This is a genomic window from Mesorhizobium sp. B2-4-17 (assembly GCF_006441275.1).
GTDB lineage: Bacteria > Pseudomonadota > Alphaproteobacteria > Rhizobiales > Rhizobiaceae > Mesorhizobium.
The window spans coordinates 114,123-165,309 of sequence record NZ_VFUX01000007.1; the positions used below are offsets into that span (position 1 = coordinate 114,123).

Annotated in this window: 49 protein-coding genes and 1 pseudogene (1 of these 50 running past the window's edge); 28 read left to right on the forward strand and 22 right to left on the reverse strand. The window is 64.3% G+C overall.

Going from position 1 to position 51,187, the window contains the following annotated elements; all coding sequences use genetic code 11:
• A protein-coding gene (gene cysK / locus FJ548_RS07840) for a cysteine synthase A (protein ID WP_140610615.1) crosses the window boundary here: on the forward strand, positions 1-923 show its 3' portion. 58 nt of this gene lie to the left of the window's left edge; only the last 923 of its 981 coding nucleotides appear in the window; its start codon lies off the left edge, out of view; its stop codon occupies positions 921-923.
• 337 nt (positions 924-1,260) lie between these two features.
• Complete coding sequence (locus FJ548_RS07850) at positions 1,261-1,887, forward strand: glutathione S-transferase family protein (protein ID WP_140691861.1); 627 nt, start codon at positions 1,261-1,263, stop codon at positions 1,885-1,887.
• A 33-nt stretch (positions 1,888-1,920) separates the two neighbouring features.
• Here the strand turns inward: FJ548_RS07850 and FJ548_RS07855 are convergent, their stop codons facing one another.
• Together FJ548_RS07855 and FJ548_RS07860 are read right to left on the reverse strand one after the other, a co-directional pair.
• Positions 1,921-3,168 carry an RNA polymerase sigma factor gene (locus tag FJ548_RS07855; protein ID WP_140777570.1) on the reverse strand — a complete coding sequence of 416 codons (1,248 nt, stop codon included), beginning with the start codon at positions 3,166-3,168 and terminating at the stop codon, positions 1,921-1,923.
• Positions 3,169-3,175: 7 nt separating this feature from the next.
• Entirely contained in the window at positions 3,176-3,544 is a 369-nt protein-coding gene (locus FJ548_RS07860) for a YciI family protein (RefSeq protein WP_140777607.1), read from the reverse strand.
• Between the two features lie 236 nt (positions 3,545-3,780).
• Here FJ548_RS07860 and FJ548_RS07865 point away from each other — a divergent pair, with 236 nt between their 5' ends.
• The 3 genes from FJ548_RS07865 to FJ548_RS07875 are packed head-to-tail and all read left to right on the forward strand — an operon-like array spanning position 3,781 to position 7,295.
• Positions 3,781-4,737: a TAXI family TRAP transporter solute-binding subunit gene (locus tag FJ548_RS07865; RefSeq protein ID WP_246678584.1), complete on the forward strand. Its 957-nt coding sequence runs from the start codon at positions 3,781-3,783 to the stop codon at positions 4,735-4,737.
• 60 nt (positions 4,738-4,797) lie between these two features.
• The gene (locus FJ548_RS07870; RefSeq protein ID WP_140777572.1) at positions 4,798-6,915 is read left to right on the forward strand and encodes a TRAP transporter permease; all 2,118 of its coding nucleotides are present in this window, start codon (positions 4,798-4,800) and stop codon (positions 6,913-6,915) included.
• The gene (locus FJ548_RS07875; RefSeq protein ID WP_140777573.1) at positions 6,912-7,295 is read left to right on the forward strand and encodes a DUF1850 domain-containing protein; all 384 of its coding nucleotides are present in this window, start codon (positions 6,912-6,914) and stop codon (positions 7,293-7,295) included. The genes FJ548_RS07870 and FJ548_RS07875 overlap by 4 nt, the downstream gene beginning before the upstream one ends.
• A 340-nt stretch (positions 7,296-7,635) precedes the next feature.
• On the opposite strand, the gene FJ548_RS07880 is transcribed toward FJ548_RS07875, so the two are convergent.
• The gene (locus FJ548_RS07880; protein WP_013892047.1) at positions 7,636-7,776 is read right to left on the reverse strand and encodes a hypothetical protein; all 141 of its coding nucleotides are present in this window, start codon (positions 7,774-7,776) and stop codon (positions 7,636-7,638) included.
• A 392-nt stretch (positions 7,777-8,168) separates the two neighbouring features.
• Here FJ548_RS07880 and FJ548_RS07885 point away from each other — a divergent pair, with 392 nt between their 5' ends.
• The 3 genes from FJ548_RS07885 (at position 8,169) to ligD (ending at position 12,205) form a co-directional block, all read left to right on the forward strand.
• Positions 8,169-8,675, forward strand: a complete 507-nt coding sequence (locus FJ548_RS07885; RefSeq protein ID WP_140610608.1) for a ferritin-like domain-containing protein — start codon at positions 8,169-8,171, stop codon at positions 8,673-8,675.
• A 125-nt stretch (positions 8,676-8,800) separates the two neighbouring features.
• Entirely contained in the window at positions 8,801-9,679 is an 879-nt protein-coding gene (locus FJ548_RS07890; RefSeq protein ID WP_140777574.1) for a Ku protein, read from the forward strand.
• A 12-nt stretch (positions 9,680-9,691) separates the two neighbouring features.
• A complete protein-coding gene (gene ligD, locus FJ548_RS07895; protein WP_140777575.1) occupies positions 9,692-12,205 on the forward strand; it encodes a DNA ligase D in 2,514 nt (837 codons plus the stop codon).
• A gap of 252 nt (positions 12,206-12,457) precedes the next feature.
• Here ligD and FJ548_RS07900 read toward each other — a convergent pair whose 3' ends face one another.
• Positions 12,458-13,132 (reverse strand): winged helix-turn-helix domain-containing protein, encoded by a 675-nt coding sequence (locus tag FJ548_RS07900; RefSeq protein ID WP_140777576.1) that lies wholly within the window; start codon positions 13,130-13,132, stop codon positions 12,458-12,460.
• A gap of 162 nt (positions 13,133-13,294) precedes the next feature.
• Between FJ548_RS07900 and FJ548_RS07905 the strand changes: the two genes are divergently transcribed.
• Positions 13,295-13,627 carry an NIPSNAP family protein gene (locus FJ548_RS07905; RefSeq protein ID WP_140691844.1) on the forward strand — a complete coding sequence of 111 codons (333 nt, stop codon included), beginning with the start codon at positions 13,295-13,297 and terminating at the stop codon, positions 13,625-13,627.
• Complete coding sequence (locus FJ548_RS07910; RefSeq protein WP_140777577.1) at positions 13,624-13,968, forward strand: antibiotic biosynthesis monooxygenase; 345 nt, start codon at positions 13,624-13,626, stop codon at positions 13,966-13,968. Before FJ548_RS07905 ends, FJ548_RS07910 begins: the two co-directional genes overlap by 4 nt.
• Before the next feature lie 214 nt (positions 13,969-14,182).
• Here FJ548_RS07910 and mbfA read toward each other — a convergent pair whose 3' ends face one another.
• On the reverse strand, positions 14,183-15,166 hold the full coding sequence (gene mbfA / locus FJ548_RS07920) for an iron exporter MbfA (protein ID WP_140777578.1): 984 nt from the start codon (positions 15,164-15,166) through the stop codon (positions 14,183-14,185).
• A gap of 177 nt (positions 15,167-15,343) precedes the next feature.
• On the opposite strand from mbfA, the gene FJ548_RS07925 reads away from it, so the two are divergent.
• The 5 genes and pseudogenes from FJ548_RS07925 to FJ548_RS07945 form a co-directional block, all read left to right on the forward strand.
• On the forward strand, positions 15,344-15,667 hold the full coding sequence (locus FJ548_RS07925) for a hypothetical protein (RefSeq protein WP_140610601.1): 324 nt from the start codon (positions 15,344-15,346) through the stop codon (positions 15,665-15,667).
• 128 nt (positions 15,668-15,795) lie between these two features.
• The gene (locus FJ548_RS07930; RefSeq protein WP_140777579.1) at positions 15,796-16,779 is read left to right on the forward strand and encodes a threonine/serine dehydratase; all 984 of its coding nucleotides are present in this window, start codon (positions 15,796-15,798) and stop codon (positions 16,777-16,779) included.
• 151 nt (positions 16,780-16,930) lie between these two features.
• A complete protein-coding gene (locus FJ548_RS07935) occupies positions 16,931-17,848 on the forward strand; it encodes an NADP-dependent oxidoreductase (RefSeq protein WP_140777580.1) in 918 nt (305 codons plus the stop codon).
• A 424-nt stretch (positions 17,849-18,272) separates the two neighbouring features.
• A complete protein-coding gene (locus FJ548_RS07940) occupies positions 18,273-18,647 on the forward strand; it encodes a hypothetical protein (protein ID WP_246671526.1) in 375 nt (124 codons plus the stop codon).
• Positions 18,648-18,780: 133 nt separating this feature from the next.
• A pseudogene (locus FJ548_RS07945) lies at positions 18,781-18,966 on the forward strand (DOPA 4,5-dioxygenase family protein); the annotation flags it as partial.
• Positions 18,967-19,269: 303 nt separating this feature from the next.
• On the opposite strand, the gene FJ548_RS07950 reads toward FJ548_RS07945, so the two are convergent.
• The 4 genes from FJ548_RS07950 to FJ548_RS07965 are packed head-to-tail and all read right to left on the reverse strand — an operon-like array spanning position 19,270 to position 22,974.
• Positions 19,270-20,406 carry an ABC transporter permease gene (locus tag FJ548_RS07950; protein WP_140610598.1) on the reverse strand — a complete coding sequence of 379 codons (1,137 nt, stop codon included), beginning with the start codon at positions 20,404-20,406 and terminating at the stop codon, positions 19,270-19,272.
• On the reverse strand, positions 20,403-21,323 hold the full coding sequence (locus tag FJ548_RS07955) for an ABC transporter ATP-binding protein (protein ID WP_140777581.1): 921 nt from the start codon (positions 21,321-21,323) through the stop codon (positions 20,403-20,405). The genes FJ548_RS07950 and FJ548_RS07955 overlap by 4 nt, the downstream gene beginning before the upstream one ends.
• Entirely contained in the window at positions 21,320-22,273 is a 954-nt protein-coding gene (locus tag FJ548_RS07960) for an HlyD family efflux transporter periplasmic adaptor subunit (protein ID WP_140777582.1), read from the reverse strand. The genes FJ548_RS07955 and FJ548_RS07960 overlap by 4 nt, the downstream gene beginning before the upstream one ends.
• A complete protein-coding gene (locus FJ548_RS07965) occupies positions 22,270-22,974 on the reverse strand; it encodes a CerR family C-terminal domain-containing protein (RefSeq protein WP_140777583.1) in 705 nt (234 codons plus the stop codon). Before FJ548_RS07965 ends, FJ548_RS07960 begins: the two co-directional genes overlap by 4 nt.
• A gap of 89 nt (positions 22,975-23,063) precedes the next feature.
• Between FJ548_RS07965 and FJ548_RS07970 the strand changes: the two genes are divergently transcribed.
• The 3 genes from FJ548_RS07970 to FJ548_RS07980 are packed head-to-tail and all read left to right on the forward strand — an operon-like array spanning position 23,064 to position 25,139.
• Positions 23,064-23,537: a CYTH domain-containing protein gene (locus FJ548_RS07970; RefSeq protein WP_140610594.1), complete on the forward strand. Its 474-nt coding sequence runs from the start codon at positions 23,064-23,066 to the stop codon at positions 23,535-23,537.
• A complete protein-coding gene (locus tag FJ548_RS07975) occupies positions 23,534-24,478 on the forward strand; it encodes a CHAD domain-containing protein (protein ID WP_140610593.1) in 945 nt (314 codons plus the stop codon). Before FJ548_RS07970 ends, FJ548_RS07975 begins: the two co-directional genes overlap by 4 nt.
• Before the next feature lie 43 nt (positions 24,479-24,521).
• Entirely contained in the window at positions 24,522-25,139 is a 618-nt protein-coding gene (locus FJ548_RS07980) for a DNA-3-methyladenine glycosylase (RefSeq protein WP_181168736.1), read from the forward strand.
• Positions 25,140-25,184: 45 nt separating this feature from the next.
• Here FJ548_RS07980 and FJ548_RS07985 read toward each other — a convergent pair whose 3' ends face one another.
• The 4 genes from FJ548_RS07985 to FJ548_RS08000 all read right to left on the reverse strand — a co-directional run bounded on the left by FJ548_RS07985 (position 25,185) and on the right by FJ548_RS08000 (position 28,431).
• The gene (locus tag FJ548_RS07985) at positions 25,185-26,921 is read right to left on the reverse strand and encodes a SulP family inorganic anion transporter (protein WP_140777585.1); all 1,737 of its coding nucleotides are present in this window, start codon (positions 26,919-26,921) and stop codon (positions 25,185-25,187) included.
• 67 nt (positions 26,922-26,988) lie between these two features.
• On the reverse strand, positions 26,989-27,267 hold the full coding sequence (locus FJ548_RS07990; protein WP_140699183.1) for a helix-turn-helix transcriptional regulator: 279 nt from the start codon (positions 27,265-27,267) through the stop codon (positions 26,989-26,991).
• Between the two features lie 95 nt (positions 27,268-27,362).
• Complete coding sequence (locus FJ548_RS07995) at positions 27,363-28,064, reverse strand: phosphatase PAP2 family protein (protein ID WP_140610589.1); 702 nt, start codon at positions 28,062-28,064, stop codon at positions 27,363-27,365.
• A gap of 28 nt (positions 28,065-28,092) precedes the next feature.
• Positions 28,093-28,431 (reverse strand): hypothetical protein, encoded by a 339-nt coding sequence (locus FJ548_RS08000; protein WP_140699180.1) that lies wholly within the window; start codon positions 28,429-28,431, stop codon positions 28,093-28,095.
• A gap of 171 nt (positions 28,432-28,602) precedes the next feature.
• On the opposite strand from FJ548_RS08000, the gene FJ548_RS08005 reads away from it, so the two are divergent.
• Both FJ548_RS08005 and FJ548_RS08010 read left to right on the forward strand, forming a co-directional pair.
• Positions 28,603-29,994 carry a sensor histidine kinase gene (locus FJ548_RS08005; protein WP_140777586.1) on the forward strand — a complete coding sequence of 464 codons (1,392 nt, stop codon included), beginning with the start codon at positions 28,603-28,605 and terminating at the stop codon, positions 29,992-29,994.
• The gene (locus FJ548_RS08010; protein WP_140777587.1) at positions 29,991-30,653 is read left to right on the forward strand and encodes a response regulator transcription factor; all 663 of its coding nucleotides are present in this window, start codon (positions 29,991-29,993) and stop codon (positions 30,651-30,653) included. Before FJ548_RS08005 ends, FJ548_RS08010 begins: the two co-directional genes overlap by 4 nt.
• 106 nt (positions 30,654-30,759) lie before the next feature.
• Here the strand turns inward: FJ548_RS08010 and FJ548_RS08015 are convergent, their stop codons facing one another.
• The gene (locus tag FJ548_RS08015) at positions 30,760-31,287 is read right to left on the reverse strand and encodes a hypothetical protein (RefSeq protein WP_140777588.1); all 528 of its coding nucleotides are present in this window, start codon (positions 31,285-31,287) and stop codon (positions 30,760-30,762) included.
• 273 nt (positions 31,288-31,560) lie between these two features.
• Here FJ548_RS08015 and FJ548_RS08020 point away from each other — a divergent pair, with 273 nt between their 5' ends.
• Positions 31,561-33,564 carry a PhoX family phosphatase gene (locus tag FJ548_RS08020; RefSeq protein WP_140777589.1) on the forward strand — a complete coding sequence of 668 codons (2,004 nt, stop codon included), beginning with the start codon at positions 31,561-31,563 and terminating at the stop codon, positions 33,562-33,564.
• A gap of 291 nt (positions 33,565-33,855) precedes the next feature.
• On the opposite strand, the gene FJ548_RS08025 is transcribed toward FJ548_RS08020, so the two are convergent.
• Complete coding sequence (locus FJ548_RS08025; protein WP_140777590.1) at positions 33,856-35,043, reverse strand: NAD(P)/FAD-dependent oxidoreductase; 1,188 nt, start codon at positions 35,041-35,043, stop codon at positions 33,856-33,858.
• 403 nt (positions 35,044-35,446) lie between these two features.
• Between FJ548_RS08025 and FJ548_RS08030 the strand changes: the two genes are divergently transcribed.
• The gene (locus tag FJ548_RS08030; protein ID WP_140777591.1) at positions 35,447-36,484 is read left to right on the forward strand and encodes a phosphatidylglycerol lysyltransferase domain-containing protein; all 1,038 of its coding nucleotides are present in this window, start codon (positions 35,447-35,449) and stop codon (positions 36,482-36,484) included.
• A gap of 32 nt (positions 36,485-36,516) precedes the next feature.
• Here FJ548_RS08030 and FJ548_RS08035 read toward each other — a convergent pair whose 3' ends face one another.
• Positions 36,517-37,296, reverse strand: a complete 780-nt coding sequence (locus FJ548_RS08035) for an ABC transporter permease (protein ID WP_140610647.1) — start codon at positions 37,294-37,296, stop codon at positions 36,517-36,519.
• A gap of 14 nt (positions 37,297-37,310) precedes the next feature.
• Complete coding sequence (locus FJ548_RS08040) at positions 37,311-38,237, reverse strand: ABC transporter ATP-binding protein (protein WP_140777592.1); 927 nt, start codon at positions 38,235-38,237, stop codon at positions 37,311-37,313.
• Positions 38,238-38,476: 239 nt separating this feature from the next.
• Between FJ548_RS08040 and FJ548_RS08045 the strand changes: the two genes are divergently transcribed.
• The gene (locus tag FJ548_RS08045; protein WP_140777593.1) at positions 38,477-39,838 is read left to right on the forward strand and encodes a cytochrome ubiquinol oxidase subunit I; all 1,362 of its coding nucleotides are present in this window, start codon (positions 38,477-38,479) and stop codon (positions 39,836-39,838) included.
• A gap of 283 nt (positions 39,839-40,121) precedes the next feature.
• Complete coding sequence (locus FJ548_RS08055; RefSeq protein WP_140777594.1) at positions 40,122-41,126, forward strand: cytochrome d ubiquinol oxidase subunit II; 1,005 nt, start codon at positions 40,122-40,124, stop codon at positions 41,124-41,126.
• 171 nt (positions 41,127-41,297) lie between these two features.
• On the opposite strand, the gene msrA is transcribed toward FJ548_RS08055, so the two are convergent.
• The 4 genes from msrA to FJ548_RS08075 form a co-directional block, all read right to left on the reverse strand.
• Positions 41,298-42,023 carry a peptide-methionine (S)-S-oxide reductase MsrA gene (gene msrA, locus FJ548_RS08060; RefSeq protein WP_140777595.1) on the reverse strand — a complete coding sequence of 242 codons (726 nt, stop codon included), beginning with the start codon at positions 42,021-42,023 and terminating at the stop codon, positions 41,298-41,300.
• A gap of 188 nt (positions 42,024-42,211) precedes the next feature.
• Positions 42,212-42,535 (reverse strand): hypothetical protein, encoded by a 324-nt coding sequence (locus FJ548_RS08065; protein ID WP_140777596.1) that lies wholly within the window; start codon positions 42,533-42,535, stop codon positions 42,212-42,214.
• 109 nt (positions 42,536-42,644) lie between these two features.
• Positions 42,645-43,343, reverse strand: coding sequence for a DUF1223 domain-containing protein (locus tag FJ548_RS08070; protein WP_140699151.1), 699 nt, complete (start codon positions 43,341-43,343; stop codon positions 42,645-42,647).
• A 331-nt stretch (positions 43,344-43,674) separates the two neighbouring features.
• Complete coding sequence (locus FJ548_RS08075; RefSeq protein ID WP_140777597.1) at positions 43,675-44,724, reverse strand: pilus assembly protein TadG-related protein; 1,050 nt, start codon at positions 44,722-44,724, stop codon at positions 43,675-43,677.
• Between the two features lie 208 nt (positions 44,725-44,932).
• On the opposite strand from FJ548_RS08075, the gene lepA reads away from it, so the two are divergent.
• The 4 genes from lepA to FJ548_RS29785 all read left to right on the forward strand — a co-directional run bounded on the left by lepA (position 44,933) and on the right by FJ548_RS29785 (position 48,503).
• Positions 44,933-46,738, forward strand: coding sequence for a translation elongation factor 4 (gene lepA / locus FJ548_RS08080; RefSeq protein ID WP_140777598.1), 1,806 nt, complete (start codon positions 44,933-44,935; stop codon positions 46,736-46,738).
• A gap of 240 nt (positions 46,739-46,978) precedes the next feature.
• Positions 46,979-47,158, forward strand: coding sequence for a hypothetical protein (locus FJ548_RS08085; protein ID WP_140777599.1), 180 nt, complete (start codon positions 46,979-46,981; stop codon positions 47,156-47,158).
• A 19-nt stretch (positions 47,159-47,177) separates the two neighbouring features.
• Entirely contained in the window at positions 47,178-47,837 is a 660-nt protein-coding gene (locus FJ548_RS08090; protein WP_210242650.1) for a Fic family protein, read from the forward strand.
• A 150-nt stretch (positions 47,838-47,987) separates the two neighbouring features.
• Positions 47,988-48,503, forward strand: a complete 516-nt coding sequence (locus FJ548_RS29785; RefSeq protein WP_181168737.1) for a hypothetical protein — start codon at positions 47,988-47,990, stop codon at positions 48,501-48,503.
• Between the two features lie 765 nt (positions 48,504-49,268).
• Here the strand turns inward: FJ548_RS29785 and FJ548_RS08115 are convergent.
• A complete protein-coding gene (locus FJ548_RS08115) occupies positions 49,269-50,909 on the reverse strand; it encodes an ABC transporter substrate-binding protein (protein WP_140777601.1) in 1,641 nt (546 codons plus the stop codon).
• Positions 50,910-51,187 lie beyond the last annotated feature (278 nt).

Genomic DNA, 51,187 nt, shown 5'->3' on the forward strand with positions numbered 1-51,187 from the left:
TCACCGACACGATCGGCGACACGCCCCTGGTACGGCTCGACAAGTTCGCCAAGGAGAAGGGCATCGTTGCCAATCTCGTCGCCAAGCTCGAATTCTTCAATCCGATCGCCTCGGTCAAGGACCGCATCGGCGTGGCGATGATCGAGGCGCTGGAAGCGGCCGGCAAGATCTCGCCCGGCAAGACGACGCTGATCGAACCGACCTCGGGCAACACCGGCATCGCGCTCGCCTTCGCCGCCGCCGCCAAGGGGTACAAGCTGATCCTGACCATGCCCGAGACGATGTCGGTCGAGCGCCGCAAGATGCTGGCTTTGCTTGGCGCGGAGCTGGTGCTGACCGAAGGGCCGAAAGGCATGAAGGGCGCCATCGCCAAGGCCGACGAGCTGGCCGCGACCATCCCCAATGCCGTCATCCCGCAGCAGTTCGAAAACCCCGCCAATCCGGAAATCCACCGCAAGACGACAGCGGAGGAAATCTGGAACGACACGCAGGGCGAGATCGACATTTTCGTTGCCGGCATCGGCACCGGCGGCACCATCACCGGCGTCGGCCAGGTCCTGAAGAAGCGCAAGCCCTCGCTGCATGTCGTCGCCGTCGAGCCGGAAGCCTCGCCGGTGCTGTCTGGCGGCCAGCCAGGCCCGCACAAGATCCAGGGCATCGGCGCCGGCTTCGCGCCAAAGATCCTCGACACCACGATCTATGACGAGATCGTCAAGGTTTCCAACGAGGATTCCGTCGCCAATGCGCGCCTCGTCGCCCGCCTCGAAGGTGTGCCGGTCGGCATTTCGTCGGGTGCGGCCCTGCAGGCGGCAATCGTCATCGGCTCACGGCCGGAGAACAAGGGCAAGACCCTTGTCGTGGTCATACCCGACTTCGCCGAGCGTTATTTGTCGACGATCCTGTTTGAGGGGCTGGGGGCTTAGGGTTCCGTACGCCGGAATCAGAACCCCGTCAGTCGAGTCCCTTCGCGCCCCCCTCTGCCCTACCGGGCATCTCCCCCACTAAGGGGGAGATCAGCAGTTTCACTGAAGGCGCTTTTTTTCGACGCTGGTGATTGGCGAAAGCCGTCGTGACATCTGATCTCCCCCTAGTGGGGGAGATGTCCGGCAGGACAGAGGGGGCGCTGTCCCGCCAACCTTCCGCATCATGAAACTGGCCCGCTAAAAAATCCTCTCGTGGCGCCTGCCACCAGCTTGAGCAGAGCCCTGCTTCCGGTTCATATCGCCAACGGCCCGTCTGTTCGGGCCGGGGGAGTATCTCATGTACAAGCTCTACACGCGTCCCGGCAGCGGCGGCTTTGTCATCGAGGCGGCGCTGGCGCTGGCGAACGCACCCTTCGAGCAGATCGACGTGCCGAAGACCGACCGGCCCGATCCGGCTTTCCTGGAGATCAGCCCGCTGAACCAGGTGCCGGTGCTGACCTTGCCGGACGGCCGCTCGATCACTGAATCGGCGGCGATCTGCATCCTGCTTGCAGAGCGCCACCCCGAGGCTGGCCTGGCACCGGCGATCGACGCGCCCGCGCGCGCCGAGTTCCTGCGCTGGATGGCCTTCATGTCGTCGGTGATCTACCCGGCGATGTTGCGCTTCTATTACGCGCCGCGCTACACGGCCGATGCCGACGGCGCCGAAGCCGTCAAGCAGGCTGCCGTCGCCGAGATGAATCGCGGCTTTGCCGTCATCGATGCCGCCTTGCGCGGCCGTGACTGGCTTGCCGGCGAGGCGATGTCGGTGGCCGATATCTACCTGGTGATGCTGGTGGCCTGGCATCCCGACACAGGCAAGGCGCGCGCAGCCTGGCCGAACATTGAACGCCTGTGGAGCGAACTGCGTGCGCATCCGTTGGTGCAAAAGCTTAACGCATCGCACCAGATGTGGCCGGGCTGAAAGATCGCCGGGAGCGGCAGCGCCTTTCAGCGCTCAGTTTTTAACAAGCGCAGCCCGTTTTGCCTGCAGGAAGCGGCGCAGCGCCGGATCACGTTCGAGGCCGATGGCCCGGTCATAGGCTTCGACCGCATGCACCACATTGCCGAGCCTGGCCAGCAGGCCGGCGCGGGCGGCCCAGTAGGGTTGATAGTCGGCGAGGCGCTTGTCATCACCCAGCACGTAAAGCGCGGCCAGCCCCGCCGTCGCCCCGTCTGTCTCGGCGATGGCCACCGCGCGGTTGATCGCCACGACGGGCGAACCTGATATCATCGACAGCGCATCGTAGAGCTGCCTGATCGCGGCCCAGTCGATGCGGCCACTCAGCCGTCGCGTCGTATGGGCCGACTGCACCGCTGCCTCGAGCTGATAGCGGCCGATGACGCCCCTGGTCGCGGCATGGCCAAGCAGGGCCTCGGCCTCGTCGATCAAGACATCGTCCCACAGGGCGCAATCCTGCGCGGTCAGCGGCACATAATCGCCGGCGGCATCGCGTCGGGCGGGCCGGCGCGCCTCGGCAAACAGCATCAATGCAAGCAGGCCAAGCGCCTCCGGCTCGTCAGGCAGAAGCGAGGCCACCAGCCGGCCAAGCCAGATGCCTTCGCTCGCCAAATTGCGGCGCCGCGTCTCGGTGCCGGCCGGATCGGACCAGCCTTCGGCGAATGCCGCGTAGATCGCTTCCAGCACGGCGTCCAGCCGTTCGCCAAGCTCGGCCCGCTCCGGCACACGGAACGGAATGCCGGTTTCGCGGATACGGGTTTTCGCGCGCACCAGGCGTTGGCTCATCGTTGCCGGTGAGACAAGAAACGCCGAAGCGATCGTCGCGGCATCGAAGCCGAGGATGGTCTGCAGGATCAGCGGTGCGCGCACGCCCGATTCGATCGCCGGATGGGCACAGGCGAACATCAGGCGCAACCGCTCGTCGGGCAGGTCTTCGTCGGTCATGCGCGCCTCCATCTCTTCGGCAATCAACTTGAGATGCTCGCGGCCAGCCTCCCGGGTGAGCCGCCGGCGCACCGCATCGACGCGGCGTCGCCGCGCCACGGCAAGCAGCCAGGCTTCCGGCTGCGCGGGCACACCGGTTCGCGGCCAGCGTTCGAGCGCGGCCGCGAACGCATCCGCCAGCACGTCCTCGGCGCCGGCAACGTCGCGCGAGCGCGCCGCGAGCCAGGCGACCAGCTTGCCGTAGCTCTGCCGGGCGGCTGCTTCGGCCGCCGCCCACGCCTGCTCAGAACGATCGTCCATCACATTTTCATTGCTCGGTGACGTACTCGGTCATTTCCCAGATGGGCCGTACCTCGACCGTGCCGGTGCTGGCGGCGGGACAGCGCGCCGCCCATTCGATGGCCGTGTCGATGTCGGCCGCCTCGATCATATAAAACCCGGCAAGCTGCTCCTTGGTGTCGGCATAGGGGCCGTCGAGCACGTTGGTCTTGGCGCCGGCCATCCGCACCGCAGTGGCCGCCTGGGTCGGGCGCAGCCGTTCGCCAGCCAACCACGCGCCGGATTTCTTCAAAGCTTCGGTATAGGCACCGTAGGCCGCGAGGGTCTGCTGGATCTGTTCTTTCGGCGCATTCGCCATCGCGGCTTCGTCATTGTAGATCAAAAGCATGTATCGCATGGGTCTTCTCCCGTGGTTTCGAAGGCCGCTCCGTTGCGGGCCGAACGTATGTCGTGCGGCGGCGACCGATTTCGACAGGCTGCGGAAAACTTTCGGCTGCAGTCGCGCCTTGCGCAAGCCGGCAGGTCGTCTAATGGCACGTTTGCGGGTTGGCATTTGCGTCCCGCCGTCTAAACTCTGGTCGGTCCGCGTCGAGGAGGGTGATGCGGTTGTCGCTATCCCAGGGAGGAAAACACGTGCTCTTTTTCAGAACGAAGTTCATCGCGGCTGGCATGGTGGCCCTTTCGCTGGGCGTGGGTATCTGCGCTGCCAGGGCCGACGAGTTCATCAACGTGCTGACCGGCGGCACTTCCGGGGTCTACTATCCGCTCGGCGTCGCGCTTTCGGAAATCTACGGCAAGACCATTCCGGGCGTGCGTACCCAGGTCCAGGCGACAAAGGCTTCGGTGGAGAACCTGAACCTTCTGGAGCAGGGCAAAGGCGAGATCGCCTTCGCGCTCGGCGATTCGGTGAAAGCCGCCGCCGAAGGCGACGCCGATGCCGGTTTCCCGCAAAAGCTCGAAAAGCTGCGCGCGATCGCGGCCATATACCCCAACTATGTCCAGATCGTCGCCAGCCAGGAGTCCGGCATCAAGTCCTTCGCCGACTTAAAGGGCAAGAGCCTGTCGGTCGGCGCACCGAAATCCGGGACCGAACTCAACGCGCGCGCCATCTTCGGGGCGCTGGGCATGAGCTACAGCGATCTGTCGAGGACCGAATACCTGCCGTTCGGCGAATCGGTCGAACTGATCAAGAACCGCCAGCTCGACGCCACGCTGCAGTCGGCGGGGCTCGGCGTCGCGTCGATCAAGGACCTTGCTTCATCGCTGCCGATCACCGTGGTGGCGGTTCCGGCCGAGGTCGCCCAGAAGCTGGGCGCGCCGTTCCAGGCGGCGACCATTCCCGCCGGCACCTACCAGGGCCAGAAGGAGGACGTCCCGACGCTGGCCATCACGAACATCCTGGTGACCCGGTCCGACCTGTCGGATGACGAAGCCTATCAGATGACCAAGCAGTTGTTCGAACACCTCGACCAGATGGTTGCCGCGCACAATGCCGCCAAGTCGATCAAGCTCGAGGACGCGATCAAGGGGCTGCCCATCCCGCTGCATCCGGGCGCCGCGCGCTACTACAAGGAAAAGGGCATGATGTGACAAGCGGCTATGGCCGGGAACCGGGCGGCCGGCTCCCGGCCGATTGAAGGCGCAAGTCCCATGGCTCAGACGGCCGGCATCGAGACAAGAACAGAGGCCACGGCGGAAGATTTCCACGACCCGACCGGAGGCGGTTTCGCGCCATCGCGAGAAGGCCGGCTGCTGTTCTGGATCGCGGTCATCTTCTCACTGTTCCAGATTGCCACGGCCGCCCACATCCTCAGCATCCCGAGTCAGGTGCTGCGCGCCTCCCATGTCGGCTTCCTGATGCTGCTGGCTTTCCCGCTCGTCGCATCCGCGCGCAAGCTGGGCGCCGCCGGACGGACGCTCGCCTGGGCGCTGGCCCTGGCCGGTGTCGCCGTCGCCGCTTACCAGTATCTCGAATACCAGCCGCTGATCCTGCGCGCCGGCGACCTGAACACGGCCGACCTGATCTTCGGCGTCATCGCGCTGGTCACCGTCTTCGCGGCTGCCTACGCGATGATGGGGCCGGCCTTGCCGGTCATCTCCGGGTGTTTTCTTCTCTATGCGCTGTTCGGCCAGCATCTGCCGTCGCCGCTGAACCATCGCGGCTACGACTTTTCGCAAGTCGTCGACCAGATGGCCTATGGCACGGAAGGCATCTATGGCATCCCGATCTACGTTTCGGCCACCTACATCTTCCTATTCATCCTGTTCGGCTCGTTCCTGGAACGCGCCGGCATGATCAAGCTTTTCACGGACGTGTCGCTGGGTTTCGTCGGCCATGCACGCGGCGGCGCGGCCAAGGTGGCGGTGATCGCATCAGGGCTCATGGGCACGATCTCAGGATCCGGCGTCGCCAATGTGGTCACCACGGGCCAGTTCACCATTCCGCTGATGAAGCGCTTCGGCTACCGTGCGGCCTTTGCGGGCGGCGTCGAGGCCACGGCCTCGATGGGCGGACAGATCATGCCACCGGTGATGGGCGCGGTCGCCTTCATCATGGCCGAGACGCTCGGCGTCGAATATTCCGAAATCGTCAAGGCGGCGATCATTCCCGCCTTGCTCTATTTCGCCTCGGCCTTCTGGATGGTGCATCTCGAAGCCGGGAAACACAATCTGCTTGGCCTGTCCCGGGCCGAATTGCCTTCGCCGCTCGCGGCATTCCGCCGGGGCTGGTACCTGATCCTGCCATTGGCAGTCCTCATCTACCTGCTGTTCTCGGGCTACACGCCGCTCTATGCCGGCACGATCGGACTCGCCATGACGGTGCTGCTGATCCTCGGCGGCTCGGTGGCGCTCGGACTGCCCTCGCCCATCCTGCGCGCCGCCTTCTGGATCGGTCTGGGTCTGGTCGCCGCCAGCTTCTTCAAGATGGGCATCAACGCCATTCTCGCCGCCGCCGCCGTGCTGATCGTGGCAAACCTCTTCGTCTCGGGCGGGCGCGACACGCTAATCGCCTGCCGGGATTCGCTGGCCGAAGGCGCGCGCACGGCGCTGCCGGTCGGCATTGCCTGCGCCGTGGTCGGCGTCATTGTCGGCACCATGACGCTGACCGGCGTCGCGACGGCCTTCGGTGCCTTCATCGTCTCCATCGGCCAGTCCAGCCTGTTCCTGTCGCTTGTCCTGACGATGGTGACTTGCGTCGTGCTGGGTATGGGCATTCCGACCATTCCAAACTACATCATTACGGCCTCGATTGCAGGGCCGGCGCTGCTTCAGCTTGGCGTGCCGCTGCTGGTCGGCCACATGTTCGTGTTCTATTTCGGCATCCTGGCGGATCTGACGCCGCCGGTGGCGCTTGCCTGTTTCGCCGCCGCGCCGATCGCCCGGGAAAGCGGATTGAAAATCGCCTTCGAGGCAATAAAAGTCGCCGCCGCCGGTTTTGTCGTGCCGTTCATGGCCGTCTACACGCCGGCTCTCATGCTGCAGGACGGCGGCCCACTGTCGGCGGCGGTCGGGTATTGGCCCGCGGTCGCCTATATCGTCGTCAAGGCCGTGCTGGCGATCGGCTTGTGGGGGGCGGCCGTGATCGGCTTCCTGCGCACGCGGCTGACCGTATGGGAACGGTTCGCGGCCGCCGCCGCCGCCTTCCTACTAGTAGCGGCGGTGCCGTTGACCGACGAGGCCGGCTTTGTCCTATCGCTGCTGGTGGTGAGCGCGCACTGGTACCGCACCCGCACCGTGTCCGGCGCTCCCGGGCCGACGATCCCGTGAGCCTCTGCATCCTGTCCGCCGGCAAGACAGTGGCGCTGGCTGCCACCGCCTTCACCCTGTCGTGGACGCATTCGGTCGAACGGACGCGCTGGGCGGAAGACTGGACGGTGACGCCTTCCGGCCTGCAAGTCGTCGAGGCGCGCATCGAAGGCTCGGGCGCCGGCATGGAGCCACCCGAGGGCGCGGTGCTTCGCGGCGGCTGGTGGGTCTACGCGCCCAGCATCGGTACGCAGCGCCGCGTCGTGCTAGCCGCCTCCGGGGCGACTGGCGATGGGTGGACGCTGTGCACCCCTCAGGGCTGCAGGGAACTTGGCAAGACAGCGGGCGGAGCGATCGTGCTGGAGGCTTGCGAACCCGCCAGCACAAGCCAGCCGCGGTAGCCCGTGATCGTCCCGGCGAGCGGGTGTGAAATCCGGGCCGACCTTCTATCTCGAAACCCAGCGAGCCATGCCGTTAGCCGGCTTGCATCGAAGGATTCAGGTGGATGGCCTGGCTTGGGACGGCTTGACTTGTTACGGCTTGACCAGGGAAGGTCGCTCACGCAGGCCTCGGCTGCTCGTGTCCTGCGACACCAAGCCAGCCGGAGGCGGCATCAAAGACGTGGCGATGCCGCACGCCGCCTGTCGGCGAAAATCGGGCGCTCGGCGCGGTAGGTCGTGGCGCGGGAGTCGGCACCCGGCCTGCAGATGCGGCTGTTGTGGCGGCTCTCGAACGTCATGGTCAGTGCGCGCCCAGCGACGTGCCGCGGCGGGCGCAAGCCGGCCCGGGGCCGCGCATGTAATAGCGCTCGGGCCGATAGGTCGGCGCAACGAATTCGCGGATGGCGGCGGCATAGCCGATGAGGTGCGTGAGGAAGTTCATTTTACCTGTCCCTGTCCCGTTTTCGGATGTCCTTTCCGATTTGCGGGAATGATAGCATCGAGGCGTGAATAGTCGGTGAACGTGATGTTAATTTCTGGTCGAAAACCCGTTGCTTCGTGGCCGGAATGCGGCCGATTCGGGGTGTTTCGGCGCCTTTTGTCGCCATTTTCGTCGGTGTGACTTTTGCATCACATATGTTTCGTTTGAATGTCGCCTGCGCGCGGTTCTGTTTCAACTTCCAGACGGCCGCCGGAAATTTCATTTGCCTCCTGCCAATGGGGACCGGAACCGGCCCATGCACCGGACGTTGAGCCTTGGGCCGGCATGCCGGCTCGCTGCCAAAGGCAGGCCAACAATCCCGAAACAGCAAGAGCAATGGAAAGGCTGAAACCATGGGCTTCTTTTCGAAGGACATCAAAACGCTGGACGACCTGTTCGTGCATACTCTGCGCGACATCTATTATGCCGAAAAACAGATCGAGAAGGCGTTGCCGAAGATGATCGACAAAGCCACCGACGCGCAGCTGAAGGCTGGCTTCGAAAAACATCTCGAGCAGACAAGGGGCCACGTCGAACGCGTCGAGGAGGTGTTTGAACTGCGTGGCGTCAAGGCAAAGACGGTCAACTGCCCGGCCATTGACGGCATCCTCGAGGAGGCCGACGAGGTAAGCGGCGATATCGACGACAAGGAGGTGCTGGACGCTGCCCTGATCGCTTCGGCGCAGGCGGTGGAGCACTACGAGATGACCCGCTACGGCACGCTGATCGCCTGGGCCAAGCAGCTTGGCCGCAGCGACTGCGCCGATCTGCTGGCCAGGAACCTCAAGGAAGAGCAGGCGACGGATCGCAAGCTGACCGAAATGGCGGAAAGCAAGATCAACCTGCAGGCCGCCGAATAAGGGGCTGAGGGCCAAGACCGGAGGCAGTCGCGCCGGCCTTGGCCCGACCGGATTGGAACCGGTTGCGACGTTGTCCGTTGCACCTCATCTTTTATCGGAAATCGTCTTTCTTAACAGGAATCGTCATGGCGCCGCGTCCGGCCTGGAGAGGCTACCTGAAGCTTTCGCTGGTCACCTGCGCCATCGAACTGACCAATGTCGTCACTCATGCCGAGAAAGTCTCGTTTCGCATTCTCAACCGCCAGACCGGCAACACGGTGAAGCGGATCTATGTCGACGCCGAAACCGGCAAGCCGCTTGGGGACGATGACGAGATCAAGGGTTACGAAGACGACAATGGCGAGTTCATCCATATCGAGGAAGACGAGATCGAGGCCGTACAGATCGAGTCGTCGCATACGATGGGGCTCGACGGTTTCGTCGACAAATCCTCCATCGAGCAGATCTACCTGGATACCCCCTACTACGTCACACCGGCCGACAAAGTCTCACAGGAAGCCTTCGCCGTCATCCGCGACGCCATGGCCGGCAAGAAGATGGCGGGGCTGGCCCGCATCGTGCTCTATCGGCGCGAACGTCCCGTGGTCATCGAGCCGCTCGGCAAGGGCATGTTGCTGACGACGTTGCGCTACGACAACACCGTGCGCCAGCCTGACACCGTCTTCGGCGACATCGAGGCGGTGAAGACGGATCAGGAAATGACCGATCTGGCCGAGCTCATCATCGACAAGAAGAAGGCGAAGTTCGATCCTTCGAAGTTCGAGGATAAATACGAGGACGCGCTGCTCGAGCTCATTCGTGCCAAGAAGGCTGGCCGCAAGGCGCCGAAGGCCAAGGCGCCGCCCAAGCCCTCCAATGTGGTCAACCTGTTCGATGCGCTGAAGAAGAGCCTTTCGTCCGAAGGCGGTTCCGGCACCGGCCGCGCAAAGACCGCGGCGAAGGCAAAAGCGGCGACCAAGCGCGGCAAGCCGAAAGAAGCCGCGACCAAGCGCAAGTCGGCGTGAGGATGCGAACAGATGGCTAGCCTCGAACAATATCATGCCAAACGCGATTTCAAGAAGACCGCGGAGCCGGCCGGCAAGGTGGTCCGCAAGAAGGGCGAGGCCGGCGGCATCTTCGTCATCCACAAGCATGCCGCGACCAGGCTGCACTACGACCTTCGCCTGGAACATGCGGGCGTGCTGTGGAGCTGGGCGGTGACGCGCGGGCCAAGCCTCGACCCGCATGAGAAACGGCTGGCCGTGCATGTCGAGGATCATCCTATCGACTATGCGCCGTTCGAAGGCACCATCCCAAAGGGCGAATATGGCGGCGGCTCGGTCATCGTCTGGGACGAAGGCACGTGGACGCCCGACGGCGACCCGGCCAAGGCGATGAAGAAGGGACATATCGATTTCGAACTCAACGGCCACAAGCTGCACGGCCGCTGGCATCTGGTGCGGCTGAGACCGCGCCCCGGCGAGAAGCGCGACAATTGGCTGCTGATCAAGTCGGGTGATGCCGCCGCGCGTCCGGGCGAGGATATTCTAAAGGACGAGCCCAGATCGGTGAAGTCCGGCCTGACGATCGAGGAGGTCGGCGAAGGCAAGGCCGCCAAGGGCGAGAAACCGAAGGTCTGGCACTCCAACAAGCCGGTCGCCGGCACGGCGAAGGCCGGACACGCGAAGCACCTGGACTTCATCGAGCCGCAATTGGCGACGCTGGAGCGGGATGCGCCGTCCGGCGAGGACTGGCTGCACGAGGTGAAGTTCGACGGCTATCGCATGCAGGCGCAGATCGCCGGCACCGATGTGCGGCTGCTGACCCGCACCGGCCTCGACTGGACGAAAAAATTCGGCGACCCCATCGTCGCCGAGCTCGCCGGTCTGAAATGCAGCGACGCCATCATCGACGGCGAGATCGTCGTGCTGGCCGACAGCGGCGTCTCTTCCTTCGCGCTGCTGCAGCAGGATCTGTCGGCAAGACGGACAAATCGCTTCATCTACTATGTATTCGACCTGATGCGGCTGAATGGGCAGGACCTGCGCCGCGAGCCGCTGGTCGATCGCAAGCAGGCCCTGCAGGAATTGCTCGCCGGGCAGCCGCAGGACTCGGCGGTCCGCTTCAGCGATCATTTCGCCGAACCCGGCAAGGTGATGCTGGAGCATGCCTGCCGCATGGGGCTGGAAGGCGTCGTTTCCAAACGGGCCGATGCGTCCTACCGCGGCGGGCGGGGCCCGACATGGGTGAAGTCGAAATGCACGGCACGGCAGGAATTCGTCATCGGCGGCTATTTGCCGTCGGACAAGACCGGGCGCGGGCTGCGCTCGCTGCTGGTCGGCTATTACGAGGGTGGCAAACTGCACTATGCCGGTCGCGTCGGCACCGGCTTCTCCACCAAGGGCGCCAACGAGCTGAAGAAGAAACTCGACGCGCTGAAAGCCACGGCTTCACCGTTCAATGCGGCCGTGCCGAAGGGCAAGGGCCTGGTCTGGGTCAAACCGGAGCTGGTCGGCGAAGTGGAGTTCCGCAGCTGGACCTCCGACCGTATAATACGCCATGCCTCGTTCCAGGGATTGCGCGAGGATAAGCCCGCGGAGGAAGTCGTGCAGGAAAAGCCGAAGGCAGCAGCGACAGCCAAGAGCGCGGCCAAGGCCAAGCCGGCATCAAGCGCCGCCAAGGCCGCCGGAGCCGCCAGAACCACCGTGAAGCTCTCCCATCCCGACAAGCTTTTATGGCCCGACGAAAAGATATCGAAGCAAGCCCTGCTCGATCACTATGCGCTGGTATGGCCGCGCATGAAGCAGTTCGTGGTCGACCGCCCGCTCAGCCTTGTCAGGGCACCGGATGGCGTCCAGGGCCAGCGCTTCTTTCAGAAGCATGCGTCACCCGGCATGCACGAGAAGATCGCGAAGACGAACGATCCGACCGACGGCGAGGAAATCCTGTACATCCGCGACTTCGACGGCATTGCGGCGCTGGTCCAGCTCGGCGTGGTCGAAATCCACATCTGGGGCTGCACCATCGATGATCTTGCAAGGCCGGACCAGATCGTCTTCGATCTTGACCCGGACGAGGGCGTCGACGTCGAGGCGGTGCGCGCGGCCGCCCTCGACATCAGGGGCAAGCTCGACGAGCTGTCGCTGCCCAATTTCGTCAAGACGTCGGGCGGCAAGGGCTTTCATGTCGTCGTGCCGCTGAAACCGTCGGCGGATTGGGCCGAGGTCAAGAGCTTCGCCCATGATTTCGCCCGCGCGCTGGAACAGGGAGCGCCGGACCGCTACACCGCGACGTTGTCGAAGAAAGCGCGCACCGGCAAGATCTTCGTCGACTATCTGCGCAATGGCAGCGGCGCGACCACCGTCGCCCCCTACTCCTCGCGGGCCAAGAAGGGCGCCACCGTGTCGATGCCGGTGACCTGGGCCGAGATCGAGGCCGGACTGGCGCCGAACGCATTCCCGATCGGCGACAAGACAACGCTGAAGCAGCTGGCGAAAGCCGATCCGTGGGCGGATTTTTTCAAAGAGGGCAAGGTGTTGAAGCGGGGGTAGCCCGATTTCGACGCCGAGCAACACCCTCTGCCCTGCCCGGGCATCTCACCCTTGAAGTCACGGCTATCGCATATGGAGTCTTGCGAAGAGGGACCCCCACCCCTAGCTTGCCGGGGCGAGACCCGTGGCTCGCCCCGGCAAGCTAGGGGTGGGGGTATTCGTAGGGCGAAAGCCTCGGCTTTCATATGCGATTGCCCTGCCTTGAGGGGGAGAGGTCTGGCAGGACAGAGGGGGCGCTGTCCCGCCAGCAGCTCAGCTCAAAAACACCTTCTCGAATGCCGCCTTGCCCGGCGGCGAGAAGATCACCGCACGGCTGTCCTTCTCGCGCCGTGCCCATTTCTCGGCAAGAATCTTGTCGAGGATGGCGGCCCCAAGCGAGCCGGCGAGGTGCGAGCGCCGCACGCTCCAGTCGAGGCAGGCGCGGCAGAGCGGACGGCGAGGCCTAGCGTCGACATCGATGCCTATTGCCGCGAAATGCGATGTCGCCGACGGGCCAAGCCTGATCTCCCTGTCGTCGCGCCGCAGGATGTCCTTCTCGACAAACCGATCCAGCATCGCGACCGCCTGCTCGCCGGCGAGGTGGTCGTAACAGACGCGCGCGACGCGCATCGCCGCGTCACGCGGGCCCGGCCGCACCCGCCTGGGGCCGACGGCCTCGGCAACGCCGGTGATGGCCTCGATCATGCCCGCCACCTGCGGCCCGGCAAGGCCGTAATAGCGATGCCGGCCCTGACTGGCCAGGGTCAGCAATCCGCCCTCCATCAATTTCGACAAATGCGAGCTGGCGGTCGGCAGGGAGACGCCGGCTTCCAGCGCCAGCTCGCTCGCCGTCAATGCCGTGCCGCCCATCAATGCGGAGAGCATGTTGGCGCGGGCCGGATCGCCGACCAGGCTGGCGATACGGGCGATGTCGGGTCCTTCACGCATAGTTTGATCCTTGTCGAAGCATCCCAGTGAGATAACCACTATTCTGGCTTCAGCCCAAGGAGCCGGCGACGGCGGCTCCTGATAGGAAATGCCTAGCACCTCGATGCGCACGACGTTTCGACCGCGCTCGAACCATTGATGCAAAAACCCAGGGAGCCGACCATGACCATCACCTGCTTCATCCGCTACGAGATCGACCGTTTCGGCAAGGCTGCCTTCGAGGAATATGCCCGCAACTGGGGCCAGGCCATTCCGCGCTGCGGCGCCGACCTGATCGGCTACTATGCCCCGCATGAGAGCTCGGCCACGACGGCCTATGCCGTCTACAATATCGACAGCCTGGCGGCCTACGAAGCCTATCGCGCCCGGCTTGCCGCCGATCCCGCCGGCAAGGCAAACTATGAGTTCGCCCGCCGTGAACGCTTCATCCTCAGGGAGGACCGCATGTTCCTGAAACACGTCTCCGGGCCCCACGCGCCATTGGTGAAAACATGATCGCCGTCATCTTCGAGGTCGAACCGGCGGCGGGCAAACGCGATGCCTATCTCGCCATCGCCGCCAATTTGCGTCCCTTGCTCGACGGCATCGACGGGTTCATTTCCATCGAACGGTTCCAGAGTCTGGCCGACCCGAGCCGCATCCTGTCGCTGTCGTTCTGGCGCGACGAGGATGCGGTAAAGGCTTGGCGCAACACCGAGGAGCACCGGCAGGCGCAGCAAGCCGGCCGTGGCGGCATCTTTGCCGGCTATCGTCTGCGCATCGCGCATGTCATTCGCGACTATGGGCTGACGGAGAGGGAACAGGCGCCGGCGGACAGCCGGGCGGTGAATGGATGAGGCTATTTGGTTGATATTGGCGCCGCCCCTCACCTGCCTGCCGGCATCCTCTCCCCGTATAGTGACGGGGAGAGGGGCGCTGTCATCGCGGATTTCGCCAATTGCCTACCTTGCAGGAAGAGCACCAAGGTAGAAGCCATCTCCTTCTCCCCGTCCCTTATACGGGGAGAAGGTGCCGGCAGGCGGATGAGGGGCAGCGCCGACCTCCGCTTATCTATGCATTCCCGATCAGCACGCCGGCCGCGAACACCAGCGCGCCGCCCAGCACCACCTGGAAGGCGGCGCGCAGGAAGGGGGTCTGCATGTAGCGGTTCTGGACGAAGGCGATCGCCCACAATTCGAAGAACACCACCACGGCGGCGACGGCGGTCGCCGTCCAGAAATGCGGGATGAGATAGGGCAGCGCGTGGCCGAGACCGCCCGCCGCCGTCATGACGCCGGTGGTGATGCCGCGCTTTATCGGAGAGCCCCGGCCCGATAGCTTGCCGTCATCGGACGCCACTTCGGTGAAGCCCATCGAAATGCCGGCGCCGATCGAGGCGGCAAGACCGACCAGAAAGGTCTGCCAGGTGTCATGCGTGGCGAAGGCGGCGGCGAAGATCGGGGCCAGTGTCGAGACCGAGCCATCCATCAATCCGGCCAGGCCCGGCTGCACATAGGTGAGGATGAACTGGCGCTGCTCGGTGGCGGCCTCTTCATCCCTGACCTCGCCCGGGACATGCTTCTGTTCGAGGCGCTGCGCCAACGTTTCATGGCCTTGCTCCGCCAAGGCCAGGTGGTCGAGCAATTTCCGCGTCGAGGCATCGGTGGTGCGCTTCGCCGCCTCGACATAGAACAGATAGGCCTGCCGTTCCATCGCCTCGGCCTGGCTGCGCACATGCTCGATGCCGAGCGGCCTTACCAGCCAGTCGGGCTTGCGCTCATAGTACCCCTTCACATGCTCGCGCCGGATCAGCGGGATGCGCTCGCCAAAGCGCTTGCGATGAAGCTCGATCAGCGAGTCGCGATGGCCGTCCTCTTCCTTGGCCATCTCCTCGAACACTTTCGCCGATTGCGGAAACCGCTCCGCCAGCCCGTCGGCATAGGCCCGGTAGATGCGGCCATCGTCCTCCTCGGACGAAATGGCCAGCGCCAGGATCTCCTGTTCGGAGAGCGACTCGAAGGGTCGGCGGCCGAAGCCGAAAACACGGGAAAGCATGAGGAAATCACCCTAGTTTAGAATTGTTCTAAACTAGGGTTGGAAGTGGCCCGGGTCAATCGCATGCTTGGCCGCGAGGTCAAGAATTGTTGAAGCGCTCGAGCGTGGGTGGCCCTTTATTATCGGCAAAGATTCACCTATATAGCTGAACCTAAGACAAGAATGAGGATCCAGCAGATGACGACAAAACATCCCGCACAGCATTTCGATCCGAAGCCCGTCCTCGATCTTATCGCCAGCATCGAGGCGGACCTGCAGAGGCTGAAGGGCCTGGTCGAGCAGGAGGTCGAGAAGTTCGACCCCGCCAATCCGCACAACAAGGCTCCGGATGGCAAGCTGACCGAGGAAGGCGTCGAATGCTGCTACCGCATGTTCGACGAGGGCAAGTCGCGCTATTCGGTCTCACAGCAGATGAAGATCTCGTTTGCCGCCGCCACCCATCGCTTCAACAATTGGCGCAAGCTGGGCGGCACCAAGAGGCAAAGGACGCTGCTGGGTTAGGAACACTCAATTGCCGGTCTCGGCGCCGTTCATGACTCGCCAACTTTGTAAGGGTCACATTTTTTCAATGGCGCGCCACGTGCCTTTGCGGGCATCATAGAGACACCATTCCTCTTTGCTGGACTCGCATGACCGCCCCCATCCTTCCCGGCATCGCCGACATCCGCGCCGCCGCTGCCCGGCTTTCCGGCCTGATTGTCGAAACCCCCTTGATCGAATCGCAGGAGCTGAACAAGCGCTTTGGCGGCCGTATCCTGTTCAAGCCCGAGACGCTGCAGCGCACCGGCTCGTTCAAGTTCCGCGGCGCCTACAACAAGCTGTCTTCGCTGAGTGAAGAAGAACGCAGCCGTGGCGTCGTCGCCTTTTCCTCGGGCAATCATGCGCAAGGGGTCGCCGCTTCCGCCGCCATGTTCGGGGTGAAGGCGGTCATCGCCATGCCGGCGGACGCACCGGCGATGAAGATCGGCAACGTCCGCCGGATGGGCGCCGAGGTGGTGCCGTTCGACCGCTTCCGCGATGACCGCCTGACCGTGGTTCGCCCCTATCTGGACAAGGGCATGGTGCTGGTGCCGCCCTTCGACGATCCGGCCATCATCGCCGGGCAGGGCACGATTGGCCTTGAACTCATGAGGCAGGCCAGGACGCTCGGCGTCAGCCTCGACGCGGTCATTGTCCCCTGCGGCGGCGGCGGTCTGACCAGCGGCATCTCCGTCGCGGTCAAGGACGCCTCGCCCGGCACCGCGGTCTGGGCGGTGGAGCCGGAGCATTTCGACGACACGCGCCGCTCGCTTGCCGCCGGCGCCCGGGTTTCGAACGAACCGGGCTACAGCTCGATCTGCGACGCGATCCTGACCGCCGAGCCGGGCGCCATCACTTTCGAGATCAACCGCAGGAACCTCGCCGGCGCCATTGCCGTTTCCGACACGGCGACCGCGCAGGCGATGCGCGACGCCATGGCCCACCTCAAGCTGGTGGTCGAACCGGGCGGCTGTGTCGGACTGGCTGCGCTGTCTTCGGGCGGGATCGAACTCGCGGGCAAATGCGTCGCCGTGGTGCTGTCCGGCGGCAATGTCGATTTCGGCACCTATGCCGAAATCATGGCTGCTGCATAAAGCGGCGACCAGTTCTGGATTGCACGCGCCGTCGCGCATCTGACGATTGCCGAAGGCCTCGGGACCCCTGCTGGCGAACGTGCCGCCCAAATCCGGGGAGTGGTCGGAAGCCTCTCCACCAAAGAGACAAATGACCGAGGAGGAAACTATCATGAAGGCTATCGTGGTGACGGACCAGGCGGCGGGAACGGCCGGGATGACGCTGGTGGAGCGGCCCGAGCCGCAGGCAGCGATAAACGATGTCGTGGTTCAGGTTCATGCTTCGGGGTTCGTCCCGACCGAGCTGACGTGGCCCTCGACCTGGACCGATCGCCGCGATCGTGACCGAACACCGTCGATTCCCGGGCACGAACTGGCCGGCGTGGTCACCGCCCTCGGCTATGGCACGACGGGATTGTCGGTGGGACAGCGGGTGTTCGGCCTCGCCGACTGGTATCGCGACGGCACCCTGGCGCAGTATATCGCCATCGAGGCACGCAACCTCGCGCCGCTGCCGGGCGACGTCGACTTCACGGTGGGCGCGAGCCTGCCGATCTCGGGCCTGACCGCCTGGCAGGGGCTGTTCGAGCACGGCCGCCTCCGGGCCGGGCAGAGCGTCCTCGCCCACGGCGCGGCCGGTGCCGTCGGGTCGATGGTGACGCAACTCGCACGGGAGGCCGGCGCCTACGTCATCGGCACCGGCCGCGCCGCCGACCGTCAGGCGGTGCTCGACTTCGGCGCGAAGGAGTTCGTCGACCTCGACAACGACACGCTGGAAGGCGCCGTCAAAGTCGATCTGGTGTTCGACGTCATCGGCGGCGACGTCGGCAAGCGGTCCGCAGGCATGGTTCGGGCCGGAGGAACGCTGGTGTCCGTCGTCGGGCCGGCCGAGGCGCGGCCCGCCGACGGCCTGGCGGTCGACTTCGTTGTCGAGTCCGATCGTGCCCAGCTGAGCGAAATCGTCCAGCGGGTGCGGGACGGACGGCTGCGGACGAACATCGGCAACGTCTCGAGCCTCGACGATGCCGTCGCCGCCTTCAACCCGACCGAGCGCCGCAAGGGAAAGACGATCATCCGCGTTCGTCCGTGAGGATTTGGGGATGGCGCAAATGGCCTCAGAATCGTGGCCAGCCACGCCGTCATCACGCACCTGACGATCGCGGACGAACTTGGTCCGCAGTTGGCGAACGTGCCGGCGAGAATGGGGCAATGGATAGGAGGCTTGGTGCCGAGGAGCGACGACTTTCAGAAGTCAGGATGCTCAAGTTGTCGCGCGGCTGGGACCACTTTGGGGCCGCAAGCCGACTGTCCGTAATTGGAGGCAGGCTGGGGAACTCGATCATGCGGCGGCGCGGCGCGGCTCGTCCTATCGGCTTCACAGGCTGCTGAGTCGGCTAATGACATGCCCCGGCACCTTGCGGCGGCGCCGGAGCGTTTGTGAACGATTGACGACAAGATTCACAAAAAGGTGTCGACTCTCAACGGAACGTCGATCGGACCGATGGGTTCTGCCCATGTCGGACACGATCCGGCAAAAGCCGAAAAACGAAGATGGAGTATCTCCCATGCTTACAAAAATCCTCGCAGCCTCGGCCCTCACCATCGGCCTTGCGACGGCGGCGCTGGCCCAGGATGCCGGCGCTTATAACGCAAACACCGGGGCAACTTCCGGGACCCACCAGCCAAGGCACCATGCAAGACGGGTGCTCGTCGATCCAAGCACCACCTCCAGCATTGGCATCGTTGGGACGAGCTCGGATTATATGAATTCGAATGCCGATCAAAATTGCCCCGCAGGCCCGCAGGGGGCAAACCCGGAAACGCCCAATGCCAGCGGCAGGCCACCGAAGGCGCCACCATCGGTGAATGGCCACCATTGCGGCCAGTAACGGCGCCGCGGCAACAGGGGGGTAGCTCGTGCAGGCACCCCCCGCCGCTGCAGTTTTCGGGGCTACGCGGCCTCTTCCGAGTGTCGGTGCTTGATGTAGAGTTCCCCGGGGATCATCGAAGGGGAACATCGAAGTGAACGAAAAAGCCGGTCCGAGGCCGCTTTCGGAAATCGCCAGCTATCACGCCCACATCTATTACGACGGTCCGGCCGAGCGGCAGCACGCCGAATGGCTGCGTCTTCGCATCGGCGAACGTTTCCGCGTGCGCCTGGGCAATTGGCGCGACGAGCCCGTCTGCCCGCACGAGCAGGCCATGTACTAGGTCTCGTTTGGGGCCGAACATTCTAGGAATTGTGAGGCGGCAATCTCTCCACAGTCAATTAATTGCCGTCCTTAGGCGTCGTCAGTTTTCATACGAAGCTCTGATGTTGTGAAGATTTTGATGGTTGACAAGCATGGCTGCTTTTGGGGAACCATTGGAGCCAACCAAATGACCGCAATGGGCGCAAAGCAGTCATTCCTGCTCCGGCTTAGAACGTGCCCTTCATCAATATCCGGTTCTGGCTACCGCGACGTACCGTTTCGACCCACTCACGCCCGCCCAGCGGCTTGTCCCCCGCCCCTAGTCCAGCGTCCGCCTGAAGCGCACCAGGGCCACCCCGGCAAACAGCGCCACGAACACCACCAGCCAGCCGATCTCGGTCGCCACCGCCGGCAGCTGTGCGCCCTTCAGCATCACCGCGCGGGTGATGCGCAGGAAATGCGTCAGCGGGAAGATTTCGCCGAAAATCTGCGCCCAGCCGGGCATGCCGCGATAGGGGAACATGAAGCCTGACAGCATGATGGACGGCAGGAAGAAGAAGAAGGTCAGCTGCAGCGCCTGCATCTGCGTGCGGGCGATGGTCGAGATCGTGTAGCCGAGCAGCACCAGCGCCAGCACGAAGATCAGCACGGCGCTGAGCAGCAGCGATATCGAGCCGGCAAAGGGAATGGCAAACAGCAGCTTCGACGCCGCCAGCACCACCAGCACCTGCACCGCACCGACCGCTAGATAGGGCAGCACCTTGCCCATCATGATTTCCAGCGGGCTGGACGGCATCGCAAGCAGGTTCTCCATCGTGCCGCGCTCGGTCTCGCGCGTCAGCGCGATCGAGGTCATCATCACCATCGTCATCTGCAGGATGACGCCCAGCAGGCCGGGCACGATGTTGTATTGCGAGATGCCTTCCGGGTTGTAGCGCCGGTGCACCACGACATCGAGCTGGCCCTTGGCGGCCTCGGCGGCGGCCTCCTGCATGCCCTGGGCTCTGAGCAGCGCCTGGCCGGCGACGGTGCCGAGCGTCGAGATGGCGCCGGTGGCCACCGCCGGATCGGTGGCGTCGGCCTCAATCAGGATTTGCGGCTTGTCGCCGCGCTCCACCCGCCGGCCGAAATCGGCCGGAATGGTGACGACGAAGGCGACGTCGCCCCGCGCCATCAGGAACTCGGCCTCCTCGGCACTTTGCGCGACATGGTCAAAGCGGTAATAGCCGGTGGTCTGCAGCGCCGAGACTATGGCGCGCGTATAGGGATCGCTGCTGGTCGCCACCAGCGCCGCCGGCAGGCTCTTCGGATCGTTGTTGATGGCGTAGCCGAACAGCACCAGCTGGATCAGCGGCACGCCCAGCATCATGGCGAAGGTGATGCGGTCGCGCCGCATCTGGATGAACTCCTTGATCAGCAGCGCGCCGAGCCTGGCGAAGGAAAAGACGTCGTTCATGCCATGTTGTCCTTCGAGCCGGACATGAACTGGATGAAGACGTCCTCGAGGCTGGTTTCGCCCGGCGCCACCGTCACGCCCTTGTATTGCTTCTCGACATCGGCGAGCGCCGTTTCGAGCTTCTTCTTGTCGGAGCCGACGACATGCAGCGTCGCGCCGAACGGCGCCACCTGGTCGACGCCGGGGCGGCCCTGCAGCGCTTCGGCCACCTTGTCGAGACGGGGGCCCTGGACCACGAACGTGGTCAGCCCGGCATTCTTCACCACGTCCGCGACGGTGCCGGTGGCCAGCATCTTGCCGTAGGAGATGTAGCTGATGCGGTGGCAACGCTCGGCCTCGTCCATGTAGTGGGTGGAGACCAGCACCGTGAGACCGCCGCTGGCAAGGTGATGGATCTCGTCCCAGAATTCGCGCCGCGCTTTCGGGTCGACGCCGGCCGTCGGCTCGTCGAGCAAAAGCAGCTTCGGTTTGTGCATGATGCAGGCGGCCAGCGCCAGCCGCTGCTTCCAGCCGCCGGACAAGGTGCCGGCCAACTGGTTGCGGCGCGTGGCCAGTCCAAGCTCATCAAGTGTCTTGGCGACATACTCTTCGACCGGCTTCAACTGGTAGAGCCGCGCCACGAATTCGAGGTTCTCGCCGATCGTCAGATCCTCGTAGAACGAGAATCTCTGCGTCATGTAGCCGACTTCGCGCTTGATCCGGAGCGAGTCGGTGCGAATGTTGAACCCCAGCACCGTGCCTTCGCCCTCGTCCGGCGTCAGCAGGCCGCACATGATGCGGATGGTCGTGGTCTTGCCCGAACCGTTGGGGCCGAGGAAGCCGACGATCTCGCCTTCGGCGACCGACATCGTCACATGGTCGACGACGGTCTTGTCGCCGAAGCGCTTGACCAGGCCATGAACGTCGATGACGTTCATTTCGCCGTTTCCGCGAGATCGACGTCGACGATCTGGCCGGGCTGCAGCAGACCCGCATCGCCCTCCGGCCGCGCCTCGACGAGATAGACCAGCTTCTGCCGGTTCTCGAGCGAATAGATCACCGGCGGCGTGAATTCGGGGTCGGGCGAGACGTAGCTAACGCGCGCCTTCACGTCCGGGCCGCAACCGTCGCAACGAACGCTGAGCAGGCTGCCGACCTTGACGGAAGCGAAGGCGGTTTCCGGTATATAGACGCTGAGCTTGACCGCGCCGTCGGGCAGCATGGAGATGACAGGCGCCGTCGGCCCGGCTGTGTCGCCTGGATTGCGGATGACATCGTTGACGCGGCCGGGCGATGGCGCCGCCAGCACCCGTTTCGACAGCCGCCACTCGGCCTGCTGCAGCGCGGCCCGCGCCTGCTTGACCTGATTGTCGGCGGCCTTGATCGTCTCCGCGCGCGCCGGCAGGCCGCCGACGGCGAGATTGGCCTCAGCCTGCCCGACCTGGGCGTTGGCGGTCTCCAGCGTCGCCGAAGCCGTGTCGTAATCGGCCTGCGTGCCGGTGCCGCGCTTGAACAGATCGGCGGCACGGTCGTATTTTCGCTTTGCGTCATCGGCCTGCGCCTTGGCCATGTCGACCTGAGCCTTGAGCGCGGCGATTTCCTCCGGCCGCTTGCCGACCTGCAGGTCGGCAAGCTGTGCCTGCGCCTGCGCGAGGCTTGCCTCGGCCTGCGCCACCGCGATCCTGGCGTCGGCGCTTTCCAGCGTCACCACCGTCGTGCCGGGCGTGACGCGATCGCCGCGCTTCACGGCAACGGCCTCGACCTGCGCCACCTCGATCGGCGCCAGCAGCACATAATCGCCTTCGACATAGCCGACGGCCAGCGGGGCGGTGGGCGCACAGGCCCCGAAAAGCTGCGCGGCGAGCGGCAGCGAACACAGCAAGCTCATGGTCTTTGCCCCTTCATCCCGGTCCCTTTTCTGGCGGCCAGCATGGCGCTGAGGTTGTCCGTCGTGACCGCCACGACCTTGGCGGCCTCGGCGGCGCCGATGTCATGCCAGCCCATGCGGCGCATCACCGCTTCGCGGCCGATGCGGAAATAGATGACCTGGCCGATCAGCGTGAACACGGTCAGCCGGGTCCGTTCGCTTTCGGCCGGCTCGCCGGTCGCCTGCTCCCAGATCACGCACAGCCGGCGATGCGTCGGCTCGAAGACGCCGTCATAGATGCGGTCGAGCGCAGCCGTCGGATGCGACAGTTCACGCAGCACGAATTGCACGATCTCGCCGGCCTGCGGCTGCGCCACGATGAAACCGACCATCCGCTCCAGTGCGGCGAAAAGCTGCGCGCGCGCCGCCTCCGGATCGCTTGCCGCTCCCGGCTGGCCATTGCCGAGCGCCTGGCCGGCGATCGCCTGGATGGTTTCGACGATATAGTCGGCGGCGGCAGTGCGAAGGCCTTCCTTGCCGCCGAAATGATAAGCGATCGAGCCAATATTGGCTTGCGCTTCCGCCGCGATCTCGCGGGTCGAGGTGCCGTCGAAACCCTGCCGGCCGAACAGTTTCAGCGCAGCGCGGACAAGCGCGGCGCGCGTCAACTCCGCCGGGGCTGGCTGGCGGCGCGAAGTTCCGGTGATCGGCGATCTGGTCATGCCGAATTTTAATCAATCGATTGATTAAAGTCAACTCGTGTACGTGGCCGTCTTGCCATCGCCCGCGGCAGACGCTTTAGTGTGCGGTCATGGGCAAGGAAGTCGAGCGCAAGTTCCTGGTCTCCAGCACCGCGTGGCGGGATCTGGTCGAGGCGGATATCCGCATTCTCCAGTTCTACCTCGCCACCGCACCTGGACGAACCGTCCGCATCCGCATCAGCGATGGCGCCTCCGCCAAGCTGACGCTCAAATTCGGGCACGCGGCGCGTGAGCGGGACGAATTCGAATACCCGATCCCGTTGGCCGACGCGCTGGAGATGCTGGACTTCGCCATCGGACGTGTCATCGAGAAGACACGTCACCATGTTAGGCATCGCGGCTATCTCTATGAAGTCGACGTCTTTGGTGGCGCGCTCGCGGGACTTGTGGTGGCCGAACTCGAGACGCCGGAAGACGTGCCGGACGAAATGCTGCCAGACTGGCTCGGCCGAGAAGTCACCGGCGAGCAGAAATTTTACAACGCGTCGCTCGCCCTCGGGGGGATTCCGGAGATCGCCGCATGAGCTTTCGCATCGATCCGCGCCTGCCGTTGACCGCTGAGGTCAGGCGCATCCTTGCCGAAGAAATCGGCAAGGCACTCCTGCATCTGGACACGGCGCGCAGCCGGCCGGAACAGGGAGTGCACAAATGCCGCAAGCGGATCAAGAGCGCGCGCGCCTTGCTGCGGCTTGTTCGTTCCGGGAACGAAACATTCTGCACGACCGAGAACCATTGTTACCGGAATGTGGCGGCGCTGCTTGCCGGCCCCCGTGAGGCGACGGCGCTGATCGAGACCATCGACCGGCTGGCGGCAGATTTTCACAAGGAAAGCGCCAATGGCGGGCTCGATGCCGTGCGCGACAGGCTGGTCGCCCGCCAGCATGATCTGCTTGAGGGCGCTGGGCTTCGGGCCGCAATCGGCGCGGCGACCGCTGCCTGTGAGGACGGCATGAAGCGGATCGAAAGTCTTGCCTTGCCCGACCAGCCGGAACAGGCCGCCGACGTGCTTGCCGAAGGCGCCCGTACCGCGTTGCGCCGGGCCAGGAAGGCGCTCGACAAAGCCGGCTCGCGCGGCGAAGCCGACGATTTCCACGACTTGCGCAAGGCGGCCAAGGCGCATGGCATGCACCTCTCGCTGCTGGGCAGGCTTTGGCCGACGCCGATCAAGGCGCGGCGCAAGGCCGTCGATGCGCTGGGCGATCGGCTCGGCGAATTGCATGACGTGTTCGTCATGCGCGCGCTGCTCGAGACCGACGGCGAGCCGCTTGGGCCGCCGGAGGATACAAAGCTTCTCGGCAAGCTGCTGAAGCGTTCGGAAAAGAGCCTGAGGAAAACCTGTCTTGCCGAGGCCTCCGAACTCTTCGGCGACAGCCCCAAGCACTCGACGAAAAAACTGGCCCGCAAGGCGCGCGACGATCTTGCCAGCGCTCCGTCTCCGGAGGATTTGGCTGCTGCGGGGGCTTGACCGCGGAAGGACTTCGATCCGCGGATCGAACAACCGTCGGGTTGTGGCGACCGTGAAGCACAGGGACAATCACCGGCCGATCGGCCGCGCGGACTTGCCGAACGATACCGTGTCCCTCGCCCGCACTCTTATCGGCAAGGTGGTGGTGCGCGACTTGCCGGAAGGCAGGGTCAGCGGCCGCATCGTCGAGACCGAGGCCTATGTCGCCGGCGATGCCGCCGGGCACGGCTATCGGGGGATGACCCCGCGCAACCGCTCGCTGTTCCTCGAGCGGGGGCACGCCTATGTCTATCTTGCCTATGGCGTCTCCTACATGCTGAATGTCTCGAGCGACACGCCGGGGATCGGTACCGGCGTGCTGATCCGGGCCCTCGAGCCACTGGAAGGTATCGCGATCATGCGGCTGAACCGTCGTGTCGAGCGGTTGCGCGATCTGGCGCGCGGGCCCGGGAGACTGGCTGCGGCATTGCGTATCGATCGTTCACTCGACGGGCTCGACCTGTGCCAGGAAGGCCCGCTATGGCTCGCAAGCGATGATCACGAGCCCGGCGAAATCGCGGAGAGCCCCAGGATCGGCATTTCGAAGGATGCCGACCGGCTGCTGCGATTCTATCTCAGGGGCAGTCCCTTCGTCAGCGGTCCGAGATCGCTCAACCGGTGAGAGAGGGCCGACGCCGCCCTCCAACGAACAGTTCTGAACGCAAAGCTACCGCGCCTCTTGTTTCCCAGCCAGCTGTGCCCGCGCGTCTCGGATCGAGGCGGCGTAGGTCACCAGCGGCCGCTTGACGCCGTGGTTGATCAGCATGCGCCGTATCCGCGGCGACGCACCTGATATGATGAAGCGCACACCGGCGCGCCTGGCCTTGTGGGCCGCACTTTCGATGACATTGGCCGCCGTCGAATCGAAGAGCGGCACGGCGGAACAGTCGAGGATGAAGTTGCGACGCTGGTCGGCGATGCGGTCGAGCACGCTGCCGACGGTGGAGGCGGCGCCGAAGAAGAAAGCGCCCGAGATCCGGTAGACCACGGTGTCGACGTCGCTCGCCTCGCTGGAATCATAGGCGCCGGCGCCGTTGATGCGATCGGCGACATCGTCCTGCGCCAGATCCGCCTCGACCGCGACCGACTTGGCCATGCGGTCAATGAACAGGATCGAGCCGAGCGCGAAGCCGACGACGATGCCTTCGGTCAGGTCGCGGAAGACGACGATGAGGAAGGTCGCCATCAGCACCAGCGCATCGCCGCGCGACGCGCGCAGCAGCGCGGCGAAGGCCTGTTTTTCGAACATGTTCCAGCAGACCACCGCCAGCACACCGGCAAGGGCCGAGAGCGGGATGTAGCTGGCGAGCGGCGCCGCCACCAGCATCAGCGCGAGCAGGATCGCCGAATGCACCATGCCCGAGACCGGCCCGTGCGCGCCGGCGCGCACATTGGTGGCGGTGCGGGCAATGGTGCCGGTGGCGCAGATGCCGCCGAACAGGGCAGAGGCGATGTTGGCGAAGCCCTGCGCCACCAACTCGCAATTCGACCGGTGCCGCCGGCCCGTCATGCCGTCGGCGACGACGGCCGACAGCAGCGACTCGATGGCGCCGAGCAGCGCGAAAGCGATAGCGTCCGGCAGGACGTCGATCATCCTGTCGAGGCCGACCGGCGGCAGGCCAGGCCATTGCAGGCTGCGCGGGATGCCGCCATAGCGCGTGCCGATCGTCTCGGCAGGCAGCGCAAGCAGCGCCACGGCGAGCGAGGCGAGCCCGATGGCGATCAGCATGGCCGGCCATTTCGGCCGCCAACGCTTCAGCAAGGCGATGGTCGCGATGGTCAGCAGCGCCACGAAGGTCGCGGCGGGGTTGATCGTGCCGGCCGCCTCGCCAAGCGCGATCAGTTTTGGCACGAACGGTCCGGGCTCCTTGCCCGGCAAGGTCAATCCGAACAGTTCGACGATCTGGCCGGAGAAGATGATGACGGCAATGCCGGCGGTGAAGCCGACGGTGACCGGATAGGGGATGAACTTGATGTAGGTGCCGAGCCGGAGGTAGCCGATGGCGAGCAGGAACACACCGGCCATCATCGTCGCCAGCAGCAGGCCGTCAACGCCGACGCGGGCAACCGTGGCCGCCACCAGCACGATGAAGGCGCCGGCCGGCCCCCCGATCTGGAAGCGGCTGCCGCCCAATGCCGAGATGATGAAGCCGCCGACAATGGAGGTGTAGAGGCCACGCTCCGGCGTCACGCCCGATGCAATCGCGATTGCCATCGACAGCGGCAGCGCAATGATGGCGACCGTCAGGCCGGACATGACGTCGGCCTTGAATTGCGGCAGGTGGTAACCCTCCCGCCAGACCGTCACGAGTTTCGGCGTGAACAATTCGGAAAATGTCGGCTTTGCCGGCCCATGGGCCGCCTTATGGGCCGATTGATGCCCTGCCCGCCGTGTCTGATCCATGGACTGCCTTCCGCACCTGAAAGGCGGCGGGATCGTCGGCAGGACTGTCGGCGGTCGCCGTCGCGACTTATGCCGGCTCAGCCTTGGGATCCGGCGGCGCGGCGGGCTTGAGGCGCACGCCCCTGCCGCCGCGTTCGCTGGCCTGGTTCTCGCCGATCAATTCCACCCCGGCCTCGTCGAGAGCCTGGATGACCTTCATCAGCGTATCGACCACGCCCCTGACCACGCCGTCGCTCGCTTCCATGCGCTGGATGGTCGGAAGCGAGACGCCGGCGCGCTCGGCGAGTGTCTTCTGGTCGATGCCCGCCAACGCCCTTGCGGCGCGCATCTGCGCGGCAGTGATCATCGGCCTGAACCCATGTCTGAGTCTGCAGACATAACGTATAATACCGTCATTGTGATGTTTCAAGCATCAGAAGGCATAGTTCGACCATGTGAAGATCACTCACTTTCGCCGACCACACTGCGCCGCTGCAGGAGCCGCGCGGCCAACCAGCATAGCGTCGCCCAGGCGAAGCCCGCGCACCAGCCTGCCAGAACATCCGACGGCCAGTGGACGCCGAGATAGATGCGGCTGACGCCGACCAGCACCGTCGTCAGCACGGCGAGTGCCAGGACATAGACCTTGGTCGCCCGGCCATGCAGGAAACGCGCCGCGAGCGAACCCAGCGTGAGATAGGTCACCGCCGACAGCATGGCGTGGCCACTGGGGAAGGAAAGCGACGTTTCGCTGACCAGATGCGAGACGAGCTCGGGCCGAGGCCTGTCGATGCCGACCTTCAAAAGACTCGACAGAACCTGGCCACCCGCCACGGCGACGAAAATGAGAAGTGCGGTCCCCGGCCTGCGGATCAGCAGCAGATAGATAATCGTCGCCGCTGTGATCAGCACCAGCACGCTGGAGCTGCCAAGGCTTGTGATGTCGCGCATCGCCCCCTCCAGCCACGGCGGACCAACCGGAACGCCGGGCTGGCCCGCCTGGCGGAAAGCAAGCAGGATTTCCGTGTCGAAGCCGTGCGGCGCGGTCGCCCGCGCCACCTCCGTCAGCTCCACGAAGCCCCACAGCCCGCCAGCGATGACGAGGCCAGCCAGGAGGACCGGAAATTCGATCCGGTTGAGCAGGGTGCCCACGGTGTCTTTCATCGGGCCGGTGCCGCCGTCTTCATCTTGATCATCGCCCCTGCAGATAGGGCCCGAGCGTGATCAGCGCCACGGCGGCGACCGCCAGCACGATGCCGGTCGCCTGCAACGCGTTGACGCGCTCGCCAAAGAACAGCAGCGCCACGACGTTGACCGAGACCAGCTGGATAACGGCCGACAGACTGAACGACACCGACATGCCGAATTCGCGGATAAGCCGCAGCATGATCAGGTTGCCCAGCGAATAGAGCGCCAGGGTCAGCAGGATCTTGCCCAGGCTCGGCGCCAATCCCCATTGCTTGGCGGCGGTTGCCGCCAAAAGGAAGATCACCGTTGAAAAGCCAAGCTGGAGCAATCCCGAAAAGCTCACGTCCCATCCCCCCTCGAAGCGGTGCCCGCCATGTGTGTCGCGGCTCTTGTTTCCGAAGCGCGCCAGGACGTCAAGCGACGTCGTTCGAACGAAGGTCTTGGCAAGGGCAAGGCTGAAGCTCAATGTGCAGCCACCGCCCGGCCTGTTGAAAGAGGGGGTGGCCAGGAGCCGATGATTCGTATTCTTCAGAACTTGGCGCGGCGCTGGAGCGAGCTTTCCCTTGCCGTGCAATTCCTCGTTGCCGGCGGCTTTGGCCTTTTGGCCATCATGCTGGTGGTGGGCTTCTGGGTGACGATGCAAATCAGGGACGGCGTCATCCGCAATTCGGCCGCCACGACCGCACTTTATGTCGACAGCGTGATCGCGCCACTGCTGCCGGACCTGCGCAAGAGCGAGGAGCTGAGCGAGTCCGTCAAGCAGGCGCTCGACGAGACCCTTGGCCAGGGCGCGCTCGGCAAACGCCTTGTGTCGTTCAGGCTGTGGCGGCGCGACGGCACCGTGCTCTATGCGAAGAACGCGGCCTTGATCGGCCGCCGCTTCGATCTGAGCGACAATCTGCGTTCCGCATTCCAAGGCAGCGTCACCGCCCAACTCGACACGTTCGACGGCAATGAAAGCGAGGAGCAGGCTGTCGGCGTACCGCTGCTGGAGATCTACAATCCGGTGCGCGAACCCTGGTCCGGCGACGTGGTGGCCGTCACCGAATTCTTCGAGGTCGCGGGCGATTTCAAAGCCACTCTGGCTTCCGCCCTGATGTCGAGCTGGCTGATCGTGGCCGGCACCACCTTGACGGCGTTCCTGCTGCTGTCTGGCATCGTCCTGCGCGGCAGCCGCACCATCGACGATCAGCGCGGGGCGCTGCGCCGCCAGGTGTCGGAGCTGCAAGGCCTGGTGGCGCAGAACAGCGCCTTGCGCCACCGCGTGCAGCGGGCGTCGCGCCGCGCGACCGCGCTCAACGAAAGATATCTGCGCCGGATCGGCGCCGACCTCCATGACGGTCCGGCCCAGCTCGTGGCCCTAGCGGCGCTGCGCATGGACAGTCCGGTGTTTTCCGGCGACGGCCACTGGGGCGAAAGCCGCTCGACCGAGGTCGCGATGATCCGCAAGACGCTGGAGGATGCGATGCGCGAAATCCGCGGCATCTGCACCGGCCTCGTGCTGCCGCAGATAGAGACGGCCGCTACCACGGATATATTGCGGCTGGCCGTCAACGAACACGAGCGCCGGACGGGAACCTCGGTGACGCTCAAATTGCCTGGACATTTGCCCGAGCCCGGCGCCTCTGAGAAGATCAGTATCTATCGTTTCGTGCAGGAAGGGCTGAACAACGCCTATCGCCACGGACAGGGCAAAGATCAGGTGGTGCGTGCCGAGATGAAAAATGGCAGGCTTTTCGTGGAAGTTTCGGATGGCGGACCAGGCTTCGATCCGGCGCGGGCGGAGGGGCTGGGGCTCGCCGGCCTGCGGGAACGGGTCGAGAGCATTGGCGGCCAGTTCGAGACCTTGAGCGGGCCGCAAGGCACGCGGTTGGTGATCAGTTTGTCGGTCGAGGAGCAAGCATGATTGGCGCTATTCGCATTGCCATTGTCGATGATCATCCGCTTTTTCGCGAAGGTGTGACGCGCAGCCTGTCGGAGATCGGAGGCTTCGAAATGGTCGGCGAGGGCGCGACCGCGCAGGATGCGGAACGCATCGCTTCGACGGTGCGGCCCGACATATTGCTGCTCGACATCTCCATGCCGGGCGGCGGACTGGGGGCGGTTGCAAACATCCTCGCCGACCATCCTGCCCAGAAGATCGTCATGCTGACCGTTTCAGAGGCCAATACCGATGTGACCAAGGCCCTGAACGCAGGGGTGCGCGGCTATGTCCTCAAAGGTATCGGATCGCGCGCGCTCGCCGATATCCTGCGCAATGTGGCGGCCGGCGAGAGCTATCTTTCACCGACGCTGTCGGCCCGGCTGCTTTCCGATCTCCAGTCCCTGCAGCCGGCCGACGGCACGACGGACCGCCTGCGGCAACTCACCGGGAGGCAGACGGAAATCCTGCGGCTGGTGGCCGAGGGGCTCAGCAACAAGGAAGTTGCCTTGCGGCTGGATCTGCAGGAAAAGACAGTCAAACACCACATGACCGGGGTGCTGTCGAAACTCAACGTGCGAAACCGCACGGAAGCGGCCCTCATGATGCGCGAGTTTCGCGACCGCGACAGGAACCGCCCATAGCGATCGCGATACGGGAAACCGAGCGAGGCCGGTCAAAAAAAGAGGTCACCTCCGCCGGGGGCGGCGGAGGTGACATGCGAAACTGACCGTTGCCTGTTGGCCAGCCTCACAAGGCCTTGAGACGGCTGATATCGGCCGGCGTAACCCGGCGGTCGATGATCGTGCGACCGAGGGCATCCTCCATCCTGAAACGGCCGTTCTCGATCTTTTCCGTTATGCCGTCCGGATGCTGGACCATGATCTTCTTGCCATCCACGTCGACCTTGTCGCCGGTCGCCGTATTGACGTGACTGCTGGCGCCCTGGTCGTTCTGGCCGGTGCCGGATCCTGGATTGCCGCTACCGTCGTCACCACTACCCGTTCCTGAATTGTTGCCGCTATTCCCGCTGTTGCCGTTGCCATTCCCGCTGTTGCCGCTGCCACTGTTGCCGCCGTTCCCGCCGTTGCCATTGCCGCCATTGCCGCCGTTACCACCGTTGCCATTCCCGCCGCCCTTGCCGGCCTGTGCGCTGGCAGCGTCGAGGCCGGGAGCGAAGCCATGAAAGGCAATGTGATAGGGAGCGATGGTCAGCGCCAGCGCGGATGCCGATCCGAGCGCCAACCGGAAACAGCGGGTCGTGATCGATCTTCGCATCCTGGTCTCCGTCGATTGAGCCGGCGCGCCCACCCTCAACGTTGCAGCCAACATCGCCGAAAGACGTAGTAGCCGGAAGCGGCCTCCGACCGTTGCGTTTGTCCTCCAGGACCTTTGCAAGCGCAAGCTCGGACCAAAGTCCGAGATTCCGAGTGAACACCCTGCACCAGGCAAGCACCAGAACAGGCATAATGTCACGAAAATGTGATCGGCCGGCTGTAAGGCGTCGAACAGACACCCAAGCTCCAGCGACTCCAACAGAGGCAAGCCCGCATGACCGAACAGCGCTTCTCCGATGCCCGATTCCGCACCAGCCTGCTCGAGGAAAACGAAGGACCGGCCATCAACCCCACCGACAACCGCACCATGGGCGAGATTATCGCCGCGCGGTTCTCGCGCCGGGGTTTCCTGAAGGGGTCGCTCGCGGTCTCGGCGATCGCCGCCACCGTCAGTCCGCTGGCCATGATCGCCGCGGACGACGCCCGCGCCGCCGAAGGCTCCGCCTTCAAATTCGACGAGCTCGAGGCCGGCATCGACGACAAGCACCATGTCGCGCCGGGCTATGACGCCGACGTGCTGCTGCGCTGGGGCGACCCGCTGTTCGCCGATTCGCCGGAATTCGATCCGACCAAACAGTCTGCCGAGGCCCAGGCAAAACAGTTCGGCTACAATAACGACTATGTCGGCTACATCCCGATCGAGGGCTCCGCCGAGCATGGCCTGCTGGTGGTCAACCACGAATACACCAACCCGCACCTGATGTTCCCCGGCATCGTCAAGATCGTCGAGAAAGACGGCAAGAAGGCAGCCGAGGTCGCACCGCTGAGCAAAGAGCAGGTCGATGTCGAGATGGCGGCACATGGCGGCACGATCGTCGAGATCCGCAAGGTGTCGGGCAAATGGCAAGTGGTGCGCGACGGCAAGCTGAACCGCCGCATCACTTCCAGCACCGAAATGGCGCTGTCCGGACCGGTCGCCGGCCACGACCGCGTCAAGACCAATGCCGACCCATCCGGCACGAAGGTTCTCGGCACCGTCAACAACTGCGCCGGCGGCGTCACGCCCTGGGGCACCTATGTCATGGCCGAGGAGAACATCCACGGCTATTTCTCCGGCGAACTGCCGGAGGGCCACAAGGAAGCGGCCAACTACAAGCGCCTCGGCCTCCCGGAAGGCGCCTATGAGTGGGGCGCGCATTACGACCGCTTCAACCTCGCCAAGGAGCCGAACGAGCCGAACCGTTTCGGCTGGGTCGTCGAGGTCGACGTCGACGATCCGAATTCGACGCCGAAGAAGCGCACCGCCATGGGCCGCTTCAAGCATGAGGGCGCCGAATCGATCGTCGCCAAGGACGGCCGCGTGGTCTTTTATCTCGGCGACGACGAGCGCTTCGACTATGTCTACAAATTCGTCACCAAGGGAACTTTCAACGCCAGCGACCGCTTGGCCAACAAGGACCTGCTTGACGACGGCACGCTGCATGTCGCCAAATTCGCCGAGGACGGCACGGTGGAATGGCTGCCGATCGTCTTCGGCCAAGGCCCGCTGACGGCCGAAAACGGCTTTGCCAGCCAGGCCGATGTGCTGATCGAAACGCGCCGCGCGGCCGACCTGCTCGGCGCAACCAAGATGGACCGGCCGGAAGACATCCAGCCCAATGCCGTCAACGGCAAGGTCTATGTCATGCTGACCAACAACTCCAAGCGCAAGGCCGACCAGCTCGATGCCGCCAACCCGCGCGCCGCGAACGCCTTTGGCCACATCATCGAGATATCAGAGAGCGACGGCGATTTCGCCGCCACCAAGGGCAAGTGGGAAGTGCTGCTGAAATGCGGCGATCATTCCGTCGCCGATGTCGGCGCCACCTTCTCGACCGCGACGACGGCCAATGGCTGGTTCGGCATGCCCGACAATTGCGCGGTCGATTCGGCCGGACGCCTGTGGGTCGCCACCGATGGCCAGGGCCCGAAGGCCACCGGCCGCACCGACGGCCTGTGGGCGGTCGACACTGAAGGCGCGGCGCGCGCAACCTCGAAACTGTTCTTCCGCGTGCCGATCGGCGCCGAAATGTGCGGCCCGCTGTTTGCGCCCGACGACCAGACCGCCTTCGTTGCCGTCCAGCATCCGGGCGATGGCGGCGAAGACTGGGAAGCCTTTGGCCGCCCCTCCTACTATGAGGATCCGTCGACACGCTGGCCCGATTTCAAGCCCGAAATGCCGGTGCGGCCGGCGGTTGTCGTCATCACCAAACAGGGCGGCGGCAAGATCGCCGTCTGAGTTCAGGTGAAAACTCTGAAGGAGGGGGTTCGGGATCCGAAGCCCCTCCTTTTTCGCATGGAGTTTGCTCAAGCCTCGGGAAAGATCGGCAATTTACACGTGACGTCCCAGGTCCTGTCGAGGGAGACCGTCGCCATGCCGAAATCTGTCCATGACCGTGGCCTGCTCAAACCCGCCGAAATGGCCGCCGCAACGCATGTTCGACGAGGCCTGCCGCCGGCGCGACATGCATCCAGAATCCCCCGAGGCGCGCGAGATCGCGCGCCCGGTTGCCGGCTCCCCGGGCCCGGATCAGCGCGACGCGCCGAATAGATGGCGGGAGCCGGCGATCCGGCCGGCGATCGCCTTGCCCAATATGGCGGCGTTGGCGAAACAGCCGCGAATGCTCGGCCGCATGCCGGTGAACCAGAGGCCGGGCAGTTTCGGATCGTTTTCAGCGCCGTTGAAAAGCGGAACGCCCTTGCCGTCGAGCACGCCAAGATTGCCGACCATGCGCTCCAGCCCGGTGCGGTAGCCCGTCGCGGCAATGACGATGTCGGGATCGATCAGTCTGCCATCGGCCAGGATCACGCCGTCCGCGGTGAACTCCCTTATTGTCGGGACCACGACGATCTTGCCCGCTTTGATGGCGCTGACGGCGCCGTCGTCCGCGGCGATCGCGGTGTAGTCCGAGGTCAGGCGGCTGGCGCCGCCCGCCGGCGCGGGCGGCATGCCGAATTTGGTGAGGTCGCCGAAAACCAGGCGCTGCGTCAACGCCATCACCGCATCTGCAACACGCAGCGGCAAGCGCGCCATGAGCGGCGAGAGCCGGTGCACGGCGATCTTGCCGATCCGCTTGGGCAGAAGGGCGGGGCCGTTGCGGGCCGACAGCCATAGAGCCGCCGTATCGACGCCCGCCAGATGATTGAGGGCATCGAAGCCCGAATTGCCGGCGCCGACGACCAGCACCTTCTTGCCGGCATAGGTGTTGGCGTCGCCAAAATCCGCCGAATGGATGATCCGACCCGTGAACGCCTGCATGCCCGTCCAATGCGGCGTGAAAGGCTCCCTGTCGCGGCCGGTGGCGACAACGATATGACGTGCGAGGCGTGAGCCGGCGCTGGTGCGCACCGCCCAGTGGTCGCTCATGAACATGATGGTCTCGACGGCGACGCCAAACTCCACCGGCAGCCGGTTCGCCTCACGGAAATCGTTCATATGGCGGATAACGACCTTCCTGGGAGGGAAGGCTGGGGTACCCTTGGGAAAGGCAAGGCCGGGCAGCGCCGACAGATCGCGATGGGTGTTCAGATGCAGTTGCTGGTGGCGCCGGTGCCAGGGCTCGGCCAGCCGATTCTCCTTTTCGAGGATCGCCGTCGGCACACCAGCCTTGATCAACGCCTGCGCGACGGCCAATCCGGCGGCGCCGGCGCCAATGACGATCGCCGGCTCGACCGCCACCAACTGCTCCGCCGTTGTTCTGGTCGCCGTATCAGCCATTCACTCTCAAAACCCATTCAACCGCCGCGGCATCCCGCAAACTGGCAGGACGCTGTAACCGTTTGATCGCGCGCGGACCCACACAGCGGATCGGTGCCGGTCGCGCAAGCCCTGCGCCGAAGCATTCCGCCCCAGCCGGAAACAGCGGATCGCGGAAATGCGGTCAAAACAATGACATGGGCAGATTACCCGCTTCTGTCCGATTAGATACAGTCCTATATGGCATATGGGCGGCATCGGCGATAATCAGGTCGCGGCAATGTGATTGATTCGAGGTGGAGGATCTCGTTACCGACGCAGGAATTCGAAACCACGATCGTTTTCGGCTTCCCGCGAAAAATCAGACGCCACGGCGTGGCTTGCTGGTCCTTGGGAGCGCCACACACGGCACGCGGAATCGACCATGCCCTCCTTGCGTATCTATTTCGACAATATCCTCGAGGGTGCCTCGCCGAAGGTCGAGCGCCAGACGCTGACGCATGTCGAACGGCTGGCGATGGTCCGTCGCCATGGCGACTTCTCGCTCGCCTATTCCACTGCCGTGCAGGGCAAGCTTTCCTACTTTGGCGACGCCGATGGCTACATCGCCTTCGGCACCAAGATGAGGCATCATTTCGCGCTCGGCGACCCCGTGGCGGCGCCGGCGCGGCGGCCCGACTACATCAGGCGCTTTGTCGAGACCGCCGGCGACCCGTGGTTCGTGCAGATCGGCGAGGAGACCGCACGCGTGCTGGCCGGGCTCGGCTACAAGATCAATCGGCTGGGCATCGACACCCGCCTGCCGCTACCCGGGCACGACTTTTCCGGCAAGCGCAACGAAACGGTGCGCTATTCCGAGCGTTGGCTGTTGAAGAAGGGGTTTTCCTTCGACGAGGACAAACGCACCATCTTTCTCGACGAGATCGCCCGGCTCTCCCAAAATTGGCGCGGCGACCGCATCGTCAAGCGCTGGGAGATGGGTTTTCTCAACCGACCGTTTTACGATCAGGTCGGCACCGACATGCGCCGGTTCGTGCTGCACGGTCCAGATGGCGAACTGATCGCGTTGCTCGACTTCGACCCGCTGTTCGCCGACGGCAAGTTGATCGGCTACACCACCGCGTTCAAGCGCAAGCATATCGATGCCTCACCGCATGCCGAGATCGGCCTGACCAAATTCGCCGTCGACCGGTTTCGCGAAGAGGGTGTTTCCGTGGTCACGCTTGGCCTGTCGCCGCTGGTCGATATAGGACCAAGCGGATTTGCCGAAAGCGCGTTCTGGCGCAACACCTTCCAGCGCGCCTACGACTCGCCCTGGGTCAACCGCCGCAGGTTCAACCTGCAGGGCCAGGCGGCGTTCAAGCGACGCTTCCATGGCGTGGAAGAGCCGGTCTACATCGCCTTCCGCGAGGGCGCCTATATCGAGATGCTGGGCTTGCTGCGGCTGGTCAAGGCTATTTGACGTCTGCGGGAACCGGCTTCTGCGAAGCAGCATCAGTTCCTTAGCCGGTAACCGGTCCGGAAGATCCAGGCGACGATCGCGATGCAGCCGGCCAGGAAGACCAGCGTCATGCCGAGGCTGACGCCGACGGAGACGTCGGCCTTGCCGTAGAAACTCCAGCGGAAGCCGCTGATCAGGTAGACCACCGGGTTGAACAGCGTGATCGTCTTCCAGATGCCGGGCAGCATGTGGATCGAATAGAAGCTGCCGCCCAGGAAGGTCAGCGGCGTGACGATCAGAAGCGGCACCAGCTGCAGCTGTTCGAAGGTCTTGGCCCAGATGCCGATGATGAAGCCGAACAGGCTGAAGGTCACCGCGGTCAGCACCAGGAAAGCGACCATCCAGAACGGATGCTCGATCCTGAGCGGCACGAACAGCGCCGCGGTCGCCAGGATGATCAGGCCGAGCAGGATCGACTTGGTCGCAGCACCCCCGACATAGGCAATGATGATCTCCAGATAGGAGACCGGCGCCGACAGCAATTCATAGATCGAGCCGACGAATTTCGGGAAGTAGATGGCAAACGACGCATTCGAGATCGATTGCGTCAGGAGCGACAGCATCATCAGGCCCGGCACGATGAAGGCGCCGTAGCTGATGCCGTCGATCTCGGTGATGCGTGAGCCGATGGCCGAGCCGAAGACGACGAAATAGAGCGATGTCGAAATGACCGGCGAGATGATGCTCTGCAGCACGGTGCGGAAGGCACGCGCCATCTCCACCCGGTAGATCGCCCATACAGCACGAAGATTGGGGGCCGCACGAAGGTTCATGGCAGCGCGCAGGCTCATGGCTCTTGCCTCAGGAGATTGACGAAGATCTCTTCCAGCGAGCTGTTCTTGGTGTCCAGATCGCGGAACTGGACCCCGGCCGCTTCGAGATCGCGGATCAGCGAGGCGACGCCCGGCCGGTCGCTCTGGTTGTCATAGGTATAGGTGAGCTGGCTGCCGTCCGGCGCGAGCTCGAGCGCGTAGTGCGAGAGCCCGTCGGGCACACTGTCCAGCGGCGCGCGCAGCTCCAGCGTCATCTGCTTGCGGCCGAGCTTGCGCATCAGCTCGGCCTTGCCCTCGACCAGGATGATCTCGCCCTTGTTGATGACGCCGACGCGGTCGGCCATCGCCTCGGCTTCCTCGATATAGTGGGTGGTGAGGATGATGGTGACGCCGTCCTCGCGCAGCCGTCGCACCATCGCCCACATGTCCTGGCGCAGCTCGACGTCGACGCCTGCCGTCGGCTCGTCGAGGAACAGGATGCGCGGCTCGTGCGACAGCGCCTTGGCGATCATCAGCCGCCGCTTCATGCCGCCCGACAGGGTGATCGCCTTGGCGTCCTTCTTGTCCCACAGCGACAGGTCGCGCAGCACCTTCTCGACAAAGGTCGGGTTGGCCGGCTTGCCGAACAGGCCGCGGCTGTAGTTGACCGTTGCCCAGACCGTCTCGAAGGCGTCGATGGTCAGTTCCTGCGGCACCAGCCCGATCAGGCTGCGCGCGGCGCGGTAATCGCGGCCGATGTCATGGCCGTCGACGGTGACGGTGCCCGAGGAGCGGTTGACGATGCCGCAGACGATCGAGATCAGCGTCGTCTTGCCGGCGCCGTTGGGGCCGAGCAGCGCGAAGATCTCGCCGCGCCGGATGTCGAGATTGACTTCCTTGAGCGCCGTAAAGCCAGTGGCGTAGGTCTTGGAGACCCCGGAAATGGACAGGATGGAGGGCATGTCTGAAACGGCTGCCTGAAAGAGGTCCCCTGATATAGGCCTGTTGTCGTTTCATGCAACCGGAAGTCAATGGCGCTGCTGACAGTTCTCGACATCGAGGCTTGGGGACCGGCCGAAAATGCGTCGCTTGCAACCGGCAAAATTGTCCTGTGGCGTTCGGCCTCGCGGCAGGACGCCGCTTTGACCTGAAGCCACTTCGGGCCTATCCTTCGCGAGTATTACAGCAGCCGGAGCCCGTCATGGACCCGCTCATACTTTCGCGCATGCAGTTCGGCGCGAATATTTCGTTCCATATATTGTTTCCGACGATCACCATTGCGCTGGGCTGGGTGCTGCTGTTCTTCAAGCTGCGCTACAACGCGACCAACGATTCCGCCTGGATGCGTGCCTATTTCACCTGGGTGAAGGTGTTCGCTCTGTCCTTCGCCATGGGCGTGGTCTCGGGTGTTACCATGAGCTTCCAGTTCGGCACCAACTGGCCGGGCTACATGGAGCATGTCGGCAACATCGCCGGGCCGCTGCTCGCCTACGAGATCCTGACCGCCTTCTTCCTCGAGGCGGCCTTCCTCGGCATCATGCTGTTCGGTTTCCGCCGCGTGTCGAACCGCATCCACACTCTGGCCACCGTGCTGGTGGCTGGCGGCACCACGGTCTCGGCCTTCTGGATCATCGCGCTGAATTCCTGGATGCAGACGCCGGCCGGCTTCGTGATGGTCGACGGCAAGGCGCATGCGGTCGACTGGTGGGCTGTCGTCTTCAACCCCTCGATGCCCTATCGCCTGGTCCACATGCTGCTCGCCTCAGGCCTGACGGTTTCGTTCCTGATCGCGGGATTGTCGGCGCTGCGCTATCTCAATGGCGACCGCTCGGAATCGATGTGGAAGGCGTTGCGCACCGGCGTCTTCACCGCCGCGATCCTGATCCCGATCCAGATCTTGGCCGGCGACCAGCACGGGCTGAACACGCTGGAGCACCAGCCGCAGAAGATCGCCGCCATGGAGGCCAACTGGACCACCGGCCCCAACGTGCCGCTGGTGCTCTTCGCCTTGCCCGACGAGGCGGCGAAGGAGAACCGGTTCGAGGTGACCATTCCCGACGGGGCAAGCTTGATCCTGCGGCACGGCGCCAGTGGCGTCGTGCCGGGGCTGAACGATTTTCCGGGCAACCATCCGCCGGTCTTCCCCATCTTCTGGAGTTTCCGCATCATGGTCGGAACCGGTCTTCTGATGCTTGCCGTTTCCTGGTCGGCGGCGTTCTTCCTCAAGCGCCGGCACCGCCTGCCGAAGCCGCTCGCCCTGCTGATGGTGCCGATGGCGCTGTCGGGCTGGCTGGCGACGCTGGCCGGCTGGTACACGACCGAGATCGGCCGCCAGCCCTGGCTGGTGACGGGTGTGCTGAAGACCGCCGACGCCGTCGGCCCGGTGGCGGGCAGCCATGTGGCGCTGACGCTCGCCATCTATCTCATTCTCTACGTGCTGTTGCTGATCGCCTATCTCGGCGTGCTGGTGCATCTGGCGCTGAAGGCGGCCAAGGATGGCGACACCTCGCCGCTGCCGGGTGTTCTCAACGCGCCGCTGTCGCAGCCGGCGGCAGGGGAGTGAACATGCCTTCCTCGCGGGTCCGCGCCGCCCCTCACCTGCCTGCCGGCATCCTCTCCCCGTACAGGGACGGGGAGAGGAGCGCTGTCATCGCCGCTTCCGCCAATCACCGGCGTTGCAAGAAGGTAGCCAACATTGCGGCCAGCCCCCTTCTCCCCGTCCCTATACGGGGAGAAGGTGCCGGCAGGCGGATGAGGGGCGGCGCGGACCCCCACAATCAATTTGAAACGATCGCTTCAAGCGGTAAGGCCGTGCACCCGGCCCATCGCGGCTGGGAGACATAGCGATGACCTACGACTGGCCAACCCTGCTGCCGCTGATCTTCGCCGGCCTGATGGGCCTCGCCATCCTGATCTATGTCATTCTCGACGGCTTCGATCTCGGCATCGGCATCCTGTTCGCCGCGGCGGAAGACACCGAGCAGGACACGATGATCGCGGCGATCGGTCCGTTCTGGGACGCCAACGAGACCTGGCTGGTGCTGGCCGTCGGCCTGCTGCTGGTCGCCTTCCCGATGGCGCATGGCGTCATCCTGACCGCGCTCTACATTCCGGTCTTCGTGCTGCTGGTCGGGCTGATCCTGCGCGGCGTCGCCTTCGACTTCCGCGCCAAGGTGCCGACCGAGCGCAAGCACCGCTGGAACCGCATCTTCTTCCTCGGCTCGCTCATCGCCTCGCTGGCGCAGGGCTACATGCTGGGCGTCTATGTGCTCGGCCTCGATGTCGGCCCGGGCGGCGTGGCGTTCGGCGTGCTGGTGGCGTTCTGCCTGGCAGCCGCCTACGCGGCGATGGGTGCGGCCTGGGTGATCTACAAGACCGAAGGCGCGCTGCAGAGGAAGGCGGTGCGCTGGCTGCGCACCACCCTGGTGCTGACCGCGCTCGGCATGGCCGCCGTATCGCTGGCGACACCCTTCGCCAGCCCGCGCATCTTCGACAAATGGTTCGTCTGGCCCGAGATGCTGTACCTGTCGCCGCTGCCGATCCTGTCGGCGCTGCTGTTCCTGTGGCTGTGGCGGCAGACCTTCCACCTGCCCAGGCCCGACGACCGCCATGCGCTGACGCCGTTCCTGACGCTGGCCGGCATCTTCGTGCTGGGCTTTGCCGGTCTTGCCTGGTCGTTCTACCCGTTCGTGGTGCCTGACCGGCTGACCATCTGGCAGGCGGCGTCGGCACCCGAAAGCCTGGCCATCATCCTGGCCGGCACCGTGGTGGTGCTGCCGATCATCATCTTCTATTCGTTCTATGCCTACCGTGTGTTCGGCGGCAAGGCGATCGATCTGACCTACGATTGATAGCGGCTCTCCCCCCTCGAGGGGGAGATGGCCGGCAGGCCAGAGGGGGTCGGCTCGACCGGGTTCGGCCTCCTGCGGCGGCGGAAGGTTAGCGCTTCACGCGCGGCGACCCCCTCTGTCGCCTTCGGCGACATCTCCCCCTCAAGGGGGGAGATAACGCGCCTCAGGGGCTCAATTACTCGCCGACAGCACCAGCACCGGCTTTTCGCTGTACAGCGCCGGGAACAGCGTCTTCAAGTTCGCCACCTTGGGCAGGTCGTTGTAGACGATGTAGGGATAGGTCGGGTTCAGCGTCAGGAAGTCCTGGTGGTAGTTCTCGGCCGGATAGAAGGTTTTGCCGGTCTCCAGCGTGGTGACGATCGGCTCGGGGAACACCTTGGCCTTGTCGAGCTGGGCGATGTAGCTCTCGGCAATCTTCTTCTGCGCTTCGTTTTCGGCGAAGATCGTCGATCGGTACTGGGTGCCTGAGTCCGGTCCCTGGTAATTGAGCTGCGTCGGATTGTGGGCGACCGAGAAATAGACCTGCAGCAGCTGGCCGTAAGTGACCTTCGAGGGGTCATAGGTGATCTCGACGGATTCGGCATGCCCGGTGCGGCCGGTGCCGACCGTCTCGTAGACGGCGTTTTCCTTCGAGCCGCCAGTGTAGCCGGAGACGGCCCTGGTGACGCCCTTGACGTGCTGGAACACCCCCTGCACGCCCCAGAAGCAGCCGCCGGCGAAGATCGCCGTCTCGGTGCCGCCAGCGGCCTTTTCGTCCATGGCCGGCGGCGGGATCTTCACCGCGTCCTCGGCGGAAACCGCCGGCGTCAGCCAGAAGGCGGCGCCGGCGGCGGCCAGGACGAGCGCGGCCAGCGCGCCCCTGACAAGGCCGGTCGAACGGTTCTTGATATTGGTCATGGTTGCACTCCTCATGGCTTCCACAGGGATCAGTCTATTGGATCGGGTAGGTCGGCGCGATGCACGAGTTGCGGCGGAAGCTCACATTCGTGTGCGCCGGCGCGCCGGCATCCCGGGTAAAATGACCGCCCCCGACCTTGGACAGGAACGGCCATGGCCAGGGACGGCGGGGAGCTGTGGCCCAAGGCCTAGTTGGCCGGAGCCGTCGCCCCCATCGCGTCCGCCGGCTTCATCGCGTCCGTCGCCGGCTTCATGGCATCGGCGGGCTTCATCGCGTCGGCTGGTTTCATGGCATCCGTCGCGGGCTTCATGGCGTCAGTGGCCATCGGGTCAGCCGGCTTCATGGCGTCGGTTGCCGGTTTCATCGCGTCCGCCGCCGGCGCCATCGCGTCCGTGGCCGGCTTCATGGCGTTGGTGGCGTCGTCGGCGCGGGCGATGCCGCCGGCCAGCAGCGCCGTCGAGCAGAGGGCGAGGGCGAGCGCGGGCAGCGTCAGGCGGGAAAGAACGATCATGATGGTCTCCTTGGCTTGGTCGTTGAGGGGGGATGGCGGCTCTGTCAGCCGCCGGCATTGGCGGCGCCGCAACGGCGGCGTCGCGCAATCTCGTTTGAAAGTGTGGGGGCTAGTTCGTGGTGGCGGCCAGGATCGGGCCGCCGCCCGGCGATTGCACCAGCACAGCCGTGCTGAGGCCGCTGGACGCCGCGGGCAGCGCATAGGTGGCGGCATCGCCGTTCCAGCTGCCTAGCTTTTGCAGCGCATGCACGACATTGGCGTGCGGCAAGGTGCGGCCGGTGTTTTCGCCGCGCGCCACCGGCACCTGCACGACGCCCCTGGCATAGCGCACCAGCCAGACATCGGCCTTGCCGCCCGGGGCCGGGCCGGCGCCGATCACGACCTTGCCGCCGTCGAGCGACAGCGACGGACCGCCGGTCTTGCCTGTGGCGGTGATCAGATGCTCGATCTCGCCCGGTGCGGCGCCGACGACATCGGCATGGCCGTTGACCACCACTTGCGGCGTGAACGGCCCGTCATGGCCAAGCGGCGGCTCGTAGGAAACCTGGCGCTGGGTGAACTCCTGCTTCCCGAACGTGTCCTTCCAGCCGAGATAATCCCAGTAGGTGACGTTGAAGGACAGCGCCAGAACGCCGGGCTGGTCCTTGACCTTGATGAGATTGGCATTGGCCGGCGGGCAGGACGAGCAGCCCTGGCTGGTGAACAGCTCGACCACGGTGAGCGGCTGGGCTTGCGCCGCCCCGAGCGTGGCCGCGAGCGCAAGCGCGCCGGACAATGCGATGAATTTGCTGCGCCTGGACTGCGACATCGGCTTGCTCCGTGGGGGACGGCGCTCGGTTGCGCCGGTCATATCCCCACTTCGCCGCCATTTGCGGCTTCGTTACAGAGCTCACCGGTTCGTGATGTTCTCGTGCGTCGCTGTGCCGTACAGGGTCCTTCTCCCCGTCACTATACGGGGAGAAGGTGCCGGCAGGCGGATGAGGGGCAGCGCCAACTTCCGGCTTTGGCCACCCCGGAAGAATTTTCCGATGGCAAAATCTGTTTACAGATGCAGAAGGCAGCGCTGCCCCTCATTGCCCTGCCGGGCATTTCTCCCCGTATAGTGACGGGGAGAAAGACGCTGCACGAATGGTTTCGCCTTACTGCGTCAGCACCGTGTTCGAGGGCCGCTGGTTGAAGTCGCACTTGCCGGAGACGGTGTAGAAGAAGTCCGCATTGGAGACTGGCGCCGGCACCGGACTGCCGCCGTCTTCCCAGGCCTGGTTGCTGGACTGGTTGCAAGGGACGGCGGAGAAGATGTCGACCTTTTGCCCGGTCGGCACTTCGACGCCGTCGATATAGAGCCGGTTGGAGGTGGTCGGATCATTCGTGGTGAGATATTGCGGCTTCCCCGATGGCACATACATCTGCATGTAGAGGCCACCCATCTGGCTGACGTCGATTGACGCGCCGGCGCCGTTGGCCGGGTACATCGTATCGACACAGTAATATTTCGTGCCGCTCGCATCCTGCTTGAGGGTCACGCCGGCGGGTGGGTTGTTGCCGACGGTGCACACCTGCTTCTGGGCCACCGTGGTGACGGTCTTGCCGGTTGAATCGGTCGTCAGGACGCTGGTGGTGGTGGTGCCATAGCCTTTCGGATCTCCGGTCTTGCCATAGGTGTAGTCGATCGTCATCAGCGGCTTGGCCACCGTCGCCCCTAACTGCGTGCCGTAGAGCGTCATCGTCTTGTTCCACCAGCCCGACGCCCCGGTTACCTTAAAGTTCGCCTGCACCAGCGACGGCGGCTTGCTGACCGCCGAGGCGACGGCGATCGGTACGGTGTCAATCCTGGCGATGGTCATGAAAACGGTGGGCATGGCGAAACTTGCCGTGGCCCGCGCAGTGGTGGCGGTGGCGGTGGTGCCAGCCACGAAGCTGTTCAGGGTCGCGGTTCCCTGTCCACCGTTGGCAAGGAAGGTATCCTGCAGCACCTGCTGGCGCTGCGGCAGCGTCGAGGCGGTATCCATGGTGGTGATCGACAGGATCGCGGCATCCAGCGCCTGCTGCTGATTGGACCTGATCTGTACGGCCGACGTATAATCGACGGCAAAGCCGGCGACGGTGATCAGCGGCACCGTACACAGGAAGAACAGCGGCATGATGGAGCCGCTGCGGGAGCGGGCAAACCCGCTTGCAACATTGCGCATTTCTGACCCCCGAAACACATGAGCGGCCGTGCGAATACCAAGCCGCCGACAACCAAGGTCTAACGCGATCGTTTAAAATTTATGCATTCCAGGCCGCCGGGCCCGGATTTTCGATTTTTCCGGCAATGCTCACCACTTCGTGATCGCCAGGGCAGCCCTTGCGCCGCAAGCCTTGCCGCCGATTGCCGCCCCTGCTAAAGCGCCCGGCATGAGCACGCCCCTCGACCACATCCGCAATTTCTCCATCGTCGCCCATATCGACCATGGCAAATCCACGCTTGCCGACCGCCTGATCCAGCTGACCGGCGGGCTGGAGGCGCGCGACATGAAGGAGCAGGTGCTGGACTCGATGGACATCGAGCGCGAGCGCGGCATCACCATCAAGGCGCAGACCGTGCGGCTGAAATACCGTGCCTTGAACGGCGAGGACTATATCCTCAACCTGATCGATACGCCCGGCCATGTCGATTTCGCCTATGAAGTGTCGCGGTCGCTGGCCGCCTGCGAGGGCTCGCTGCTGGTGGTCGACGCCTCCCAGGGCGTCGAGGCGCAGACGCTCGCCAATGTCTACCAGGCGATCGACAACAACCACGAGATCGTCGTGGTGCTGAACAAGGTCGACCTGCCGGCCGCCGAGCCAGAGCGCATCCGCGAGCAGGTCGAGGAGGTGATCGGCATCGACGCCTCCAACGCCGTGCTGATCTCGGCCAAGACCGGTCTTGGCATTCCCGACGTGCTGGAGGCCATCGTCCACCAGCTGCCGCCGCCGCGCGAGGGCGACGCCACCGCGCCGTTGAAGGCCATGCTGGTCGACAGCTGGTACGACGCCTATCTCGGCGTCATCGTCCTGGTGCGCATCATCGACGGCGTGCTGAAGAAGGGCCAGACCATCCGCATGATGGGCACCGGCGCCAAATATCTGGTCGAGCGCACCGGCGTGTTCACGCCCGCCCGCATCAATGTCGAGGAGCTCGGCCCCGGCGAGTTCGGATTCTTCACCGGCTCGATCAAGGAAGTGGCCGACACCCGCGTCGGCGACACCATCACCGAGGACAAGCGCCAGACCGCGCATGCGCTGCCTGGCTTCAAGCCGGCGCAGCCGGTGGTGTTCTGCGGCCTGTTCCCGGTCGACGCCGCCGATTTCGAGGATCTGCGCGCCGCCGTCGGCAAGCTGCGCCTCAACGACGCCAGCTTCTCTTATGAGATGGAAACCAGCGCCGCGCTCGGCTTCGGCTATCGCTGCGGCTTCCTCGGCCTTTTGCATCTCGAAATCATCCAGGAGCGGCTGGAGCGCGAGTTCAACCTCGACCTCATCGCCACCGCGCCTTCCGTCGTCTATCGGCTGCTGCTCAATGACGGCTCGATGAAGGAGCTGCACAACCCGGCCGACATGCCCGACGTGGTCAAGATCTCGGCCATCGAGGAGCCATGGATCCGCGCCACGATCCTGACGCCCGACGACTATCTCGGCGGCATATTGAAGCTCTGCCAGGACCGGCGCGGCATCCAGGTCGACCTCTCCTATGTCGGCAAGCGCGCCATGCTCACCTATGATCTGCCGCTCAACGAAGTCGTCTTCGACTTCTATGACCGGCTGAAGTCGATCTCCAAGGGCTACGCCTCCTTCGACTATCACCTGACCGACTATCGCGAGGGCGATCTGGTGAAGATGTCGATCCTGGTCAACGAGGAGCCGGTCGACGCGCTGTCGATGCTGGTGCACCGCACGGCGGCGGAAAAGCGCGGCCGGCAGATGGTGGAGAAGCTGAAGGAGCTGATCCCGCACCACCTCTTCAAGATCCCGATCCAGGCCGCGATCGGCGGCAAGGTCATCGCCCGCGAAACCATCTCGGCGCTGCGCAAGGACGTCACCGCAAAGTGCTACGGCGGCGACGTCTCGCGCAAGCGCAAGCTCTTGGACAAGCAGAAAGAGGGCAAGAAGCGGATGCGGCAGTTTGGGAAGGTCGATATTCCGCAGGAGGCGTTTATCCAGGCGCTGAAGATGGGCGATTGAGCGGTTCAGAGGTTCCTGATATGTTCTAAACGAGAAGAGCCTCAACGCCCCTAAGGATCTCCAACTTTGTCTCTATGCCAACCCTTCTGTTCGTGGCTGGATTGACAGGGCTAGGTGTTGGATGTGCGCGATGCGCAGTGAGCCTTCATAACAAATTCATTGGCAAATTCGGCGGGTATCGCGCATGCTCGCCAGAGTGATTTGCGTTTGCCAATTAGGTGATAAGCGCAGGAGGCATCAATGACTGAAGCACTGAAAAAACTGATTGAAGCTACCAAGACGCTCGATCAGACAAAAAGCGACAAGGAACAGCAACGCCGAAGTTTTGCTTATGGCAATACTAAATTCGAGAACGATAGAATAACTCGTGAGATGGTCGATAAGCAGGCGGAGCTTCTGAGCAAAGGCGCCAAGGGTTAATTGCCGACTGAAGGTTATTATGGTGGTCGATTCCGTGCAACGCCACAGCAGAGCATTCGAAGCTGAGCTGATATCGGACCCGGAGCTTAAAGCAGAGGCTGAGGCCAGGAATGGTCTGAGGCAGTATGACTATGGCATTCAGACGGTTTATCAGGCACTTGATCGTGGCAATTTCAAGCTCCGCCCATCTCTGATACTTGCCTTGCAACGAGAGGCGCTAGCCGGGATTAGCGCATACGCGGGTAACTTTCGGCCGGCAGGTGTAGAAATAGTTGGCAGCAAACACAAGCCGGCTGAAGCTCACCTTGTTCCTGAACTAATTGAAGAGCTTTGCGACTACGTCAACGAGAAATGGGACAAAGCGACGGCTATTCACCTTGCAGCATATATAATGTGGCGGCTTAATTGGGTGCATCCTTTCGCCGATGGAAACGGCCGGACATCCCGCATATTGTCGTACGTTGTTTTGTGTATAAAAGCAGAGAGCGTGTTTCCTGGAACACCAACCATTCCGGAACAAATAGTAGAGAACAGAAGTCCGTACTTCGATGCATTGGACGCGGCAGACGTTGCCTCCAAAGAGGGGCATATTGATCTCTCTAAGATGGAAGAATTGCTGTCTGGAATGTTGGCTCGACAGCTAACAAACGCTTATGAAAAGGCCGGTGGCCGAGCTTAACGCGCGGCTGGTGGCTGCCCCCCTCCTTCGCTTCCGCTCAACTTTCGTCATGTTCCACCCCGGTCGAAATTCGCAACACCACGGCCGGGAAAGCTCTTTGGACAACCGAACGCCTTGGCGTATCCTCTTCCCGCTTGGGGAGGACATCACATGCGCACCAATCCTCTCGACACCACCGCAGCCCTCGGCCTCGCCATCGGTGGCGCCTTCGGCCTAGCCGGCACCTTCGTCGCCAGCGCTCCGCTGCGCGAAACGCTCTGGGCGATCGACGGCGTGGCGCTGGTGGTGGCGACGGCCTTGCTCACCATGAAATACCAGCGGCTGGGCAATGATTGCGTGGCCGCGGGCTTCCTGACCTTCCTGGCCGGCGAAAGCCTGCTGCTGGCCGGCAATGCGGCGGGGCTGCAGGCCAGCGTGCCTTCCTATGTCGGCGGCATCTCGCTTTGGGCGGCGGCGCTGATCATGGTCAGCGTGCCCAGCACGTTCGCGTTGTGGATGCGGTTCACCGCCTTCATCGCCGCCGCGCTGTTCCTGGCCTCGGTGGGCATGGTGCTGTGGGGCACGCCGCTGCTGCCGACCTCCGCGCCGCTGCCCGCCGCCGGCTATCCGTTCCTGGTGGCGACCTTTGCCGGCTGGATCTGGACCTTGGTGAGGCCGGCGCGGTGAGAGCGTGTCGCTGCTCAACACTCGCAACAGCGCGTGCAACCGCATATGAAGAGGATGTCGGCGCTGCCCCTCACCTGCCTGCCGGCATCCTCTCCCCGTATAGTGACGGGGAGAGGGGCGCTCGTCGCCGATTTCGCCAATCGCCAACGTTGAAAGGTGCCAGCGTTGCGGCCAGCTATTCTCTCCCCGTCCCTATACGGGGAGAGATGTCCGGCAGGACAGTGAGGGGCGGCGCGACGCCTGGGGAGCACGCCGCTGCTGCCGACCTCGTCGCCCTTGCTCGCCGCCGGCTATCCGTTCCTGGTGGCGACCTTCGCCGGCTGGATCTGGACGCTGGTGAAGCCGGCGCGGTGAGACCATGTCGGCGCTGCTCAAAATCCGCAACAGCGCGTGCAACCGAATATGAAGAGAAATGTCGGCGCTGCCCCTCACCTGCCTGCCGGCATCCTCTCCCCGTATAGGGACGGGGAGAGGGGCGCTCGTCGCTGATTTCGCCAATCGCCAACGTTAAAAGGTGGAGCGGCGTTGCGGCCAGCTACTCTCGCCCCGTTTTACGGGGAGAGATGTCCGGCAGGACAGTGAGGGGCGGCGCAGGCGTCTGGGGGAGACGCGCGACAGTGGGAGCCCTAAACCTCACATGGCTTTGGCTTCGCGGGAGGGCGTCCCCCCGCTTCGCCGGGCCACCGTGCCGGGCGAGCCACGGGTCTCGTCCGTCCTTCGGACTCCCCACTCTCGTGGGGCGAGGACCCCAAGGACGGCTCTGCCTCACCCCTCAATCCAGACTTTCTCGAAATGCTGCTCCAGCGCCTGGTGCTGTTCGCAGCCTTCGATGCCCTTGCGGTAGGTGCGGTAGACCGAGCGCCAGTAGGGCTGGATGATGATGCCTGAATCGCGTAAATTCTTCTCGATGCCGGCCATGATCTCCTTGCGCTTGATAGGGTCGGGCATGGCCAGCGCCTTGTCGAGCAGCTCGTCGAACTCCTTGTCGGCATAGGCGCTCTCGTTCCAGGCGGCGCCCGATTTATACGCCAGCGCCAGCACCTGGACGCCGAGCGGGCGGCCGAGCCATTCGGTGCAGGAATAGGGGAACTTGCTCCAGTCGTTCCAGAAGGTGGCGGCGGGCAGCACGGTGCGCTTGATCTTGAGGCCGGCCTCGCGGATCTGCGCGGCGATCGCATCCGCCGTGCTCTTCTGCCATTCGATGTCGACCGAGATCAGCTCATATTCATGGTCCGCCTTGCCTGCCTCGGCGATCAGCTTCTTCGCCGCCTCGACGTCGCGCCTGGCCGGGCCGATATCGGCATATTCGGGGTGCATGGGGCCGACATGGTGGTTGTCGGCCGGCTTGCCGCGGCCGTCGAGGCCGAGCTTCAACACGGCGGAATTGTCGACGGCGAGCTGCGCGGCGCGGCGCACCTTGACGTCGTCATAGGGCGCGTTGGAGACATTGAAGCGGGCGACGATGGTGGAGCCGGTGGCGATCTCGGAGTTCTTCAGCCCCATCTTCTCGGTCTGCGAGACCGCGTCGGAAGCGGTTTCGTGGTCGGTGTCGATCTCGCCGGATTCGAAGGCCGACAGCATGGCGTTGGGGTCGGAGCCGTAGTCGATCCATTGGATGCCATCGAGGTAGAAATCGCCCTTCCACCAGGGCTCGTCCTTGCGCTTCACCTCGGCACCCGTCTCGGCGTCCCATTTCACCAGTTCGCAGGGGCCGGTGGTGATGGCCAGCGCCTTCATGGGATCGCTGCCGCCATCATAGGAGCGGTGCATGATGAGCGCGGGATAGTCGGCCATGCCGGCGACCAGCGAGATGTCGGGCTTCGGCAGATTGAGCTTTATCGTGTGGTCGTCGAGCTTCTCGATGCCGCCATCGACCACCTTCTTGGTGTCGGCGTTGACCAGCGCGCCCATGCGCGCGGCGACCGAATTGCCGGCGACACCGGCCTCGCACCAGCGGTTGAGGTTGTGGACGACATCGTCGGCGTTGAAGGCGTCGCCATTCGACCAGGTGATGCCCTTGCGGACATGCAGCGTCAGCGTCCTGGCGTCGTCGCTCATCTCCCATTTTTCCAGCAGCCAGGGCTCGAAGGTGAAGTCGGTGTTCCAGCGCACCAGATATTCGTTGCAGTGGCGGGCGACGTTGGACATTTCGACACCGTCGAAGGTGCGCGGGTCCTTGAACCCCTTGACGTTCATGGCGACACGAAGCACGCCGCCCTTCTTCGGTTCCGCCGCGCGAGCCGGCGTCGGGACGATGCCGCCCAGGGCAAAAGCGCCGGCGGCGCTGACGCCGAGGCCGGCCATCAGCGCAAAATACTCGCGGCGGTTGATGCCGCCCTTTCTGAAATCGTCGGCGACGGGCTTGGCCCGCGGGTGCAATTTGCGGTCGGTCAGCATGAATTTCATCGTCGTTCCCTCTTGTTGGTGCATGCCGCCCAAAATGCGAGGCGGTTTTGGGACAACGGCATGCACGGAAATCGGCGCGCCCCCGGCGGACCGCCAACGCGGGTGGCCGCGACCGCCGGGGCGCCATTGTCTGAGAGGAATGATAGGGCGGGGTGACGTGGCGGAATGTTCTGGAATCCGCAGGACTTGTGCGGTGCTCCGCACGGGTGGGCGGGGCGGGGGTACGGGTGCGACTTCGTCATCCTCGGGCGGAGCGGGAGCGAAGCGGACGCGCAGAC

What these genes read in the sequence shown, in the direction of transcription:
- FJ548_RS07880 (WP_013892047.1), bottom strand. Translation starts at nt 7,776, where the DNA reads ATGAACTTCCTCACGCACCTCATCGGCTATGCCGCCGCCATCCGCGAA.
- FJ548_RS07935 (WP_140777580.1), top strand. Translation starts at nt 16,931, where the DNA reads ATGAAGGCTATCGTGGTGACGGACCAGGCGGCGGGAACGGCCGGGATG.
- FJ548_RS07890 (WP_140777574.1), top strand. Translation starts at nt 8,801, where the DNA reads ATGGCGCCGCGTCCGGCCTGGAGAGGCTACCTGAAGCTTTCGCTGGTC.
- FJ548_RS08055 (WP_140777594.1), top strand. Translation starts at nt 40,122, where the DNA reads ATGACCTACGACTGGCCAACCCTGCTGCCGCTGATCTTCGCCGGCCTG.
- FJ548_RS08085 (WP_140777599.1), top strand. Translation starts at nt 46,979, where the DNA reads ATGACTGAAGCACTGAAAAAACTGATTGAAGCTACCAAGACGCTCGAT.
- FJ548_RS08065 (WP_140777596.1), bottom strand. Translation starts at nt 42,535, where the DNA reads ATGATCGTTCTTTCCCGCCTGACGCTGCCCGCGCTCGCCCTCGCCCTC.
- FJ548_RS07910 (WP_140777577.1), top strand. Translation starts at nt 13,624, where the DNA reads ATGATCGCCGTCATCTTCGAGGTCGAACCGGCGGCGGGCAAACGCGAT.
- FJ548_RS08020 (WP_140777589.1), top strand. Translation starts at nt 31,561, where the DNA reads ATGACCGAACAGCGCTTCTCCGATGCCCGATTCCGCACCAGCCTGCTC.
- FJ548_RS08040 (WP_140777592.1), bottom strand. Translation starts at nt 38,237, where the DNA reads ATGCCCTCCATCCTGTCCATTTCCGGGGTCTCCAAGACCTACGCCACT.
- FJ548_RS07905 (WP_140691844.1), top strand. Translation starts at nt 13,295, where the DNA reads ATGACCATCACCTGCTTCATCCGCTACGAGATCGACCGTTTCGGCAAG.
- FJ548_RS07950 (WP_140610598.1), bottom strand. Translation starts at nt 20,406, where the DNA reads ATGAACGACGTCTTTTCCTTCGCCAGGCTCGGCGCGCTGCTGATCAAG.
- FJ548_RS07940 (WP_246671526.1), top strand. Translation starts at nt 18,273, where the DNA reads ATGTCGGACACGATCCGGCAAAAGCCGAAAAACGAAGATGGAGTATCT.
- FJ548_RS08090 (WP_210242650.1), top strand. Translation starts at nt 47,178, where the DNA reads ATGGTGGTCGATTCCGTGCAACGCCACAGCAGAGCATTCGAAGCTGAG.
- FJ548_RS07925 (WP_140610601.1), top strand. Translation starts at nt 15,344, where the DNA reads ATGACGACAAAACATCCCGCACAGCATTTCGATCCGAAGCCCGTCCTC.
- FJ548_RS07900 (WP_140777576.1), bottom strand. Translation starts at nt 13,132, where the DNA reads ATGCGTGAAGGACCCGACATCGCCCGTATCGCCAGCCTGGTCGGCGAT.
- FJ548_RS08045 (WP_140777593.1), top strand. Translation starts at nt 38,477, where the DNA reads ATGGACCCGCTCATACTTTCGCGCATGCAGTTCGGCGCGAATATTTCG.
- FJ548_RS07850 (WP_140691861.1), top strand. Translation starts at nt 1,261, where the DNA reads ATGTACAAGCTCTACACGCGTCCCGGCAGCGGCGGCTTTGTCATCGAG.
- FJ548_RS07930 (WP_140777579.1), top strand. Translation starts at nt 15,796, where the DNA reads ATGACCGCCCCCATCCTTCCCGGCATCGCCGACATCCGCGCCGCCGCT.
- FJ548_RS07990 (WP_140699183.1), bottom strand. Translation starts at nt 27,267, where the DNA reads ATGATCACTGCCGCGCAGATGCGCGCCGCAAGGGCGTTGGCGGGCATC.
- FJ548_RS07860 (WP_140777607.1), bottom strand. Translation starts at nt 3,544, where the DNA reads ATGCGATACATGCTTTTGATCTACAATGACGAAGCCGCGATGGCGAAT.
- FJ548_RS08115 (WP_140777601.1), bottom strand. Translation starts at nt 50,909, where the DNA reads ATGAAATTCATGCTGACCGACCGCAAATTGCACCCGCGGGCCAAGCCC.
- lepA (WP_140777598.1), top strand. Translation starts at nt 44,933, where the DNA reads ATGAGCACGCCCCTCGACCACATCCGCAATTTCTCCATCGTCGCCCAT.
- FJ548_RS08015 (WP_140777588.1), bottom strand. Translation starts at nt 31,287, where the DNA reads ATGCGAAGATCGATCACGACCCGCTGTTTCCGGTTGGCGCTCGGATCG.
- FJ548_RS08035 (WP_140610647.1), bottom strand. Translation starts at nt 37,296, where the DNA reads ATGAACCTTCGTGCGGCCCCCAATCTTCGTGCTGTATGGGCGATCTAC.
- FJ548_RS08070 (WP_140699151.1), bottom strand. Translation starts at nt 43,343, where the DNA reads ATGTCGCAGTCCAGGCGCAGCAAATTCATCGCATTGTCCGGCGCGCTT.
- mbfA (WP_140777578.1), bottom strand. Translation starts at nt 15,166, where the DNA reads ATGCTTTCCCGTGTTTTCGGCTTCGGCCGCCGACCCTTCGAGTCGCTC.
- FJ548_RS08075 (WP_140777597.1), bottom strand. Translation starts at nt 44,724, where the DNA reads ATGCGCAATGTTGCAAGCGGGTTTGCCCGCTCCCGCAGCGGCTCCATC.
- FJ548_RS07955 (WP_140777581.1), bottom strand. Translation starts at nt 21,323, where the DNA reads ATGAACGTCATCGACGTTCATGGCCTGGTCAAGCGCTTCGGCGACAAG.
- FJ548_RS07970 (WP_140610594.1), top strand. Translation starts at nt 23,064, where the DNA reads ATGGGCAAGGAAGTCGAGCGCAAGTTCCTGGTCTCCAGCACCGCGTGG.
- FJ548_RS07870 (WP_140777572.1), top strand. Translation starts at nt 4,798, where the DNA reads ATGGCTCAGACGGCCGGCATCGAGACAAGAACAGAGGCCACGGCGGAA.
- FJ548_RS07985 (WP_140777585.1), bottom strand. Translation starts at nt 26,921, where the DNA reads ATGGATCAGACACGGCGGGCAGGGCATCAATCGGCCCATAAGGCGGCC.
- FJ548_RS29785 (WP_181168737.1), top strand. Translation starts at nt 47,988, where the DNA reads ATGCGCACCAATCCTCTCGACACCACCGCAGCCCTCGGCCTCGCCATC.
- FJ548_RS07975 (WP_140610593.1), top strand. Translation starts at nt 23,534, where the DNA reads ATGAGCTTTCGCATCGATCCGCGCCTGCCGTTGACCGCTGAGGTCAGG.
- FJ548_RS07855 (WP_140777570.1), bottom strand. Translation starts at nt 3,168, where the DNA reads ATGGACGATCGTTCTGAGCAGGCGTGGGCGGCGGCCGAAGCAGCCGCC.
- FJ548_RS08005 (WP_140777586.1), top strand. Translation starts at nt 28,603, where the DNA reads ATGATTCGTATTCTTCAGAACTTGGCGCGGCGCTGGAGCGAGCTTTCC.
- FJ548_RS07965 (WP_140777583.1), bottom strand. Translation starts at nt 22,974, where the DNA reads ATGACCAGATCGCCGATCACCGGAACTTCGCGCCGCCAGCCAGCCCCG.
- FJ548_RS07885 (WP_140610608.1), top strand. Translation starts at nt 8,169, where the DNA reads ATGGGCTTCTTTTCGAAGGACATCAAAACGCTGGACGACCTGTTCGTG.
- FJ548_RS07995 (WP_140610589.1), bottom strand. Translation starts at nt 28,064, where the DNA reads ATGAAAGACACCGTGGGCACCCTGCTCAACCGGATCGAATTTCCGGTC.
- FJ548_RS08025 (WP_140777590.1), bottom strand. Translation starts at nt 35,043, where the DNA reads ATGGCTGATACGGCGACCAGAACAACGGCGGAGCAGTTGGTGGCGGTC.
- FJ548_RS08030 (WP_140777591.1), top strand. Translation starts at nt 35,447, where the DNA reads ATGCCCTCCTTGCGTATCTATTTCGACAATATCCTCGAGGGTGCCTCG.
- FJ548_RS07960 (WP_140777582.1), bottom strand. Translation starts at nt 22,273, where the DNA reads ATGAGCTTGCTGTGTTCGCTGCCGCTCGCCGCGCAGCTTTTCGGGGCC.
- ligD (WP_140777575.1), top strand. Translation starts at nt 9,692, where the DNA reads ATGGCTAGCCTCGAACAATATCATGCCAAACGCGATTTCAAGAAGACC.
- FJ548_RS08010 (WP_140777587.1), top strand. Translation starts at nt 29,991, where the DNA reads ATGATTGGCGCTATTCGCATTGCCATTGTCGATGATCATCCGCTTTTT.
- msrA (WP_140777595.1), bottom strand. Translation starts at nt 42,023, where the DNA reads ATGACCAATATCAAGAACCGTTCGACCGGCCTTGTCAGGGGCGCGCTG.